56 protein-coding genes (1 of these 56 only partly in view) are annotated in these 54792 nt (G+C 62.3%); 27 read left to right on the top strand and 29 right to left on the bottom strand.

Features of this window, described 5'->3' with window-relative positions:
- The 6 genes from ACF8GB_RS09605 to ACF8GB_RS09580 all read left to right on the top strand — a co-directional run.
- Positions 1–468: the 3' end of an ABC transporter permease subunit gene (locus ACF8GB_RS09605; RefSeq protein WP_326383958.1), read on the top strand. The gene continues 1821 nt to the left of window position 1, outside the view; only the last 468 of its 2289 coding nucleotides appear in the window; its start codon lies off the left edge, out of view; the stop codon is at positions 466–468.
- A 71-nt stretch (positions 469–539) separates the two neighbouring features.
- Positions 540–2156, top strand: coding sequence for a phosphate ABC transporter permease PstA (gene pstA, locus ACF8GB_RS09600; protein WP_326383970.1), 1617 nt, complete (start codon positions 540–542; stop codon positions 2154–2156).
- Between the two features lie 104 nt (positions 2157–2260).
- A complete protein-coding gene (gene pstB / locus ACF8GB_RS09595; RefSeq protein WP_058638813.1) occupies positions 2261–3094 on the top strand; it encodes a phosphate ABC transporter ATP-binding protein PstB in 834 nt (277 codons plus the stop codon).
- Between the two features lie 107 nt (positions 3095–3201).
- The gene (gene phoU, locus ACF8GB_RS09590; RefSeq protein WP_058602755.1) at positions 3202–3972 is read left to right on the top strand and encodes a phosphate signaling complex protein PhoU; all 771 of its coding nucleotides are present in this window, start codon (positions 3202–3204) and stop codon (positions 3970–3972) included.
- Between the two features lie 163 nt (positions 3973–4135).
- On the top strand, positions 4136–5032 hold the full coding sequence (locus ACF8GB_RS09585) for a response regulator (protein ID WP_058638815.1): 897 nt from the start codon (positions 4136–4138) through the stop codon (positions 5030–5032).
- Positions 5033–5142: 110 nt separating this feature from the next.
- On the top strand, positions 5143–6036 hold the full coding sequence (locus tag ACF8GB_RS09580; protein WP_058638816.1) for a M23 family metallopeptidase: 894 nt from the start codon (positions 5143–5145) through the stop codon (positions 6034–6036).
- A gap of 33 nt (positions 6037–6069) precedes the next feature.
- Here ACF8GB_RS09580 and ACF8GB_RS09575 read toward each other — a convergent pair whose 3' ends face one another.
- The 5 genes from ACF8GB_RS09575 to ACF8GB_RS09555 all read right to left on the bottom strand — a co-directional run bounded on the left by ACF8GB_RS09575 (position 6070) and on the right by ACF8GB_RS09555 (position 11340).
- Positions 6070–7410: a hemolysin family protein gene (locus tag ACF8GB_RS09575; RefSeq protein ID WP_058602758.1), complete on the bottom strand. Its 1341-nt coding sequence runs from the start codon at positions 7408–7410 to the stop codon at positions 6070–6072.
- Between the two features lie 139 nt (positions 7411–7549).
- On the bottom strand, positions 7550–8857 hold the full coding sequence (gene phoR, locus ACF8GB_RS09570; RefSeq protein ID WP_326383960.1) for a phosphate regulon sensor histidine kinase PhoR: 1308 nt from the start codon (positions 8855–8857) through the stop codon (positions 7550–7552).
- 114 nt (positions 8858–8971) lie between these two features.
- Positions 8972–9661, bottom strand: coding sequence for a phosphate regulon transcriptional regulator PhoB (gene phoB / locus ACF8GB_RS09565; RefSeq protein WP_023532543.1), 690 nt, complete (start codon positions 9659–9661; stop codon positions 8972–8974).
- A 231-nt stretch (positions 9662–9892) separates the two neighbouring features.
- The gene (gene ubiA / locus ACF8GB_RS09560; RefSeq protein ID WP_058638819.1) at positions 9893–10783 is read right to left on the bottom strand and encodes a 4-hydroxybenzoate octaprenyltransferase; all 891 of its coding nucleotides are present in this window, start codon (positions 10781–10783) and stop codon (positions 9893–9895) included.
- Positions 10783–11340: a chorismate lyase gene (locus tag ACF8GB_RS09555; RefSeq protein ID WP_078479358.1), complete on the bottom strand. Its 558-nt coding sequence runs from the start codon at positions 11338–11340 to the stop codon at positions 10783–10785. The genes ubiA and ACF8GB_RS09555 overlap by 1 nt, the downstream gene beginning before the upstream one ends.
- A 167-nt stretch (positions 11341–11507) precedes the next feature.
- Here ACF8GB_RS09555 and ACF8GB_RS09550 point away from each other — a divergent pair, with 167 nt between their 5' ends.
- From ACF8GB_RS09550 to ACF8GB_RS09535, 4 genes are all read left to right on the top strand, one after another.
- Positions 11508–11675: a rubredoxin gene (locus ACF8GB_RS09550; protein ID WP_023532601.1), complete on the top strand. Its 168-nt coding sequence runs from the start codon at positions 11508–11510 to the stop codon at positions 11673–11675.
- A gap of 14 nt (positions 11676–11689) precedes the next feature.
- Complete coding sequence (locus tag ACF8GB_RS09545) at positions 11690–12838, top strand: FAD-dependent oxidoreductase (RefSeq protein ID WP_326383961.1); 1149 nt, start codon at positions 11690–11692, stop codon at positions 12836–12838.
- A 189-nt stretch (positions 12839–13027) separates the two neighbouring features.
- On the top strand, positions 13028–13327 hold the full coding sequence (locus tag ACF8GB_RS09540; RefSeq protein WP_058602763.1) for an HU family DNA-binding protein: 300 nt from the start codon (positions 13028–13030) through the stop codon (positions 13325–13327).
- Positions 13328–13473: 146 nt separating this feature from the next.
- Positions 13474–13848 carry a hypothetical protein gene (locus ACF8GB_RS09535; protein WP_058638823.1) on the top strand — a complete coding sequence of 125 codons (375 nt, stop codon included), beginning with the start codon at positions 13474–13476 and terminating at the stop codon, positions 13846–13848.
- A 32-nt stretch (positions 13849–13880) separates the two neighbouring features.
- Here ACF8GB_RS09535 and ACF8GB_RS09530 read toward each other — a convergent pair whose 3' ends face one another.
- The 6 genes from ACF8GB_RS09530 to exbB all read right to left on the bottom strand — a co-directional run bounded on the left by ACF8GB_RS09530 (position 13881) and on the right by exbB (position 20584).
- A complete protein-coding gene (locus ACF8GB_RS09530; RefSeq protein ID WP_078479355.1) occupies positions 13881–15284 on the bottom strand; it encodes an aminoacyl-tRNA deacylase and HDOD domain-containing protein in 1404 nt (467 codons plus the stop codon).
- Between the two features lie 75 nt (positions 15285–15359).
- Complete coding sequence (gene recG, locus ACF8GB_RS09525; protein ID WP_023532570.1) at positions 15360–17438, bottom strand: ATP-dependent DNA helicase RecG; 2079 nt, start codon at positions 17436–17438, stop codon at positions 15360–15362.
- Between the two features lie 3 nt (positions 17439–17441).
- Positions 17442–18368, bottom strand: a complete 927-nt coding sequence (locus ACF8GB_RS09520) for a hydrogen peroxide-inducible genes activator (protein WP_023532770.1) — start codon at positions 18366–18368, stop codon at positions 17442–17444.
- A gap of 93 nt (positions 18369–18461) precedes the next feature.
- On the bottom strand, positions 18462–19193 hold the full coding sequence (locus ACF8GB_RS09515) for an energy transducer TonB (RefSeq protein WP_326383962.1): 732 nt from the start codon (positions 19191–19193) through the stop codon (positions 18462–18464).
- The gene (gene exbD / locus ACF8GB_RS09510; RefSeq protein ID WP_058602766.1) at positions 19190–19618 is read right to left on the bottom strand and encodes a TonB system transport protein ExbD; all 429 of its coding nucleotides are present in this window, start codon (positions 19616–19618) and stop codon (positions 19190–19192) included. The genes ACF8GB_RS09515 and exbD overlap by 4 nt, the downstream gene beginning before the upstream one ends.
- Before the next feature lie 3 nt (positions 19619–19621).
- Complete coding sequence (gene exbB / locus ACF8GB_RS09505; protein WP_058638825.1) at positions 19622–20584, bottom strand: tonB-system energizer ExbB; 963 nt, start codon at positions 20582–20584, stop codon at positions 19622–19624.
- Positions 20585–20749: 165 nt separating this feature from the next.
- Here exbB and ACF8GB_RS09500 point away from each other — a divergent pair, with 165 nt between their 5' ends.
- A complete protein-coding gene (locus ACF8GB_RS09500) occupies positions 20750–21601 on the top strand; it encodes an SDR family oxidoreductase (RefSeq protein WP_392526916.1) in 852 nt (283 codons plus the stop codon).
- A 55-nt stretch (positions 21602–21656) separates the two neighbouring features.
- Here the strand turns inward: ACF8GB_RS09500 and ACF8GB_RS09495 are convergent, their stop codons facing one another.
- The 5 genes from ACF8GB_RS09495 to ACF8GB_RS09475 all read right to left on the bottom strand — a co-directional run bounded on the left by ACF8GB_RS09495 (position 21657) and on the right by ACF8GB_RS09475 (position 26392).
- Positions 21657–22388, bottom strand: a complete 732-nt coding sequence (locus ACF8GB_RS09495) for a hypothetical protein (RefSeq protein ID WP_078479353.1) — start codon at positions 22386–22388, stop codon at positions 21657–21659.
- A gap of 58 nt (positions 22389–22446) precedes the next feature.
- On the bottom strand, positions 22447–22827 hold the full coding sequence (locus ACF8GB_RS09490) for a RidA family protein (RefSeq protein WP_058638828.1): 381 nt from the start codon (positions 22825–22827) through the stop codon (positions 22447–22449).
- 23 nt (positions 22828–22850) lie between these two features.
- Positions 22851–24959, bottom strand: a complete 2109-nt coding sequence (gene spoT / locus ACF8GB_RS09485) for a bifunctional GTP diphosphokinase/guanosine-3',5'-bis pyrophosphate 3'-pyrophosphohydrolase (protein ID WP_058638829.1) — start codon at positions 24957–24959, stop codon at positions 22851–22853.
- Positions 24960–25018: 59 nt separating this feature from the next.
- Positions 25019–25282 (bottom strand): DNA-directed RNA polymerase subunit omega, encoded by a 264-nt coding sequence (gene rpoZ, locus ACF8GB_RS09480; RefSeq protein WP_012312123.1) that lies wholly within the window; start codon positions 25280–25282, stop codon positions 25019–25021.
- Positions 25283–25519: 237 nt separating this feature from the next.
- Complete coding sequence (locus ACF8GB_RS09475; RefSeq protein ID WP_078479351.1) at positions 25520–26392, bottom strand: LysR family transcriptional regulator; 873 nt, start codon at positions 26390–26392, stop codon at positions 25520–25522.
- Positions 26393–26598: 206 nt separating this feature from the next.
- Between ACF8GB_RS09475 and ACF8GB_RS09470 the strand changes: the two genes are divergently transcribed.
- Together ACF8GB_RS09470 and ACF8GB_RS09465 are read left to right on the top strand one after the other, a co-directional pair.
- Positions 26599–27981 (top strand): glutamine synthetase family protein, encoded by a 1383-nt coding sequence (locus ACF8GB_RS09470; RefSeq protein WP_326383965.1) that lies wholly within the window; start codon positions 26599–26601, stop codon positions 27979–27981.
- Between the two features lie 110 nt (positions 27982–28091).
- Positions 28092–29633: an APC family permease gene (locus tag ACF8GB_RS09465; protein WP_392526914.1), complete on the top strand. Its 1542-nt coding sequence runs from the start codon at positions 28092–28094 to the stop codon at positions 29631–29633.
- Between the two features lie 68 nt (positions 29634–29701).
- On the opposite strand, the gene gmk is transcribed toward ACF8GB_RS09465, so the two are convergent.
- Together gmk and ACF8GB_RS09455 are read right to left on the bottom strand one after the other, a co-directional pair.
- Positions 29702–30322, bottom strand: coding sequence for a guanylate kinase (gene gmk, locus ACF8GB_RS09460; RefSeq protein WP_058638833.1), 621 nt, complete (start codon positions 30320–30322; stop codon positions 29702–29704).
- A gap of 13 nt (positions 30323–30335) precedes the next feature.
- A complete protein-coding gene (locus ACF8GB_RS09455) occupies positions 30336–31199 on the bottom strand; it encodes a YicC/YloC family endoribonuclease (RefSeq protein ID WP_058602772.1) in 864 nt (287 codons plus the stop codon).
- A gap of 225 nt (positions 31200–31424) precedes the next feature.
- On the opposite strand from ACF8GB_RS09455, the gene rph reads away from it, so the two are divergent.
- On the top strand, positions 31425–32147 hold the full coding sequence (rph, locus tag ACF8GB_RS09450) for a ribonuclease PH (protein ID WP_023532860.1): 723 nt from the start codon (positions 31425–31427) through the stop codon (positions 32145–32147).
- Between the two features lie 22 nt (positions 32148–32169).
- A complete protein-coding gene (locus ACF8GB_RS09445; RefSeq protein WP_023532399.1) occupies positions 32170–32538 on the top strand; it encodes a DUF4870 domain-containing protein in 369 nt (122 codons plus the stop codon).
- 34 nt (positions 32539–32572) lie between these two features.
- On the opposite strand, the gene ACF8GB_RS09440 is transcribed toward ACF8GB_RS09445, so the two are convergent.
- Positions 32573–33352 carry an exodeoxyribonuclease III gene (locus ACF8GB_RS09440; protein ID WP_023532406.1) on the bottom strand — a complete coding sequence of 260 codons (780 nt, stop codon included), beginning with the start codon at positions 33350–33352 and terminating at the stop codon, positions 32573–32575.
- An 80-nt stretch (positions 33353–33432) separates the two neighbouring features.
- Between ACF8GB_RS09440 and pyrE the strand changes: the two genes are divergently transcribed.
- Positions 33433–34074, top strand: coding sequence for an orotate phosphoribosyltransferase (gene pyrE / locus ACF8GB_RS09435; RefSeq protein WP_058602773.1), 642 nt, complete (start codon positions 33433–33435; stop codon positions 34072–34074).
- 103 nt (positions 34075–34177) lie between these two features.
- Here pyrE and argB read toward each other — a convergent pair whose 3' ends face one another.
- From argB to coaBC, 4 genes are all read right to left on the bottom strand, one after another.
- Complete coding sequence (argB, locus tag ACF8GB_RS09430) at positions 34178–35086, bottom strand: acetylglutamate kinase (RefSeq protein ID WP_023532327.1); 909 nt, start codon at positions 35084–35086, stop codon at positions 34178–34180.
- Positions 35087–35116: 30 nt separating this feature from the next.
- Positions 35117–36508 carry a phosphomannomutase/phosphoglucomutase gene (locus tag ACF8GB_RS09425; protein ID WP_392526942.1) on the bottom strand — a complete coding sequence of 464 codons (1392 nt, stop codon included), beginning with the start codon at positions 36506–36508 and terminating at the stop codon, positions 35117–35119.
- A gap of 119 nt (positions 36509–36627) precedes the next feature.
- Positions 36628–37083, bottom strand: a complete 456-nt coding sequence (gene dut / locus ACF8GB_RS09420) for a dUTP diphosphatase (RefSeq protein ID WP_058638836.1) — start codon at positions 37081–37083, stop codon at positions 36628–36630.
- 5 nt (positions 37084–37088) lie between these two features.
- Positions 37089–38300, bottom strand: coding sequence for a bifunctional phosphopantothenoylcysteine decarboxylase/phosphopantothenate--cysteine ligase CoaBC (coaBC, locus tag ACF8GB_RS09415; RefSeq protein ID WP_023532606.1), 1212 nt, complete (start codon positions 38298–38300; stop codon positions 37089–37091).
- 123 nt (positions 38301–38423) lie between these two features.
- Here coaBC and radC point away from each other — a divergent pair, with 123 nt between their 5' ends.
- Positions 38424–39104, top strand: coding sequence for a DNA repair protein RadC (gene radC, locus ACF8GB_RS09410; protein WP_392526912.1), 681 nt, complete (start codon positions 38424–38426; stop codon positions 39102–39104).
- Between the two features lie 101 nt (positions 39105–39205).
- On the opposite strand, the gene ACF8GB_RS09405 is transcribed toward radC, so the two are convergent.
- A complete protein-coding gene (locus ACF8GB_RS09405; protein ID WP_392526911.1) occupies positions 39206–40795 on the bottom strand; it encodes an ABC transporter substrate-binding protein in 1590 nt (529 codons plus the stop codon).
- 361 nt (positions 40796–41156) lie between these two features.
- On the opposite strand from ACF8GB_RS09405, the gene rpmB reads away from it, so the two are divergent.
- The gene (rpmB, locus tag ACF8GB_RS09400; RefSeq protein WP_003253504.1) at positions 41157–41393 is read left to right on the top strand and encodes a 50S ribosomal protein L28; all 237 of its coding nucleotides are present in this window, start codon (positions 41157–41159) and stop codon (positions 41391–41393) included.
- Between the two features lie 11 nt (positions 41394–41404).
- Positions 41405–41560 (top strand): 50S ribosomal protein L33, encoded by a 156-nt coding sequence (rpmG, locus tag ACF8GB_RS09395; RefSeq protein WP_003253507.1) that lies wholly within the window; start codon positions 41405–41407, stop codon positions 41558–41560.
- An 83-nt stretch (positions 41561–41643) separates the two neighbouring features.
- Here the strand turns inward: rpmG and ACF8GB_RS09390 are convergent, their stop codons facing one another.
- Positions 41644–42003, bottom strand: coding sequence for a cupin domain-containing protein (locus ACF8GB_RS09390; protein ID WP_392526910.1), 360 nt, complete (start codon positions 42001–42003; stop codon positions 41644–41646).
- A gap of 193 nt (positions 42004–42196) precedes the next feature.
- On the opposite strand from ACF8GB_RS09390, the gene ACF8GB_RS09385 reads away from it, so the two are divergent.
- Positions 42197–43690 (top strand): aldehyde dehydrogenase, encoded by a 1494-nt coding sequence (locus ACF8GB_RS09385; RefSeq protein ID WP_078479347.1) that lies wholly within the window; start codon positions 42197–42199, stop codon positions 43688–43690.
- Positions 43691–43866: 176 nt separating this feature from the next.
- Positions 43867–45006 (top strand): MFS transporter, encoded by a 1140-nt coding sequence (locus tag ACF8GB_RS09380; RefSeq protein ID WP_058638839.1) that lies wholly within the window; start codon positions 43867–43869, stop codon positions 45004–45006.
- Positions 45007–45016: 10 nt separating this feature from the next.
- Here the strand turns inward: ACF8GB_RS09380 and ACF8GB_RS09375 are convergent, their stop codons facing one another.
- Positions 45017–46570 (bottom strand): phospholipase D family protein, encoded by a 1554-nt coding sequence (locus tag ACF8GB_RS09375; protein WP_392526909.1) that lies wholly within the window; start codon positions 46568–46570, stop codon positions 45017–45019.
- Between the two features lie 58 nt (positions 46571–46628).
- Positions 46629–48059, bottom strand: coding sequence for a PLP-dependent aminotransferase family protein (locus tag ACF8GB_RS09370; RefSeq protein WP_058638841.1), 1431 nt, complete (start codon positions 48057–48059; stop codon positions 46629–46631).
- A gap of 176 nt (positions 48060–48235) precedes the next feature.
- On the opposite strand from ACF8GB_RS09370, the gene ACF8GB_RS09365 reads away from it, so the two are divergent.
- Positions 48236–48466, top strand: a complete 231-nt coding sequence (locus ACF8GB_RS09365; protein WP_078479345.1) for a DUF1127 domain-containing protein — start codon at positions 48236–48238, stop codon at positions 48464–48466.
- 6 nt (positions 48467–48472) lie between these two features.
- On the opposite strand, the gene ACF8GB_RS09360 is transcribed toward ACF8GB_RS09365, so the two are convergent.
- Positions 48473–49765, bottom strand: coding sequence for an FAD-binding oxidoreductase (locus ACF8GB_RS09360; protein ID WP_058638843.1), 1293 nt, complete (start codon positions 49763–49765; stop codon positions 48473–48475).
- A 102-nt stretch (positions 49766–49867) separates the two neighbouring features.
- Between ACF8GB_RS09360 and ACF8GB_RS09355 the strand changes: the two genes are divergently transcribed.
- Positions 49868–50221, top strand: a complete 354-nt coding sequence (locus tag ACF8GB_RS09355) for a YkgJ family cysteine cluster protein (protein WP_023532519.1) — start codon at positions 49868–49870, stop codon at positions 50219–50221.
- 22 nt (positions 50222–50243) lie between these two features.
- Here the strand turns inward: ACF8GB_RS09355 and dadR are convergent, their stop codons facing one another.
- Positions 50244–50732, bottom strand: a complete 489-nt coding sequence (gene dadR, locus ACF8GB_RS09350; protein WP_039581953.1) for a transcriptional regulator DadR — start codon at positions 50730–50732, stop codon at positions 50244–50246.
- Between the two features lie 153 nt (positions 50733–50885).
- Here dadR and dadA point away from each other — a divergent pair, with 153 nt between their 5' ends.
- The 4 genes from dadA to ACF8GB_RS09330 all read left to right on the top strand — a co-directional run bounded on the left by dadA (position 50886) and on the right by ACF8GB_RS09330 (position 54545).
- Positions 50886–52190: a D-amino acid dehydrogenase gene (gene dadA / locus ACF8GB_RS09345; RefSeq protein ID WP_196124599.1), complete on the top strand. Its 1305-nt coding sequence runs from the start codon at positions 50886–50888 to the stop codon at positions 52188–52190.
- A gap of 80 nt (positions 52191–52270) precedes the next feature.
- A complete protein-coding gene (gene alr, locus ACF8GB_RS09340) occupies positions 52271–53344 on the top strand; it encodes an alanine racemase (protein WP_058638844.1) in 1074 nt (357 codons plus the stop codon).
- 93 nt (positions 53345–53437) lie between these two features.
- Positions 53438–53986, top strand: a complete 549-nt coding sequence (locus ACF8GB_RS09335; RefSeq protein WP_023532512.1) for a cupin domain-containing protein — start codon at positions 53438–53440, stop codon at positions 53984–53986.
- Between the two features lie 109 nt (positions 53987–54095).
- Positions 54096–54545, top strand: coding sequence for a cytochrome c5 family protein (locus tag ACF8GB_RS09330; RefSeq protein WP_228385158.1), 450 nt, complete (start codon positions 54096–54098; stop codon positions 54543–54545).
- Positions 54546–54792 lie beyond the last annotated feature (247 nt).

The following is a 54792-nucleotide window of genomic DNA, read 5'->3' as shown; positions in this document are numbered from 1 at the left end:
TATGACCAGCGCAATGCACTGGTGGTCGGGATCGCGATGGGCTTTGCCGTCATTCCCAACATCTACTCGATAGCCGAGGACGCCGTCTTCAGCGTGCCGCGCAGCCTGACGCTGGGTTCCCTGGCGCTGGGGGCAACGCCTTGGCAGACCCTCACCCGGGTGGTGATCCTGACCGCCAGCCCCGGCATCTTCTCGGCGCTGATGATCGGCATGGGCCGGGCCGTCGGTGAAACCATGATCGTGCTGATGGCCACCGGCAACACACCGGTGATGGAGATGAACCTGTTCGAAGGCATGCGCACGCTGGCTGCCAACGTGGCGGTGGAAATGCCGGAATCCGAAGTCGGGGGCAGCCACTACCGGGTGCTGTTCCTCGCCGCGTTGGTGCTGCTGATGTTCACCTTCGTCATGAACACCTTGGCCGAGCTGATTCGCCAGCGTCTGCGCAAGAAATACTCGTCGCTTTGATAGAAAGGTAGCGATCCGTGAAAAAGGATTCCCTCAAAGGCTGGTTCAAGAGCGGTGCCCCCGGTGTCTGGATGAGCGGCGGCGCCGTGGCCATGGCGGTGATCATGACCGTTGGCCTGCTGGCTGTGATCGCGGTACGCGGCCTGGGGCATTTCTGGCCGGCCGATTTGATCCAGGCCAGCTACGCCGTGCCGGGCCAGGCCCAGCAGACGGTCATTGGCGAAGTGGTACAGCAGGAAGAAGTACCGCGTGCGCGCCTCAAGGGCGCCGGCTTGCCAGTGCCTGACCAGGGTCCGGAGTTCATGACGCGCGAATTGATCAAGGTCGGAAACCGGGACCTCAATGGCAGCGACTTCACCTGGGTCGTGGGCGACTGGCTCGTCGATCAGCAGCGCCCCGAGCAGCTGATGGCCCTGGAACGCCGCGAGTGGGGCAACTTCTATGGCTACCTGGTGAGCGTCAAGGAACAAGGCCGGGTGGTGGCAGAAGGGGCGGCGGCCTGGGGTGAGCTGCAAGCGCGGCTGGCCCGGGCCAGCGAGCTCAACAAGACGCTGCAGGCGCTGGAGAAGAAAGACATCGGTGCCATCAACCATGGCCTGGAGCGGTTGCGCCTGCAGGCGCGCAAGCTCGAGCTCGAAGGCAAGCTGGACGCAACGGCCCAGGCTGACATCGAGGCTGAGCGTGCCGAGCTCAACAGCCGCTACACGGCCATCGAAGATCGCCTGTCCACGCTTCACCGGGATTTTGCCCGCGACACGCTGGTCGCGCGCGATGGCAATGGCCGTGAAGTCGAGATCAACCTAAGCAAGGTAGTCCATGCCATCCAGCCCAACGGCATGTCGACCCTGGCCAAGCTGGGGGCTTACTTTGCCAAGGTGTGGGAGTTTCTCAGCGACGACCCGCGTGAGGCCAACACAGAGGGCGGTATATTCCCGGCTATCTTCGGCACTGTGATGATGACCCTGATCATGGCCGTGATCGTCACGCCCTTTGGCGTGCTGGCAGCGGTCTATTTGCGCGAGTATGCCCGGCAGGGGCCGGTGACGCGCCTGATTCGCATCGCGGTCAACAACCTTGCCGGTGTACCGGCCATCGTCTACGGCGTTTTCGGCTTGGGCTTCTTCGTGTACGTGCTGGGCGGCTCGATCGACCGCCTGTTCTTTGCCGAAGCCTTGCCGGCGCCCACCCTGGGCACGCCGGGCCTGTTGTGGGCGTCACTGACCCTTGCATTGTTGGCGGTGCCGGTAGTGATCGTGGCCACCGAGGAGGGGTTGGCGCGCATTCCGCGCACCCTGCGCGAAGGCTCGCTGGCATTGGGTGCCACCAAGGCCGAAACGCTGTGGAAGATTGTTCTGCCCATGGCCAGCCCGGCCATGATGACCGGCATGATCCTGGCCGTGGCCCGGGCTGCGGGTGAAGTCGCACCGCTGATGCTGGTGGGGGTGGTCAAGCTCGCGCCATCGCTGCCGGTGGATGGCAATTACCCCTACCTGCACCTGGATCAGAAGATCATGCACCTGGGCTTTCACATCTACGACGTAGGCTTCCAGAGCCCGAACGTGGAGGCAGCGCGGCCACTGGTATACGCCACGGCATTGCTGCTGGTGATGGTCATCGCGACACTGAACCTGTCGGCCGTGTGGATCCGTAACCACCTTCGTGAGAAATACAAGGCGCTCGACAGCTGAGCCAGGCGTCGAACGTTCAAGCGGCGTCGCCGACGCGAAGCGGCCGCTTCGTCCCAACGTGCCACTGGCGGCCATACGCCGGCAGCACCCAATGGAGTGAGACCATGCAGCAACAACCGCCTACCCACGGCATCGACATGTCCGCGCTGGGCCGCAGCAAACAGGGCCTGCGCCTGGCCGAGGAAACGGTCGCCATCGAAGTGCCTGGGCTGAGCCTGTTCTACGGCGACAAGCAGGCCCTGTTCGATGTCAGCATGAATATTCCCAAGCAGCGCGTGACGGCGTTCATTGGCCCCTCCGGGTGCGGCAAGTCCACCTTGCTGCGGACCTTCAACCGCATGAACGACCTGGTCGACGGCTGTCGTGTGCAAGGCGCCGTCAACCTGTACGGGCATGACATCTACCGCAAGGGCGAGGACGTGGCCGAGCTGCGCCGCCGCGTGGGCATGGTGTTCCAGAAACCCAACCCTTTCCCCAAGACCATCTACGAGAACGTGGTCTATGGCCTGCGGATTCAGGGCATCAACAAAAAACGTGTCCTGGACGAGGCCGTCGAGTGGGCCCTCAAGGGCGCGGCGCTGTGGGACGAGGTCAAGGACCGTCTGCACGAGTCGGCGCTGGGCCTGTCCGGTGGGCAGCAGCAGCGCCTGGTCATCGCCCGCACCATTGCGGTCGAGCCCGAGGTACTGTTGCTGGACGAGCCTTGCTCGGCGCTGGACCCGATTTCCACGCTCAAGGTCGAAGAGCTCATCTATGAATTGAAAACCAAGTTCACCATCGTCATCGTGACCCACAACATGCAGCAGGCGGCCCGCGTATCGGATTACACCGCCTTCATGTACATGGGCAAACTGGTGGAATTCGGTGACACCGATACCCTGTTCACCAACCCCGCCAAGAAGCAGACAGAAGACTACATCACTGGCCGGTACGGCTGAAGAAGCACCGCGCACTGCTGCTCGCCGCGTGAAGGCACTCGGCGCAGCGCAGGGGCACGCCTCGAACGACTTGAAGCTCGCAGCCAGCAGCTTCGCGGAGCCACAGCATGATCAACAAAGAAAGCCTGACGCATCATATTTCCCAGCAGTTCAACGCCGAGCTCGAAGAGGTACGCAGCCACCTGCTGGCCATGGGCGGGCTGGTCGAGAAACAGGTCAACGATGCGGTCACTGCGCTGATCGAGGCCGATTCCGGCCTGGCTCAGCAGGTGCGCGAGGTCGACGAGCAGATCAACCAGATGGAGCGCAACATCGACGAGGAATGCCTGCGTATTCTGGCGCGTCGCCAGCCGGCAGCATCGGACCTGCGGCTGATCATCAGTATTTCCAAGTCGGTGATTGACCTCGAGCGTATCGGCGACGAGTCGACCAAGATCGCCCGGCGGGCCATCCAGCTCTGCGAGGAGGGTGAATCGCCGCGGGGCTATGTGGAGGTGCGGCACATCGGCGATCAGGTGCGCAACATGGTGCGCGATGCACTCGACGCCTTCGCCCGCTTCGATGCCGACCTGGCCTTGTCAGTGGCTCAATACGACAAGACCATCGACCGTGAGTACAAGACAGCCTTGCGTGAGCTGGTGACCTACATGATGGAAGATCCCCGTTCGATCTCCCGTGTGCTAAGTGTGATTTGGGTCCTGCGTTCGCTGGAGCGGATCGGCGACCATGCACGCAACATCTCCGAACTGGTGATCTACCTGGTGCGCGGCACCGATGTACGCCACATGGGCCTCAAGCGCATGACAGCGGAGGTGCAGGGTCGCGCCAATGCCGAGGGTGAAATACCTAATGTTCCAGCCGAAGCGGACGATAAATAAAGTTCTCTCCGAGCATCGACGCCCGGCTTGTGCCGGGCGTTTTCGTTAGTACGCCTGGAGGTGCCAGAGACCATCGACCGGCTGTAGACGACCCGGCGTGACACAGGTGGTAGCAAGTGGCCAGCAAATGGCAGTAGGCTAGTCGGGTTCAGAAGGAGTATCGATGAGTAAAGTGAATGTGCTGGTGGTGGATGACGCGCCATTTATCCGTGACCTGATCCGTAAGTGCCTGCGCAACGCGTTCCCGGGCATGACCGTGGATGACGCCGTAAACGGTCGCAAGGCCATGACCCTGTTGGGCAAAGAGGCGTTCGACCTGGTGCTGTGCGACTGGGAAATGCCAGAAATGTCGGGCTTGGAGCTGCTCACCTGGTGCCGTCAGCAACCTGAGCTCAAGGGCCTTCAGTTCATCATGGTGACCAGCCGTGGCGACAAGGAAAATGTCATCCAGGCGATTCAGGCCGGCGTGTCGGACTTCGTCGGCAAGCCGTTCACCAACGAGCAGTTGCTGACCAAGGTCAAGAAGGCCCTGGCCAAGATCGGCAAGCTCGACAGCTTGATGAGCCCAGGGCCTGCGCGGGCTAATGCCGCGTTCGCCAACGACTCGCTCAACGCCCTGACCGCTGGACGGCCAGAAGCCGTCAAGGTAGCTGCGCCAGCACCTGTGCCTGCCAAGGCGGCCGCCACCCCTGCCAAGTCCAGCGCAGCGACACCCGCACCCAGCGGTCGCGGCCAGGGCCAGCTGCGTTTGGCGAGCGGCATGCAAGCCTGCGTGATCAAGGCCTTGAGCTTGAAGGAAGCCCTGCTGGTCGTACGGCGCAGTGAGACACTGCCGCAAGTGCTCGAAGGCGCCGTGCTGAACCTGGAGCAGGGCGAGAACGCGGAAATCGCGCGTTTGAATGGTTACTTGCACGCGGTGGCGGCCTTCGAGCCCAAGCCTGACAGCGACTGGCTGCAATTGACGTTCAAGTTCGTCGATCAAGACGCCCAGAAGCTGGACTACCTGTCCCGCCTGATCGCCCGCGGCACTGCCCAGAAGCATTTCACGCCAGGGGCCTGACGGGCCGCCGCAACAGCGAGCTGGCCAGCAGCATCCGACCAACTGTCATGGTGACCAGGGTGTCTGCTGCTAGGCTTGGACAGGTCCTTCACTGTCAAAAAGCCACCATCATGCATTCACGCCTGCTGCTATGTGCGTTAACCCTGGTCAGCGCCTCTAGCCTGGGCGTGACGCTGCACCCAGTCACCGATGAAACGGGAAGGGTGTCCTATGCGCAGCGACCCGGCCCGGGCATCAAGCCCACGGTCGTGGATGAGTCCACCGTGGAGATCAACGAACACGATGTGCGTCTCAACGCGATCGTGTTCCAGGGCGGCGTGAGCTTCTCGGCCCGCAACGAACTGCCGGTCGCCGTGCAGGTGGAACTGCGCCTGGATAACCTGGTTAACGCGCAGGGTGGCGACGCGCCGCGGACCGTGCGGCGTCTGTTGCCGCCGCGTTCGACCCAAGTGCTCAGCATCGTCCGGGGCCAGCCAGGCAAGCTGCTCAACTACCGCTCCACACTGCTGCAGGCCATGGGCGACCCCGGCAAGCGCCCACAAGGTTATCGCTATGCGTTTCCATGGGTAGGTGGGCCGTTTCGTGTGAGCCAAGGGCCCAATGGCAGGTTCAGCCACTTCGGGCCCAAGGGGCGCTATGCAATGGATATCGCCATGCCCGAGGGCACCACTATCGTGGCGGCACGCGAAGGGGTAGTGGTGAGCACGCGCAGCGAGCAGAGCGGGCGAGGGGACAATCCCTCGGGCAACTTTGTCCGCATTCTGCACCCTGACGGCACCATGGGGGTGTACCTGCACTTGATGCGCGGGTCGATCGTGGTCGCGTCCGGGCAGCGTGTGCGCCAAGGGCAGGTGTTGGCCAAGTCGGGCAACACCGGCAACAGCACCGGGCCCCATCTGCACTTCGTGGTTCAGCGCAATGTGGGGCTGGCGCTTGAGTCGATTCCCTATCGGTTCGACCGGCCGATCAGTGGGTTGCCCGACTACACCGCAGGCAACCCCTGATCAGGGCTTGATCGGGGCAGGGCGTCGATGTGCTCAGTCCAGCTTGAGCACTTTGGCCAGCACGATCTTGGGGCCTTTCATTTTCTTGACGATGATGCGCAGCCCTTCGACCTCGAGCACCTCTTCTTCTTCGGGTACGCGCTTGAGCGTTTCGTAGACCAGGCCGGCCAGTGTCTCTGCCTCGATATGGTCCAGGTCCACGCCCAGCAAGCGCTCGACCTTGAACAGCGGAGTATCGCCGCGCACCAGCAGCTTTCCTGGCTGATAGGCCAGGATGCCGCGCTCGGTCTTGCGGTGTTCGTCCTGGATGTCGCCCACCAGCACTTCCAGCACATCTTCCATGGTCAGGTAACCGATGACCTTGCCATCGGCCTCCTCGACCAGCACGAAGTGCGCACCGCCCTTGCGGAACTGCTCGAGCAATTGGGACAGCGGCATGTGCCTGGAAACGCGCTCCAGTGGGCGAGCCAGGTCTTCCAGGTCAATGGTTTCAGGCAGGTGTTCGAGTTCGGCGAGTTCGAGTAGCAGGTCCTTGATGTGCAGCAGGCCCGTGAACTCCTCGCGCTCGGTGTCGTACACCGGGTAGCGGCTGAACTTGTGACGGCGGATCAGGGCCAGTATCTGCTTGAGCGGGGCATGGGCGTCGATGATGACCATGTCTTCGCGAGAGTTGGCCCAGTCCACCACTTCCAGCTCACCCATTTCCACCGCGGACGCCAGCACGCGCATGCCTTGATCGCTTGGGTCCTGGCCGCGGCTTGAGTGCAGGATCAGCTTGAGCTCCTCCCGGCTGTAGTGGTGCTCGTGGTGCGGGCCGGGTTCGCCTTGGCCGGCAATGCGCAGGATCGTGTTGGCGCTGGCATTGAGCAGGTAGATGGCCGGGTACATCAGCCAGTAAAACAGGTACAGCGGTACCGCGGTCCACAGCGACAACAGTTCCGGCTTGCGAATGGCCCACGATTTGGGCGCCAGCTCACCCACCACGATGTGCAGGTAGGAGATCACGAAGAAGGCGACGAAGAACGAGACGGCCTTGATCAGCTCAGGGGTATCGACGCCAAAGTAGGCCAGCAGCGGTTCGAGCAAGTGCGCGAAGGCCGGCTCGCCCACCCAGCCCAGCCCCAGCGAGGCCAAGGTGATGCCGAGCTGGCAGGCAGAGAGGTAGGCATCGAGCTGGTTGTGAACCTTGCGCAGGATGCTGCCGCGCCAGCCGTGCTGCTCGGCGATGGCGTCCACGCGGGTTGCGCGCAGCTTGACCATGGCGAACTCGGCGGCAACGAAGAAGCCGTTGAGCAGCACCAGAACCAAAGCAAAAATGATCATGCCGAAATCGGCGAACAGGGAGGTGAGGCTGATACCAGGGGAAGGGTCCATGATGGAGTTTTTACGGGATCCGTCTTGAAGATGAGAAAAGTGCCGGCTCCAGCCGGCGCAAGGGATCAAATGTAGCGGCTAGGGCGGCAAAAGCAAAGGGTGAGCACTTGATCGGTGCTGCAAAGTGGCCCGAACGGCCTCAAACCTTACCTGTGACCTGTTGCGCCACTGCAAAATGGCAGGTGAAGGTGCTGCCATGGCCTGGCACGCTGCTGACCTCCAGGCGCCCGCGGTGGCGCATCAGCACATGCTTGACGATTGCCAGCCCAAGGCCCGTGCCACCGGTATGAGATGCACGGCTCGAATCCACCCGATAGAACCGCTCCGTCAGCCGTGGCAGGTGCTTGGCATCGATGCCGGGCCCTGAGTCCTGCACCGACAGATGGGCGCCTTGGGCATCGGCCCACCAGCGAATGCGAATGCTGCCCTCGTCCTGGGTGTACTTGACGGCATTGAACACTAGGTTGGAGAACGCGCTGCGCAATTCCGACTCGCTGCCCTTGAGCCAGATGCCTGGCTCGGCCTCCAGGGTAATGCGCTGGTTGCGCGGCCCGGACAACGCTTGCGCGTCTTGCTTGATCGCACTGAGCAGGGTGTCCACGGCCACTGGCTGGTTGTCGGACGGGTAGTCGGTGGCCTCCAGCTTGGCCAGCAGCAGCAGGTCGTTGAGCAGCGTTTGCATGCGCGAGCCCTGTTGGCTCATCTGCTGCAACGCTCGGCGCCAGCGGGGGTTCACGTCCTCGACGTTATCCAGCAGGGTTTCCAGGTAGCCGGCAATCACGGTCAGCGGCGTTCGCAGTTCGTGGGACACGTTGGCCACGAAGTCCTTGCGCATCTGTTCGAGCTGGTGGATGCGGGTGACGTCCCGAACCAGCATCAGGTGTTCGTTGTTACCGTAGCGTGTGATGTGCAGTTGCACCCGCATGCGATCGTTGATGGGGGATGGAATCTCCAGTGGCTCGACATAGTTTTCGGTTTCGAAGTATTCCTTGAAGCGCGGGTGCCGCACCAGGTTGGTCACCTGCTGGCCGCCGTCCTGGGGTGTCTTGAAGCCCAGGAGCGTCTCGGCTGCGCGGTTCCACCACTCCAGGTTGCCGTGGCTGTCGAGCATGATCACGGCGTCGCGCAGCGCTGCGGTGGATTCCTGCACCCTGTCGATCACCGCTTGAAGCCTGCCACGCACACGCTGGTCGCGGCGTTGCAGATGGTAGATGCTGTCGAACACCTCGCCCCATAGGCCGTAGCCGTCAGGCGGTGCTTCGTCCGGTTGGTGATTGCGCAGCCAGGCATGCAGGCGCAGCAGTTGCTTGAGCGTCCAGCCCAGGTAGAGAGCCAGGCCAATGGCCAGGCTCCAGCCATAGTAGCCACTGACCAGGCCACCGATCAGGCAAAGGGTGATCAACAGCAGCAGGTGGCGAATCAAGGTCGCATGCCAGTTCTGGTTCAATTGGGGATCCTTCGAATCCAGCGATCAACAGCAAGCACGAACCTGCATGCAGAAGCGGATCGGTAGCGCGTTCACGTCCATTCGACGGCTTTGAGCCGAGTGCTGCGTTTCAGGTCAGACCTTGGTCGAAAAGCGGTAGCCTGTGCCGCGAACCGTTTGTACCAGGTTTTCATACGCCTCACCCAGCGCCTTGCGCAAGCGGCGAATGTGGACATCGACCGTGCGTTCCTCGACATAGACATTGCCCCCCCATACCTGGTCCAGCAACTGGCCGCGGGTATAGGCGCGTTCCTGATGGGTCATGAAGAATTGCAGCAGGCGGTACTCGGTGGGCCCCATCTCGGCCGGCTTGCCATCGATGGTGACGCGATGACTGATAGGGTCCAGCAGCAGCCCGCCCACTTCGATCGGCGTCTCGCCATCACTGGGGCCGGTACGTCGTAGCACGGCCTTGAGGCGGGCTACCAGCTCACGCGGCGAGAACGGCTTGGTGATGTAGTCGTCCGCACCCACTTCCAGGCCTTGGATCTTGTTGTCTTCCTCGCCCTTGGCGGTGAGCATGATGATCGGAATGTCCCCGGTCAGCTCGTCGCGCTTGAGCCGCCGGGCCAGTTCGATGCCCGAGGTGCCGGGGAGCATCCAGTCCAGCAGAATCAGGTCCGGCTTACGGTCGACGATGATGGCATGGGCCTGTTGGGAGCTTTCTGCTTCCAGGCACTCATAACCTGCCATCTCCAGGGCCACGGCAATCATCTCGCGGATGGGCGCCTCGTCGTCGACGATCAGAATATTCCTGCCAGCCATGCTCAAAACCTCTCCTGGATTCGCTGTCTTGGCCCCGCATTAGATAACGGAATTATTGCAGCTGTGTGACAGGGTGTTGGCGGTTCTCGCGACATTCAATGACTGGGCCAGGCTTGACCGGGGCGGCGGTTGCACCTGTAACCGACGCTTTACCCCCTCGATACGGTGAATCCTCATGCGGTGTGCACCAGGTGGACCTTGCTGAGGTGGTGCCGCGCCTCAACCCACCGCTCAACGTAGCGCGTAATCCAGTACCACGCCCATGAACACCATCAGCCCGGCCCAGTGGTTGTGCAGGAACGCCTTGAAGCATGCGTCTCGATCCAGGCGGCGGGTGGACCAGAATTCCCAGGCGAAACAGCACGCGGCGCCCAGCAGGCCCAGGTAGAACCAGCCGCCGAGGGCGAAGCTGCTGCCGGCCAGCATCAGGCAGCCCAGCGAAAGGCCCTGCAAGCTCAGGATTATCACCCGGTCAGCCTCGCCGAACAGAATGGCCGTGGACTTCACGCCGATCTTCAGGTCATCGTCGCGATCGACCATGGCGTAGTAGGTGTCGTAAGCCACCGTCCACAGCAGGTTGGCGATGTACAGCAGCCAGGCAGCGGCCGGCAGCTCGCCGCCAGCAGCGGTGAAGGCCATGGGGATACCCCACGAATAGGCGGCGCCCAGCACCACCTGTGGGTAGTAGGTGTAGCGCTTCATGAAGGGGTAGCAAAATGCGAGCGCGACGGCCGCGAACGAAAGCCAGACGGTTTGACTGTTGGTGCACAGCACCAGCAGGAAGCTCACGCTTACCAAAACGGCAAACAGCGTCAGCGCTTCGCGGGGGCGTACACGCCCGCTGGCCAAGGGTCGATCGGCGGTGCGCTTGACGTATCCATCCACCTTGCGATCGGCAAAATCATTGATGCAGCACCCGGCCGCGCGCATGAGCACCACGCCCAACCCGAAGATCAGCACATTGGCCAACGAGGGTGAACCCTGACCTGCAATCCACACCGCCGACAGGGTTGGCCAGAGCAGCAGATAAATGCCGATGGGCCTGTCCATGCGACTTAGCTGGACAAAGTCCCAGGCGCGCGGATGAAGGCGGTTCAGCGATTTGAGCAGTTGCAGGTACATCAGCGGGTATCCTCGCGTGCCACCTGCCACAACGCCGGCAGGAACACTTCGGCGACAAGCAGGTCGAGTTCATCTCGGGAGAAGCGTGAACGACGTCCCCACAAGCCTGGGCTTGCAACTTCAGCAGGGAGCCAGGCTTCGGGATAGTGGCATACCTGCAGGGGATGGCGGGTGAACGCTCGATCGCAGAACAGCAGCTCGCCCAGCGAGCGACTACCGAGCGATTCAAGGTCCAGGCCGCCACGTTCGAGCGCCGCACGGCTGGCTACGCTGCGGGCGAATACCCACGGCTGGCCATGCCCGCGCAGGAACACTTCCCTGACCCAACCCTGGGCACCGAGCGCGATGCCAAGGGCTTGGCATTCATCCTCGCGCAGCGACTGCCAGCCTTCGAACAGGGGCGTTACGCAGAAATCGTCGCCGGACAGTCGGGTCAGCCGACGTGTGAGCGAGCCCTCATCGAACAACCAGTCCAGCATGGAGGGGGCGAGGCTGGCCTGCACCTGTGGATACGCTAGCCACGCGACAGCGGCTGCGTGCGGGGTTGGGTACGACACGTCGGTCTGCTTGTTACAACCAAAGAGGCCGCGAGCTTAGCATGAATGCCCCGACTGCTTGCATACTGCCGGCAGGGCCGCTACAAAGCCTTTCGATTGCACCTTGGCCCGTGAAGAGGCCGCACGTCCAAACCCAAGCCGAGCCTGAACCGAGGAAACCCGTTCCGATGAAAAAGTGGCAATGTATTGTCTGCGGTCTGATCTATGACGAAGCCGATGGCTGGCCGGATGATGGAATCGCGCCCGGCACGCGTTGGGAAGACGTACCCGAAGACTGGCTCTGCCCAGACTGCGGGGTTGGCAAGAGCGACTTTGAAATGATCGCCATCGGTTGATCGAGGAACCCCCCATGACGCCTCCTGTAGTCATCATTGGCACCGGGCTTGCGGGTTACAACCTCGCCCGAGAATTACGCAAGTTCGATGCACTCACCCCCGTGCTGATGATCACTGCCGATGACGGGCGGTCCTACTCCAAGCCCATGCTCTCGACCGGCTTCGCCAAGCAGAAGGACGCCGAGGGGCTGTGCACGGCCGAGCCCGGCGCCATGGCCGAGCAATTGAACGTCGAGGTGCGTACCCATACGCGCATAACGGGTATCGACCCAGGCCACAAGCGCCTGTGGATTGGCGAGGAGGCAGTGCCCTATCGCGATCTCGTCCTGGCGCTGGGTGCACAGACCATCAGCGTGCCTGTGGAAGGTGACGCCAGCGACCTGATCTTCCCGATCAATGACCTTGAAGACTACGCGCGCCTGCGCGCCGCGGCTGCCGGCAAGCAGCGGGTATTGATCCTGGGCGCCGGTCTTATCGGCTGTGAGTTTGCGAACGACATGCGTCTTGGTGGTTTCGAGGTTGATGTGGTCGCGCCCTGCGAGCAGATCATGCCCACCCTGTTGCACCCGGCAGCGGCCCAGGCGGTACAGAGCGGGCTACAGGGTATCGGCATTCGCTTTCATCTCGGGCCCGTGCTGACGCGCTTGCAGCGCCAGGGGCATGGCGTGCGTGCACAGCTGTCCGACGGCCAGGTCATCGCGTGCGACCTGGTCGTGTCGGCCGTAGGCCTGCGCCCACGAACGGACCTGGCTGCCGCGGCGGGCCTGCAGACTGGGCGGGGTATCCGTGTGGACCGATTCCTGCGTACCTCCCATGCCAATATCCACGCCTTGGGCGACTGTGCCGAGGTTGACGGCATCAACCTGCTCTACGTGATGCCGTTGATGAGTGGCGTCCGAGCGCTGGCGCAGACACTGACTGGCACCCCCACTGCCGTCAGCTATGGGCCAATGCCCATCACCGTCAAGACGCCTGCCTGCCCTGTGGTGGTGTCGCCACCGCCGAATGGGCAGATGGGTACGTGGCAGACAGAGGGTGAGGGTAATGACGTCAAAGCGCTCTGCCACGCCGCCGATGGCCAGCTGATCGGGTACGCCCTTACCGGCAGTACCGTGATGGAAAGACTGACGCTCAATCGCCAGCTTCCACCCGTCATGGCGTAAATAGCACACGAACTGTCGGGTATGCCTTTTTTGCTTGTGCATTCTGGCCGTACCGATACTGGCGCGGTACTCAAGCGCGTGCCATTCTCACACTCGTCTGCCGCGGCTTAGAGCCCGTGGCGCCTTGAACGCTGCCCTTGAGGCGGCACGGCATAACAACAAAAATTCCGTCAAAGAGGCTTCATCATCATGCGCAAACCAGAACTCGCCGCTGTCATCGCCGAGAAGACCGACCTGACCAAAGACCAGGCCAACGAGGTGCTGAACGCGATTCTCGAAAGCATTACCCAGGCTGTGAACAACGATACAGTGACGCTGGTGGGGTTCGGCACGTTCGAGAAGCGTCATCGTGGGGCGCGAACCGGTAAAAACCCGCAGACGGGTGAGCCCGTCAAGATCAAGGCAAGCAACACGGTAGCCTTCAAGCCAGGCAAGAACTTGCGCGACAGTATCAACGTGCCCGCCAAGCCTGCTAAAAAGACTAAATGACCTAGGCCTGTCAGCGGCATGAGGATCAAACGGGCGCCGACAGCGCCCGTTGTGCTTGCATACGAAAAAAGATTCGTTTAGCCCCTGCAAAGCATATAAAGCGGATAAACTGGCGCTCACAGTCACTTTTTACACGAGACGCTCGAATGAAGTTCCGCTTACTTCTCTGGGTCATGGGCCTGCTGATGGCCAGGGCAAGCCGAAACAATCCGGCTTTCCAGCAGCAGCTCAAGGGCAAGGATCTGGTGTTCCAGATGCAAACCCTCGACGGCAAGATCGCTCGACACTTCATCGTCGCCAACGAACGCATCCGTAGCAAAGGGGGCGCGTTCGCGCAGCCTGCCTTCGCCATCGCCTTCAAGGATGCTGCCTATGGCTTCACTACCCTGCAGGCGCGCAACAAGCAGCTGGCATTCATGCAGGGCATCCAGGACAAGGCGATCCAGATCAAGGGCAACCCGGCCTTGGTGATGTGGTTCCAGGGCCTGATGAAGTACCTGAAACCTAAAAAGAAGCATTGACCGCGCAGGGGCCGAGCGACGGCCCCAGTCAATCAGTGTGGCGCAGCGAACTGGGACGCAAGCTCGCGCAGCAAGGTCTCAGCCTCGAGTACCTTGTTCACGACATCATTGGCCTTGTCGCGGGAAAGCCCAAGACGCTCAAGCAATGCATCGGGAATCTCCTCTTTCGGGCCCGAGCCGATACCCCGTGAGCGAAGCAATCGAGTCGCGAGGAAGACCAGGTTGGGAAAGGCTGCATAGTCGCCCTCGTAGTTGGGGTCATGCTGGAAGCGCAGCGCCGTGGACAACTCCTCGGGCATGTCCCACAGCTTCATCAGCCAGGCACCAATCTGCTCGCGGCTGATCCCTAGAAGGTGGCGCTCCACATAGGTGTGGCACAGATGGGGGTTGACCTCCAGATGCCGACAGATCAGCGAAAAATGCGGCGGAAACACATGTGCCAGCAGCAAGTACCCGAAATTGTGCAGAAGACCGGCAAGGTAGGTGAGGCCTGCCTCAGGTCGTTCGGCACGTGGCATTGCACGGGTAAGGCCTTCGATGACAGCCGCTGTGTAGATGGAGTGCTGCCAGTAAGGCGTCGCTTGCTGAGGCTGGTCTTTGGGTAGGCTGAGCGTCTTGCCCATGGCCAGGCCCAAGGCCAGGTTGATCACCAGATCGAAACCCAGCACCCTGACAATCGCATCCTCGACCGAGCGTACCTTGCCGGGCGAGGCGTAATAGGGCGATGCCGCCCAGCTCACGACCTGCGCAGCCAGCGCCGGGTCGGTTTCCACCACCCCGGTGATATCGTCGATGCTGGCATTCGGGTCGACACGCAGCTTCATGATCTTCTGCGCGGTATCGGCCAGGGGCGGGATTTCGATGGTTTCTTCGAGCCGCTTTTGAATGCGTCGTGCAGTGAAGGCCTGAACTGCCTGGCTGATCTCGCGGGTGTCATCGTCCGGACGGTCCAGGTTCAGGGCAATGGCCTGCACCTCCTGCCCGAATGCGCTGGCGCTGGCTTTGCTCAGCAGGCGTTTGAACGGGTCACGGTCGATGGCCAGCAGCAGGTCTTCCTGGCCTGACTGAATGAACACGGTCGCGGGTTCGAGCAGGCTTTTTTCGTACTGGCAAGGTGAGCTGGTCAGCGCCGGTATGCCCGGGAGAACCTTGAGATGGTGTTTTTCCAGCATTTGGCGCAAGCGGGGCACCGGCACAGCGGTGAGTGTCCGGCCAGTCAGCTCGGTGAGCCGGCTCAGGTCCAGCAGTTGGCTTTGCGGCAGCAGCACCATCAGTGCGCCCACCTCGTCGTCCAGCAGCACCGCCTGTACACAGGCTTGAGCCGGCGGGGGGGGATGCGCCAACACTTCACGGTAGGCAACGCCGAGCTTGTCGAGCAGCAACCGGATAACCGACGGTGTTTGTGGGGTTGCGGTGTCCAAGGCAGCTTGAGTCATGGTCCGTGTCCACTGGTTCCTAAAAGCGAAGTATAACCAGCCTCGCCGGGAGGCTGGATCCATTGACCACTTGGGTCAGACTTGGCCGTACTGTTGCCCGTGACGCAGCCAGCGTTCAAGCAAGGGGCTGACATGTTCCGGCCAGCGGGCCACCAATGCCTGGGCTGCATCACGAACGGCCGGGAGCAGATCGGCATCGCGCATCAGGTCAGCGACCTTGAACTGCAGCAGACCCGTCTGGCGCGTGCCGAGCATCTCGCCCGGGCCGCGCAGCTCCAGGTCCTTTTCCGCGATGATGAAGCCATCGTTGGTTTCGCGCATGATGCCCAGGCGCTCGCGGCCCACCTGTGACAAGGGCGGGTGATACAGCAGAACGCAGTGGCTGGCAGCGCTGCCACGGCCCACCCGCCCACGCAACTGGTGCAGCTGGGCCAACCCCAGGCGCTCTGGGTTTTCGATGATCATCAGGCTGGCGTTGGGCACATCGACGCCAACTTCGATCACGGTCGTGGCAACCAGCAGCTGCAGATCACCGGCTTTGAATTGCGCCATGATCTCGGCTTTTTCTGCCGGTTTCATACGCCCGTGAATCAGCCCGACCCGCAATTCGCCCAGGGCGCTGCCAAGTTCCTCGTAGGTGCTCTCGGCGGCCTGGCAGGTCAGCTCTTCAGACTCCTCGATAAGGGTACAGACCCAGTAGGCCTGACGCCCTTCAGCACAGGCGGCGCGTACCCGCTCGACCACTTCGAAGCGACGGCTGTCGGCCACCAGCACCGTGTTGACCGGTGTACGCCCGGGAGGCAATTCGTCCAGCACGGAAGTATCCAGGTCAGCATAGGCGCTCATGGCCAAGGTACGCGGAATGGGCGTCGCCGTCATGATCAGCTGATGAGGACACAACTCGCCATTCACACCCTTTTTGCGCAACGCCAGACGCTGCTGGACGCCAAAACGGTGCTGCTCGTCGATGATGGCCAGGGCGAGGTGCTTGAACTTGACCTCTTCCTGGAACAGGGCGTGGGTACCCACCACCATTGGCGCACCGGCGGCGATCTGCTCCAGTGCACTGACCCGGGCCTTGCCCTTGAGCTTGCCGGCCAGCCAGGCGACTTCGATGCCCAGTGGCTCCAGCCAGCGCTTGAAGGTGATGTAGTGCTGCTCGGCAAGAATCTCGGTAGGTGCCATCAGCGCCACCTGGTAACCCGCCTCCAACGCCTGCAGGGCTGCCAGTGCCGCGACCACGGTCTTGCCGGCGCCCACATCACCTTGCACCAGGCGCAGCATGGGTTCGTGCTGGCTGAGGTCGTAGGCAATTTCATTGGCGACCCGCTGCTGCGCCCCCGTAGGCTTGAAGCCGAGATTGGCCAGGTACTCGTCCTGCAGGCGTGAAGGCTTGGGCAGCACCGGTGCGCGCAGGCTGCGCAGGCTTTCGCGCAATCGCTGCTGCGACAGCTGGTGGGTCAGCAGTTCTTCGAATGCCAGGCGGTGCTGGGCCCAGTGGTGGCCTTCGGCAAGCTCATCGAGGTCGGCGTCAGCCGGCGGGTTGTGCAAGTACCGTATGGCATCGTCCAACGGGGCCAGCTGATAATCGCGCGCAAGCTCCTCGGGCAGCCAGTCCGGCAGGCTGCGCGGCCCGAGCAAGGCCAGGCTCTGTTGGCAGAGCAGGCGTAGCCGTTGCTGGGTGAGCCCCTCGGTAGACGGGTAAATCGGGGTAAGCGTCTGTTCGACCGGCGGCGGCGGTTCGTCGCCGTTCAGTGCACGGTATTCAGGATGATAGATCTCCAGGCCCGATGCGCCCGGCCGGGCTTCGCCATAGCAACGCAGGTGAGTGCCGCGCTTGAGCCCTTCCTTCTGTGCGTTGCTGAAATGGTAGAAGCGCAGGCTCAGCACGCCGCTCCCGTCGCCCAGACGAACGACGAGGCTACGTCGCTTGCCCATGGTCACGTCCGCGCCGCTGACCACGCCCTCGATCACCGCGTCCTGCCCTGGCCGCAGTTGCCCGATCGGCACCACGCGGGTGCGGTCCTGGTAACGCAAGGGCAGGTGAAACAACACGTCCTGCAGGTTTTCCAGGCCCACCTTGGCAAGCTTCTGCGCCATGGCGTCACCGACACCCTTGAGCACAGTGACCGGTACCTTCGACAACTCACTCATGGCTCAGGCAGTTTGCTCGGTGGGCGTTTTGGCGACCGAGCACAGGCGGATCGAGTCGGCAAGAATCTCGATGGCCTTGGGCCGCGGGAAACTGGCGCGCCACGCGATCGCCACGGTACGAAATGGCGCTGGTGCTGTCAGCGGACGCACTTCGATCACGCCCGGTGCGTAGTGATGACTGTGCACGGCAGACAGCGGCAGGATGGAGACACCCAGCCCAGAGGCCACCATGTGGCGGATGGTTTCCAGCGAGCTGGATTCGACCGTGGTGTGGCGTGCGCCTTCACCGCCCTTGTTCAGGGTAGGGCACGCCTCCAGCACCTGGTCACGGAAGCAGTGACCTTCGCCCAGCAGCAACAGGCTCTTGTCGTTGAGCGATGCCGCATCGATGGTTTTCTTCGCCGTCCACGGGTGGTCGGCTGGCATCAGTGCGCAGAAAGGCTCGTCGTAGAGCGGCAGGGTCAGCACGTCGGCTTCGTTGAAGGGCAAGGCGACGATCACCGCATCCAGTTCACCGTTACGCAGCTTCTCACGCAGCACATGGGTGAAATTTTCCTCGATGTACAACGGCATCTGCGGGGCCACACGGTGCAGCTGTGGGATCAGGTGAGGAAAGAGGTAGGGGCCGACGGTGTAGATCGCGCCTACCTTGAGCGGGGCGGTCAATTGGTTCTTGCCGGCCTGGGCCAGTTCGCGGATGCCCTGAGCCTGTTCGAGCACTTTCTGGGCCTGGGCCACGATGCCTTCGCCAACCGGCGTGAGGCGCACCGCGCTCTTGCTGCGCTCGAAGATCAGTACGCCGAGCTCATCCTCGAGCTTCTTCACACCCACCGAAAGGGTAGGCTGGCTCACATGGCAACGCTCGGCTGCATGGCCGAAGTGCTGTTCCTGGGCGAGTGTGACGATGTAACGGAGTTCTGTGAGGGTCATAACGTGCGTCCATGAAGTTGCGAGCCCAGCATAGCGGCTGCAATCGATAGACGCACGTTATCAGACTTGCCGACTTGTGACAGAAACAAAACGTCAGCGGCGGTCCAGTGAGTACACGAACGGCGCGACGACTTCGATCGTCCCGTTGTTCAGCAGCTCAGCCGGCGGTTTGGGTACCTTGCCCGCTCGCCGAATCATTTCCATGGTTGCCCGGTCCAGGGACGCACTACCCGACCCACCGGCCAGTGAGTACGACACGACCTTGCCCTCGGCATCGACTACGAAACGCAGGCGATTGATGCCCTGCAAGCCTCTGCGCCGCGCGTCTTCCGGGTACCGCTTGTACTTCGCCAGATGGCGCAACAGGTCACTCTGCCAGGTCGGCAGTGCGGTGCTGTTGGAGGCGACGCTCGGTGCGGGCGCTGCGGACTTCTGCGGCGGCGTATTGCTCGGTGGTGCGTCTAACGTTTCCTTGGTCGGCGGCGCTTCCTTCGGCGGCTCAGGCTTTTTCTCAGGCTTGGGCGGCTGTGGCTTGGCCTTCGGCTTGGGCGGCTTGGGAATGGCAATCTTGGGTTTAGGGGCTTCCACTACCTTCGGCAGCGGGGGTTCTTCGACCGGCGCCGGTGGTTGGGGAACTGCTTTGGGAGGGGGTGGTGGCGCAGGCTCCGGCAGCGGTGCCAGCTCGACCATCATGGCTGCCGGCGGCAGCTCGATGGCCTGGGGCACCGACCAGTTGAGCATGAGCAGCACAGCGACGGCATGGACACCCAGCACAAGCGCCAGGCTGCCGCTGTAACGCGCCAGATTGTGCCGCGTCTTCGTCATTTCTTGGCTGCCGTCTCAAGACCTACCAGACCGACTTTGAGGTAGCCGGCCGCGCGCATGTTATTCATCACTTCCATCAGGTCACCGTAGTCCACGCCTTTGTCGGCCTGGAAGAAGATGGTGGTGTCCTTGTCACCCTTGGTCTTGGCGTCCAGCATCGGGCCGAGACGCTCGGGCGTTGGGACCGGGTCATCGCCGACATAGAGCTTCTGGTCGGCCTTGACGCTGACGAAGACAGGCTTCTCGGGCCTGGGCGCCGGCTTGGCCGTCGAAGCAGGCAAGTCGACCTTGATGTCGACCGTGGCAAGGGGCGCTGCGACCATGAAGATGATCAGCAGCACCAACATCACGTCGATAAACGGCGTCACGTTGATTTCGTGGTTTTCGGCGAGGTCGTCGCCACCTTCGTTCAGATGCAGGCCCATGGCTTACCCCACTTTCACCATGTGCGGGGCGGCGCGATCGCTGCCCTGATGGTCCAGGTCACGGCTGACCAGCAGCAGCACCTGGGCCGAAGCGTCGGACACCTGTGCCTTGTAGCCGGCGATGGAGCGGGCGAAGACGTTGTAGATGACCACGGCCGGGATGGCGGCAACCAGGCCCAGTGCGGTGGCCAGCAGCGCTTCGGCAATACCCGGGGCGACCACGGCGAGGTTGGTGGTCTGAGTCTTGGCGATGCCGATGAAGCTGTTCATGATGCCCCACACGGTGCCGAACAGGCCCACGAATGGCGCAGTGGAACCAATGGTGGCCAGCACGCCCGTGCCGCTGCTCATATTTCGCCCGCTGGCGTGTACCAGTCGTTCCAGGCGGAAGCTCACGCGCTCCTTGATGCCTTCCTTTTCACGGGCATTGGCCGACAGGCGCATTTCCTCGAGCGCATCGTGAACCAGGGTATGGGCCAGGGTGCCTTGCTTGTCGGAGACTTCGCTGGCTTCCTTGAGGCTGGTCGATTTCTTCAGGCGGGCGATTTCCCCGCGCAGGCGGCGCTTGGCCCCCATCAACTCGAAGCCTTTGGCGATCCAGATGGTCCAAGTGATGATCGAGGCGATGGCCAGGCCGATCATGACGGCCTTGACCACGACATCGGCGTTCTTGTACATGCCCCAAGGCGACAGGTCATGGGCCATGCCGAGCGAGGTATCTTCCACCAGGGCTTGGGCGTCCGGGTCTGCAGCAACCGGAGCCTGTGCAACGGTACCCGGTGCCGCTTCGCCGGCCGGAGCGCTAGCTGGTGCAGCAGCGCTGGCCGCCGGGGCCGTCACTGGGGCAGCGGCATTGGGCTCATCGGCCATGGCGACCGGGGCCAGCGCCAGGCTGAGAATCAGCGCAGCGGTGGCACGCCAGGCGCGCGATGGGGTTGGCGAAGCGGAAGGTTGGGTACGTGTCATGCTGGCCGGACCTGATGAAGATGATGGGTGAGCGTTCTTCAAGGCCTCGAGGCAGGCCGAGAACAATTTGGTCGCCATTATTGCAAGTAATTCTTGTTAACAAAAGTAATATTGTTGCTTTTTCTCCTGCAGAGGGGCTGAGCAATCGGCCCTAGAGGGCTTCAGATGTCTGACTTGAGTGTGTTGATCGTAGGATGTGGGGACGTCGGCAGTCGCCTGGCTCGGCAAATGCTGACGCGTGGTTGGCAAGTCAGCGGCCTGCGCCGTTCGGTGGCGCAGTTGCCTGATGGCGTAGCGCCGATTGCAGCTGATCTGTCGAACCCGAACATCCCAGCTGCCTGGCCTGAGCGGGCACCTGACTACGTGGTGTATTGCGTGGCTGCCAGCCAGCATGACGAGGCAGGGTATGAGGCGGCGTATGTCCTAGGGTTGCGTCACGTGCAGCGCTGGCTGGCCGAGCGTGGGCACCAACCCCGACGCCTTTTGTTCGTGTCCAGCAGCAGCGTGTTTGGGCACAAGGGTGGGGAGTGGGTTGATGAGCAATCGGTCACCGAACCTGAGGGGTACTCGGGGCGCATCATGCTCGAGGCTGAAAGGCTGGCGCTGTCCGGTGCTGCGCCAGCCAGCGTGGTTCGCCTGACCGGCATCTACGGGCCAGGTCGAGAGTGGCTGTTGCGTCAGGTGCGTCAGGGTTATCGCGTCGCCGAGCAACCGCCGTTGTATGGCAACCGTATTCACGTGGACGATGCTGCCAGCCTGCTGGCATTTCTGCTGCAATGCGACAGCCAAGGCAAGGCGCTGGACGATTGCTACATCGGCGTGGACGACAGCCCGGCACCGCTGGCCGAAGTCGTGGCCTGGCTGCGTGAACAGTTGGGGGTTAGGCAGTGGTCCGATGAGGAGCGTGTGCGTCGCACGGGCAGCAAGCGCTGCAGCAACGCCCGCGCACGGGGGCTAGGCTGGTCCCCGCAGTACCCCAGTTACAAGGAAGGCTACGCAGCGATCCTCGGGCAATGATCCCCTGGCCGGCGCGCAGGTAGCTTGCGTTACCTGCGCGCCGGCTGGGGTATCGTCAGTTGTGTTGCAGCAGCCACTGGCGCTTGCCGGCTGCGAGCATCGGCATTTCATCCGGCTGGGCGCGGTTCACCGCCTGGAAGATTTCCAGCTGATTGCCATTGCGCTTGATGATGAACGGGGCCCCGCGCTGGTTGCGCTCCAGCCACAGGCTGTCATTGCTGCCGCCCATCGTTGCGCAATCACCGGCCAGGCACAGGGCGAAACGATCCGGACCGGGCAGGCCGGTGACGTTGCCGCTGTCGCTGAACGTTACGTTGGCGCCCTTGCCTGGGCCCTCCATGATTGTCCAGGCGCCGCCGAGATAAGCCTGGTACAGCGCCTGCTCGAAGCTGCTGCCCAGTGGCGCATTGTTGCCACTGGGCGTCTTGGCACGCTCGAAGCGCTGTTTCGCGCCTCGCTGGTCGACTGTTTGCAGTTCGTCGCCGTCCAGCGACAGTTGCTCGGTGGCACCGCCTTCGAAGGTGGCCAGCCACTGCTTGTCATTGGCGCTGAGCTGACCATCCGAGGCCTCGAACCCGTTGCTATAGCTGGCGCGCTGGGTAGCAACATCGAGCTTCCACTCGAAGACCGGGCCATGCTCATTCAGGGCCTGGCGAAGGTTGCCTTGCTTGACGGCCGCAGTGATGGCGTCCTGGTTGATCCAGGTGCCGTTGAAGTCTTCAGGTTTGTGGCTGGCGCAGCCGCCCAGGACCAGGGCTGCCAGCGTAAGAGGCAATGCTATGCGCATGTCGGGAACCTTCCAGGAGAGGGAAAGGCGGCGAGTGCAATGCCCGCCGCCTGGGGCATCACTCGATGACGAGGATGGCGTCCATCTCGACCTGCGCGCCTTTTGGCAGCGCGGCCACGCCGATGGCGGCGCGAGCGGGGTAGGGCTGCTCGAAGTAGCGACCCATCACCTCGTTGACCTTGGCGAAATGGCTCAGGTCGGTCAGGAAGATGTTCAGCTTGACGATGTCCTTGAACGAACCGCCTGCTTCTTCCGCCACAGCCTTGAGGTTCTCGAACACCTGGACGGTCTGGGCCTCGAAGCCTTCGACCAGTTCCATGGTCTTGGGGTCCAGCGGGATCTGGCCAGACATGTACACGGTGTTACCGGCCTTGATCGCCTGCGAATAGGTGCCGATGGCGGCAGGGGCCTTGTCGCTGTTGATGACGGTCTTGCTCATGATGACTCCTTGCGGTTGGCGGACTACGTACGCATGCGGGTGATGCGAACCACACCGGTCAGGGTACGCAGCTTCTTGATCACACGCGCCAGGTGCACGCGGTCGTGCACGCTGACCACCAGTTGGACCACGCTGATACGGCCGTCGCGTTCGTCCATGCTGATCTTCTCGATGTTGCCATCGGCCGCGTTGACGCTGCTGGCCAGCAAGGCAATCAGGCCGCGCTGGTGCTCCAGCTCTACGCGCAACTCGACGTTGAATTCGCCAGTGATGTCCTTGGCCCAGGAAAGCTGGACGCATTTCTCGGGGTTGTGGCGAATTTCACTGATGTTTCGGCAGTTCTCAAGGTGCACGACCATGCCCTTGCCCGCCGAAAGGTGACCCACGATCGGGTCGCCCGGAATCGGCGTGCAGCACTTGGCATAGCTGAGCACCAGGCCTTCGGTACCGCGAATCGCCAGCGGACCTTCGGGGGCCGGCAGTTGCTCGCCTTCTGCAGACAGCAGACGGCGCGCGACCACGTAGGCCATGCGGTTGCCCAGCCCGATGTCTTCAAGCAGGTCTTCGATCAATTCCAGGCGGTATTCGCTGAGGATGGCCTGCACGCGCTCGCGGGGAATCTGATCCAGCGCGCTGTCGAAACCAGTCAGTACCTTATTGAGCAGCCGCTCGCCCAGGCTGATGGATTCGGAGCGGCGCTGCTGCTTGAGCGCATGGCGAATATGTGTGCGCGCCTTGCCGGTGACCACGAAATTGAGCCACGCCGGATTGGGTCGAGCCCCCGGTGCGCTGACGATCTCTACCGTCGAGCCACTCTGCAACGGCTCGGAGAGCGGTGCCAGGCGCCGGTTGATACGGCATGCGATGCAGCTGTTGCCAACGTCGGTGTGCACTGCGTAGGCGAAGTCCACGGCAGTGGAACCCTTGGGCAGCTCCATGATGCGGCCTTTGGGCGTGAAGACGTACACCTCGTCCGGGAACAGGTCGATCTTGACGCTCTCGATGAACTCCAGCGAGTTGCCTGCACGTTGCTGCAATTCAAGGATGCCTTTGACCCACTGCCTGGCACGGGCATGGTTGCCCTTGGGCTGCTCATCCCCATTGGCCTTGTACAGCCAGTGCGCAGCGATACCGTTATTGGCCATCTCTTCCATTTCGCGCGTACGGATCTGGATTTCGATGGGCACGCCGTGCATGCCGAACAAGGTGGTGTGCAACGACTGATAGCCGTTGGCCTTGGGAATGGCGATATAGTCCTTGAACCGCCCTGGCAGCGGTTTGTACAGGTTGTGCACGGCACCGAGGACGCGGTAGCAGGTATCGACCTTGTCGACGATGATGCGGAAGGCATACACGTCCATGATCTCGTTGAAGGCGCGACGCTTGCCGCGCATCTTCTTGTAGATGCCATAGAGGTGTTTTTGCCGGCCACTGATCTCGCCTTCGATACCGTCGGCAGCCAGGCAGTTGGCCAGCGACTGCTCGATCTTGGCGACGATTTCCTTGCGGTTGCCCCGTGCACTTTTGACGGCGCGATGAATCAGCGACGAGCGCATCGGGTGCATGGCCTTGAAGCCAAGGTCTTCGAACTCGACGCGTACCGTGTGCATCCCCAGGCGGTTGGCGATGGGGGCGTAGATCTCGAGGGTTTCCTTGGCAATCCGGCGTCGTTTCTCGCCGGACAGCACTTCCAGGGTGCGCATGTTATGCAGGCGGTCGGCCAGCTTGACCAGGATCACGCGAATGTCGCGTGCCATGGCCATGGCCATTTTCTGGAAGTTCTCGGCTTGCGCCTCGGCCTTGGTTTCGAAGTTCATCTGGGTCAGCTTGCTGACGCCGTCCACCAGCTCGGCAACCGTCTCGCCAAACTGCTGGCTGAGGGCTTCCTTGGCAATGCCGGTGTCTTCGATCACGTCATGGAGCATGGCTGCCATCAGGCTTTGATGGTCCATGTGCATGTCGGCAAGGATGCTGGCCACGGCCAACGGGTGCGTTACGTAGGGCTCGCCACTGCGGCGACGTTGCCCATCGTGCGCTTGTTCTGCGTAGAAGTAGGCACGCCGTACCAGGTTGACCTGTTCGGGGCCCAGGTAAGTCGACAGCCGTTCGGCCAAGGCCTCTATACCCGGCATGGCTTAGCCTCCTGCCGAGATAGGGGGCCTTGCGCCTTGCGACGTCGACCGGGCATCAATCAGACAGCCTCGTTCGACTCGTCCTCGAACGCGGCAAAGACCGGATCCTCGGTGACAATTTCTTCAGCGGCGATGAATTCGTTGGTCACGATGCCTTCGGCGATTTCGCGCAGGGCAACGACGGTGGGCTTGTCGTTTTCCCACGCAACGCGTGGCTCTTTACCGCCGGTCGCCAGCTGGCGAGCGCGCTTGGTCGAGAGCATGACCAGCTCAAAACGGTTATCCACGTGTTCCAGACAGTCTTCAACAGTTACGCGGGCCATGGTCTTCCTCAGTAGCAAATGCGGTAGGCGTGCAGCCCATTAGTGGGCAGGCGGACTCGATAGTATAAAAATTCACCAGCCAATAGGGAAGCGCTGTTTTGTCGAGCGCCGCCGTGCGGTGCGCTGCGAGTCATTCAGGTACTGCGGTGCATGCCCGCGTTTGCCAGGCCTGACGATACCTCTGGGGCGCAGTGCAAGGACCGCCATAGACGCCTTGCAATGGCCCCGACAATAACCTCAGAGCATTGCGTCGCGCAACCGCGGGGTGAGCTCCTCGAAAAGGGTTTGGACCGAGCGCAGCGCGCGGCAGTCCGGTCGGGTCAAGAGCCACAACTGGGTGTCGCAACCTGGCAGCGGCCCGCTGAGTGCATCGACCCCTGGCAGGCTATGCACCATGTAGTCCGGCAGCGCTGCCACGCCCAGGCCAGCGGTGACCAGTTGGGCAATGGTGGACATGCTGCTGCACTGGTAGCGCGGGCTCAGGCCAGGGTGTTGCTGGTTGCGCCAGACCACCGTCGGATGGTCCTGCATGGCGTCATCCGGCGCGATCCATGGCACCGCGCTGGCGCTTTCACCGAGGCGGTCGCGCCACTGAGGTTGGCCACATATCACGTAGGACGTTGACCCCAGGTTGCGCCCCACCAGGTGTTCGGGAGGCGTGTTGGTCAAACGCAGGGCGATGTCTGCATCTCGCCGGCTGAGGTTGGCGAACACGTTTGAGGTGCCCATCTCCAGCGACAGCGCGGGGTAATTCTGCATGAAGTCGGCCAGTGCAGGCAGCAGCAGGCTGTGCATGACGGCCTCAGTGCAGGTCAGGCGCACGGTGCCGCTGACGACCTGTTCACCGCTGGTCATGGCAATGCGCGCCGCCTCGAGTGCTTGCTCGGCGCGCTCGGCCTGCTCGGCGAGGGCCTGTGCAGTATCGGTAGGCAAGTAGCCTTTGCGGCTCTTGACGAACAGAGCCGTGCCCAGCGCCGACTCCAGGCGGCGTATCGACCGGAAAACGGTCGATACGTCCACTTTGAGCAACTCGGCCGCCTTGGCCAGAGAGCGCCCGCGTTCCAACGCCAGAACCAGGGAAAGATCGGCATGGGTAATTTGATATTGCATTGGTGCACGCTCTCGTTGCCGAATTGCCAATGTCTGTTGCGTCAGAGCCATTTTATAGTGAAACGACCCCCGGGAATCAATGCGCCCGCTGCGGTTACCAATCCCCACGATGGGAAAGTGAAAACAACAACAGCTGCAACCATCGTCGCCTACCAGGCGCCAGCCGTCTCTCCACATCGCCGCAGCCCAGCAAAGGATGTACAGCCATGACGTCGGTAGCCCCGTGCGCCCGTTCCTCACGCGAGATGAATGACTTCCTGCAGGCACACCCCGACACCCAGTACGTCGACTTGCTGATTGCCGATATGAATGGAGTCGTGCGCGGCAAGCGCATCGAGCGGGCCAGCTTGCACAAGGTGTATGAGCGAGGCATCAACCTGCCGGCATCGCTGTTTGCGCTCGACATCAACGGCGCCACCGTAGAAAGCACCGGGCTGGGCCTGGATATGGGCGATGCCGATCGCATCTGCTACCCCATTGCCGGTACGCTTGCGCACGAGCCCTGGCAGAAGCGTCCCACCGCCCAGTTGCTCATGACCATGCACGAACTGGACGGTCAGCCGTTCTTCGCTGATCCGCGCGAGGTCTTGCGTCAGGTCGTGAGCCGGTTCGACGCGCTGGGCCTGTCCCTGTGCGTTGCGTTGGCGCTCGAGTTCTACCTGATCGACCAGGACAACCTCAATGGGCGACCGCAGCCGCCGCGCTCGCCGTTATCCGGCAAGCGTGCCCATTCGACCCAGGCCTACTTCATCGACGACCTGGACGAGTACGCCGACTGTTTGCAGGACATTCTCGAAGCGGCAAAGGCCCAGGGCTTGCCGGTGGATGCCATCGTCAAGGAAAGCGCACCTGCGCAGTTCAAGGTCAATCTGCATCACGTGGCTGACCCTCTGAAAGCTTGTGATCAAGCGATCCTGCTCAAGCGCCTGATCAAGAACGTTGCCTACGACCACGAAATCGACACGACATTCATGGCCAAGCCCTATCCCGGCCAGGCGGGCAGTGGTCTACATGTTCACCTGTCGCTGGTAGAAAAACACAGCGGCAGGAACCTCTTTGCAAGCGAAGACCCACTGAGGTGCGACGCGCTGCGCCATGCTATCGGCGGCATGCTGCAGACGCTCCCTGCGTCCATGGCCTTCCTGTGCCCGAACATCAATTCGTATCGCAGGTTCGGCGCCCAGTTCAATGTGCCAAATGCCCCAGGCTGGGGCTTGGATAACCGTACCGTCGCCCTGCGTGTACCGACAGAAAACAGCCGAAGCACGCGCCTGGAACATCGCGTGGCAGGTGCAGACGCCAATCCCTACCTAATGCTTGCTGTGATTCTTGCTGGCGTTCACCATGGCCTGACCCACCAGATCGAGCCGCAGGCGCCCATTGAAGGCAATGCTTTCGAGCAACTGGAGCAGAGCCTTGCGAACAACCTGCGCGACGCGTTGCGTGCGCTGGAAGACAGTGACGTACTCAGGCAATACATCAGTGCGCACTACATCGATGTCTTCGTGGCCTGCAAGGACAGCGAGCTGGCCGAATTCGAGGCGTCGATTTCCGACCTCGAATACAACTGGTACCTGCACACGGTGTAGCGCCAAGGCGCCTGCATGAGGCCAGGGGAAGGTTTCGCAGCGGGCTCTGAGTGGGCAGGCCTTGGCGAGAGGCTTGTTAAAAACAATTCCAACATCTACGGCTGATACTCATGAGCGATTACACAGAAGCCGGCCGCCCACCCGATGTGGCGGCTGGCGAAAGCATCCAACAGGGTAGCAAGGGCCTGGCCAAGGGCCGATTGGGGCTGTTGGCCAGCGTGGTGCTGGGCATCTCCACCATTGCGCCGGTCTACACCCTTACCGGCGCCTTGGGCCCGACCGTGCGCGAGGTCGGGGCTCACCTGCCGGCGGTGTTCATCGTCGGGTTCCTGCCTATGCTGCTGGTCGCCCTGGGCTATCGCGAGCTGAATTCGGCCGAGCCGGACAGCGGTACGTCGTTCACCTGGTCGGCGCGAGCCTTCGGCCCGATGATCGGGTGGATCGGCGGTTGGGGGCTGGTGGTGGCGACTACTATCGTGCTGTCGAACTTGGCCGGTGTGGCGGTGGATTTCTTCTACCTGTTCCTCGGCCAGATCACGGGCAACCCTGAACTGGCGGCGCTTGCCGACAACTTGCTGATCAACATCGTGACCTGTTGCGTGTTCATTGCCTTGGCCGTATGGATCTGTTGCCGAGGCATGACCACGACCATGACCGTGCAGTACGGTCTGGTGGCGTTGCAACTGCTGGTACTGGTGGGCTTTGCCTTCGCAGCGTTCGGCGAAACAACGGCGCCACCGCCCCTGGCGTTCGATTTCGCCTGGTTCAACCCGTTCGGGGTTGAATCCTTCTCGGCGTTCGCCGCCGGCCTATCGTTGTCGATCTTCATTTTCTGGGGCTGGGACGTATGCCTGACCGTCAGTGAAGAGTCGGTAGGCAGCGAAGAGGTTCCGGGCAAGGCAGCCACCTGGACCGTGCTGTTGATTCTGGGCCTGTACCTGCTGACGGCCATTGCCACCTTGCAGTTCGCCGGCATCAGCGAGTCGGGGCTGGGCCTGAATAACCCGCGCATCCAGGAAAACGTGTTCGCTCACCTGGCCGGCCCGGTCATGGGGCCGCTGGCAATCCTGATGTCCATCGCGGTACTGGCCAGCACTGCCGCTTCCTTGCAATCGACCTTCGTCTCGCCTGCGCGCACCCTGCTTGCCATGGGCTACTACGGGGCGGTACCGCAGAAGTTTGCCAAGGTCTGCCCGCGCTCACAGACGCCGCGTTACGCCACGATCTGCGCCGGGGTGGCCGCCGGACTTTTCTACGTCACCATGCGCACGCTCAGCGAGAACGTACTGGCCGACACCATCACCGCCCTGGGCATGATGATCTGCTTCTATTACTCACTCACGGCCTTCGCCTGCGTCTGGTATTTCCGCAGCAGCCTGTTCGGCAGCCTTCGGCATTTACTCATACGCGGGCTGTGCCCTTTGGTGGGCGGGGTGATTCTGTCGGTGATCTTCGTGCGCACGGCCATAGACAGCGCCTCGCCGGACTTCGGCAGTGGCTCGCACGTGGGCGGGGTCGGGCTGGTGTTCGTGATCGCGGCGATCATCTCTGTCCTGGGGATCGTGTTGATGCTGATGTCCCGGCTGCGAGCCCCGGCCTACTTCCTGGGGGCTACGCTGCGTCAGCACGCCACTTTGCCGTTGCAGGACTGACCAGGGCCAGGGCCTTGCCTAAGACGTGCTGAAGGTTATGCAAGGGCCTCCCAGGAGGCCCGTGCACATCAGCCGATCAACTGCTCGAGCAGTGCCCCATGACGGTGTTGCTGCTTCTTCAGGAGCAGCCGATTGGCACGGAACACGGCCTTCAAGTCCGCCAGTGCCGTATCGAAAACATCGTTGATGATCACGTAGTCGTACTCGTTGTAATGCACCATCTCGCTGACGGCCTCTTTCATGCGCCCGGCGATGATCGCGTCACTGTCCTGGCCTCGGCCATCAAGGCGCTCGCGCAATGCGGCCTGGCTTGGCGGCAGGATGAAGACCGACAGCGCCTGTGGCATCAGCTTGCGCACCTGCTGCGCGCCTTGCCAGTCGATTTCCAGGATCAGGTCGAAGCCTTGGTCCAGCGTCTGCTGCAGGGCGCTGCGCGAGGTGCCATAGAAGTTGCCGAACACCTCGGCATGCTCCAGAAAATCGCCCTGTTCGATCAGTGCCCTGAACGCATCATGCTCGACGAAATGGTAGTTCACACCATGCTGCTCGCCAGGACGCATGGCGCGGGTAGTGTGCGAGACGGAAACACGGATCTGCTTGTCGTCCTGGGTCAGGGCGTTGACCAGGCTGGTCTTGCCGGCGCCGGACGGAGCGGAAACGATATAGAGGGTGCCGCTGGTGTGGTTCATGGTCGGTGTGGCCTTACTCGATATTCTGTACTTGTTCACGCATCTGTTCGATCAGTACCTTCAAATTGACCGCCGCCTGCGTGCTGCGGGGATCGAAGGCTTTGGAACCGAGCGTGTTGGCTTCGCGATTGAGTTCTTGCATCAGGAAATCCAGACGACGCCCGGCGGCACCTGCACCCTTGAGTACGCGTCGTACTTCGGCGACATGGGTGTCGAGGCGATCAAGCTCCTCGGCCACGTCGCTCTTCTGGGCCAGCAGGACCATTTCCTGTTCCAGGCGCTGCGGGTCGATTTCAGCCTGAAGGTCGTTGAAGCGGTCCAGGATCTTCTGACGTTGCGTGGCCAGCATCTGCGGCACCAGCGCTCGCAGCGTCGTGACCTCTTCGGCCATGCTGTCCAGGCGCTCGTTGATCAGACGGGCCAGTTCCTGGCCTTCGCGCTGACGCCCGGCCTTGAGTTCGGCAAGCGCGTCGTTGAACAGTGCCATGGCCTGGGCATTGAGTGCCTGTGGGTCGCTGGCATCAGCGACCAATACGCCCGGCCAAGACAGCACTTCCAAGGGGTTGAGCGGCGCCGGCTGCTGGATCAACGCCGCCACTTGCTCGGCGGCGGCCACTAGCTGCGCAGCGCGCTCGCGGTCGACCTGCAACGGCTTGCCGCTGCTGTCCTCGTTCAGGCGCAGGGTGCACTCCACCTTGCCTCGGGAAAGGCCTTGGCGCAGGCCTTCACGCACGCCACCTTCAAGGTCGCGCAGGGCGTCGGGCAGGCGCAGGTGCGGCTCCAGGTAACGGTGGTTGACCGAGCGCAGCTCCCAGACCAGGGTGCCTTGGCTGCCGGCGCGCTCGACCCGTGCGAACGCGGTCATGCTGTGCACCATGGGGGTACCTCGCGTATAGGTTGGACATTGCAGCCTGCTGGCTGCGAGGCGCAGGATTGTAGCGCACTGGGGCCTTGCGGCCCAATGCGCCGCTGCGCCTGAGCGACGGACAGGACCGCCGCAAATGCAGGCGCGCTGGACCGTCAGCGACGATAGGCGTGTCCTCACTAGGCTACGGGCTCTATAATGCCTGCCAGATTCAATGTCCCAGTACAGGTATCCCAGATGAAACGTCCAAGTGGTCGCGCCGCCGATCAGCTCCGCTCGATCCGCATCACCCGCAACTACACCAAGCACGCCGAAGGGTCGGTACTGGTCGAGTTCGGTGACACGAAAGTCATCTGCACGGTCAGCGTGGAAAACGGCGTGCCGCGCTTTCTCAAAGGCCAGGGCCAAGGTTGGTTGACCGCCGAATATGGCATGCTGCCACGCTCGACGGGTGAACGTAACCAGCGCGAAGCCAGCCGTGGCAAGCAAGGTGGTCGCACGCTGGAGATCCAGCGCCTGATCGGCCGTTCATTGCGTGCGGCACTGGACATGAGCAAGCTCGGTGACATTACGCTTTACATCGATTGCGATGTCATCCAGGCCGATGGCGGCACCCGTACAGCCTCCATTACCGGTGCCATGGTTGCCGTCTGCGATGCCCTGGCCGTGATCAAGAAGCGTGGTGGCCTGAAGGCGGGCAATCCGCTCAAGCACATGATCGCCGCCGTGTCGGTGGGTATGTATCAGGGTGAAGCGGTGCTCGACCTGGACTACCTGGAGGACTCGGCAGCCGAAACCGACCTGAACGTGGTCATGACCAGCGCTGGCGGGTTCATCGAGGTGCAAGGTACGGCAGAAGGTGCGCCGTTCCAGCCAGAAGACTTCAACGCCATGCTTGCCCTGGCGCAGAAGGGCATGGACGAGATCTTCCAGCTGCAGCAAGCCGCGCTGGCAGACTGAACCTGATCAGGAGGGTGCAGGCATGACCGATCCGAATCTTTCGATCATCCCGCCCAGTGCCGAGGTCAGGCAGTGGGCGATGCTCTGCCACCTTTCCGCGCTCCTTGGCCTGGTGATCCCCCTCGGGCACCTGCTGGGGCCGTTGGTGCTGTGGCATCTGAAGCGCGAGCAGGACCCGTTCATCGATGCGCAAGGCAAGGAAGCGCTGAATTTCCAGATCAGCGTGACCGTGGCAGGGTTCATCTGCCTCCTGCTGATATTCGTGGTGATCGGGCTGGTGCTGTTTGCCGTACTGTCAGTAGCGGTGATGATTCTGATCGTCATTGCTGCGGTACGGGCCAACGAAGGCAAGCCTTACCGCTACCCCATGATCTGGCGACCGATCAAATAGCCAGGTGGGGCTGCAAGGCAGCCCCACTGGTTGCTCAGATGGTCAGCGTCCAGTCGTAGTCGACGATCAGCGGCGCATGCTGGGAGAAGCGCGGCTGGCGTGGCAAGCGCGCGTTGCGCACGAAGCGGCGCAGGCCGGGGGTAAGGATCTGGTAGTCGAACCGGTAGCCCAGGTTCAGCATTTCGGCCTGCTCGTTGTCCGGCCACCAGCTGTACTGGTCACCCTCACGGCTGACTTCTCGCAGGGCATCCACGTAACCCATCTCGCCGGTAATGGCATCCATCCAGGCACGCTCTGGCGGCAGGAAGCCCGGCGACTGCTGGCTGTCACGCCAGTTCTTGATGTCGAGCTTCTGCTGGGCCACATAGAACGAGCCGCAATAGATGTACTCGCGGCGCTTGCGACGCTGCTTGTCCAGGTACTTGGCGAAGTCGTCCATCAACTTGAATTTCTGGTTCAAGTCTTCGTCCCCGTTCATGCCCGAAGGCAAGAGCAGGCTGGCAATACTGACTTTGTCGAAATCTGCTTGCAGGTAACGCCCGTAACGGTCGGCTGTCTCGAAGCCCAGGCCGGTGATGACTGCCTTGGGCTGCATGCGCGAATAAAGGGCCACACCACCTTGGGCAGGCACCTCCGCGTCGCAGGCATAAAGGAAATAGCCATCGAGCTGGAAAGCTGGGTCATCGAGTTCAAAGGCCGAGGCGCGGGTATCCTGAAGGCAGATGACGTCGGCATTCTGGGCCTGTAGCCAGCTGAGCAAACCACGCTCGGCCGCAGCCTGAATGCCATTAACGTTCACACTGATGATCCGCATAAATGGCCCCATAAATCTCGTGCGTGTATGATACCCGAGCTCAACCCATTTAGCTAAATCCGTGGTGTCCGGGACTTTCCATGCAGCCGTATCAGCGCGACTTCATCCGTTTTGCCATCGATCGCGGGGTCCTGCGTTTCGGTGAATTCACTCTCAAGTCCGGGCGTACCAGCCCGTACTTCTTCAACGCCGGCCTGTTCAACACAGGTTCGGCGCTGGCCGAGCTGGGGCGTTGCTACGCCGCCGCCATCGTTGACAGCAAGATCTCGTTCGACGTGCTGTTCGGCCCGGCCTACAAGGGTATTCCCCTGGCCGCGACCACTGCCGTCGCGCTGGCTGACCAGCATCGGCAAGACGTGCCCTGGTGCTTCAACCGCAAGGAAGCCAAGGACCACGGCGAAGGCGGCAGCCTGGTCGGTGCGCCCCTGGCAGGCGATGTGCTGATCATCGACGACGTGATCACTGCCGGTACCGCCATTCGCGAAGTCATGCAGATCATCAAGGCGCAGCAGGCCAACGCCGCTGGCGTGCTGATCGCATTGAATCGTGAAGAGCGTGGCAATGGTGAGCTCTCGGCCATCCAGGAGGTAGAGCGCGACTTCGGCATACCGGTGGTCAGTATCGTCTCGCTGACTCAGGTACTGGAGTTCCTGGCTGACGACCCGCAACTCAAGCAGCACCTGCCGGCGGTTGAGGCCTATCGGGCGCAGTACGGGATCTGACCCAGGGCCTGGAAGCGAAAAAGGCGACCTCGGTTTGAGGTCGCCTTTTTTTGTGTCGCCAGTTTGGCCCTGTTACCGGCTGCCGGCGACAGGGCCATGCAGGTCAGGAAAGCGACTTGTGGTTGGTGATCAAAGTACCTACGCCGCTGTCGGTGAAGATTTCCAGCAGCACCGCGTTCGGCACGCGGCCGTCGATGATGTGTGAGCTGTTCACGCCGCCTTGCACCGCATCCAGGGCGCATTTGATCTTCGGAAGCATGCCACCGTAGATGGTGCCGTCGGCGATCAGCTCGTTGACCTGCTCTGTGGTCAACCCGGTCAGGACCTGGCCCTGCTTGTCCATCAGTCCGGCGATGTTGGTCAGTAGCATCAGCTTCTCGGCCTGCAGCGCTTCGGCGACCTTGCCTGCTACCAGGTCGGCATTGATGTTGTAGGACTCGCCATTGATGCCGACGCCGATGGGGGCGATCACGGGAATGAAATCACCCTTGACCAGCATGTTCAGCAGGTCGGTGTTCACGCTCACCACTTCACCCACATGGCCGATGTCGATGATCTCGGCGGTGGTCATTTCCGGCGTCTGGCGGCTGACGGTGAGCTTGCGTGCACGGATCAGCTCCGCGTCCTTGCCGGTCAGGCCGATGGCGCTGCCGCCATGCCGGTTGATGAGGTTGACGATGTCCTTGTTGACCTGGCCGCCCAGTACCATTTCCACAACGTCCATGGTCGCCGAATCGGTCACGCGCATGCCGTCGATGAAATGGCTTTCGATGGAGAGACGCTTGAGCAGATCACCGATCTGCGGGCCGCCACCGTGCACCACCACCGGGTTGATGCCCACGGCCTTCATCAGCACGATGTCGCGGGCGAAGCCCGTCTTGAGCTCCTCGCTTTCCATCGCGTTGCCGCCGTACTTGATCACCAGCGTCTTGCCGACGAAGCGGCGAATGTAGGGCAAGGCTTCGGACAGCACTTCGGCTACGTGGGTGGCGGCATCGCGATCGAGGGTCATGCAGGGCTCCTGTGAGGGCCAGATAGTCGGTCAGAACGGCAGTTGCAGGTCAGGCTCTACCCGCAGCAACTGCGTGCGAAAAACATCCTTGATACGCTGCAACTCGGCCTCGCTGTCGGCCTCGAAACGCAGTACCAGAACCGGCGTGGTGTTGGAGGCACGCACCAGGCCCCAGCCCTGTGCATAGTCCACTCGCACACCGTCGATGGTGGTCAGGCGCGCGTCACCCCAATCGGCGTCGCGTTGCAGTGCATCAATGATGCTGAATTTACCTTCGTCGGTCACATCAATATTGAGTTCCGGCGTGGAAATATCGTTGGGGAACGCGGCGAACACGGTTTCGGCGCTCTGCTCGGTCTTGCTGAGGATTTCCAGCAGGCGCGCAGCGCTGTAGATGCCGTCGTCGAAACCGTACCAGCGCTCCTTGATGAAGATATGACCGCTCATCTCGCCTGCGAGCAAGGCGCCGGTCTGCTGCATCTTCTTCTTCATCAACGAATGACCGGTCTTCCACATCAGGGTACGACCGCCCAATCGTTCGATCAGGGGGATCAGGCGTCGGGTGCATTTGACGTCGAAGATGATTTCGGCGCCTGGGTTGCGAGCCAGGACATCCTGGGCAAACAGCATCAGCAAGCGGTCGGCGTAGATGATGCTGCCGGCCTCGGTTACCACACCGACGCGATCCGCGTCGCCGTCGAATGCCAGGCCGAGGTCCGCCCCCGTGCGCCTGACCGTGTCGATCAGCACCTGAAGGTTCTGCGCCTTGCTGGGGTCGGGGTGGTGGTTCGGGAAGTTGCCGTCCACTTCGCTGAACAGCGCAATCACCTCGCAGCCCAACGCTTCTATCAGTTGCGGTGCGATCACGCCAGCGACGCCATTGCCGCAGTCCACGACCACCTTGAGCTTTCTGGCCAGCCTCACGTCACTGACGATCCGCTGGAAATAGCGCTCCAGAATCGCTACCTGTTGCACATGCCCTGTGCCAAAGGTCAGGTCATTGGCCTGCAAGCGGCTCAGCAGCGCCTGGATCTGCTCGTTGGCCAGGGTGTCGCCGGCAATGACGATCTTGAAGCCGTTGTAGTCCGGGGGGTTGTGACTACCGGTGAGCATCACGCCCGACTTGCCGCCTAGTACGTGGGTGGCGTAGTACAGCGCCGGCGTGGGGACCAGACCGAGGTCGTTCACATGGCAGCCTGCCTCGACCAGGCCGCGGATCAGAGGCTCGACGAGCAGTGGGCCGGACAGGCGACCGTCGCGGCCCACGCTGACCTGGGGTTCGCCCATGGCCAGGCTCTGTGCGCCGACGGCGCGGCCTATCCAGTAGGCGGTATCGGCGTGCAGTGTCTTGCCGACGATGCCGCGGATGTCGTAAGCGCGAAAGATACCTGGCGGCAAGTGGGCGTAAACCGCCGGGGCCATGTCGTTCATCTGGAAAACCCCATCAGTCAGAAGCGCTCGGTTGCAGGCGCACGCAGAGCGCTTGGACGAAGGTTGCGGCCCGGAGTTCGCCATCCGTGGCGATTTCGCTCATGTCCGGTTCAACGGGTGCCGGAATGACCAAAGCCACCGGCGCCGCGCTGGCTCTGGTCGAACGACTCGACGATCTCGAACTGCGCCTGTACCACGGGCACGAGCACCAGCTGGGCGATACGCTCACCGACTGCGATGGTGAAGGTGGTGGTGCCGCGGTTCCAGCACGACACCATCAGCTCGCCCTGGTAATCCGAATCGATCAGCCCAACCAGGTTGCCCAGCACGATGCCATGCTTGTGGCCCAGGCCCGAGCGCGGCAGCACCAGTGCGGCAAGACCCGGGTCGCTGATATGGATGGACAGGCCTGTCGGAATCAGCACCGTCTGGCCGGGTTCGAGCACCGTGTCTTGCGCGAGCAGGGCGCGCAGGTCCAGGCCGGCAGAGCCCGGCGTGGCGTATTGCGGCAACGGAAATTCGGTACCCAGGCGTGGGTCGAGGATCTTGGCTTGTAATGCGTGCATGTAACTTATTGAACCTGGTTGAGCCGTTCGGCGATGAAGGCAACCAGCTGGCGGGCGATCTTGCCCTTGCTGGTCTGCGCGAAGAGGGTCTGGTGCTGCTGGCGATCGATCACGGTCAAGGCGTTCTCTTCACTGTTGAAGCCGATGCTGGGGTTGGCCACATCGTTGGCGACGATCAGGTCGAGGTTTTTATCCTTGAGCTTGCGCGTGGCGTAATCGAGCAAGTGTTCGGTCTCGGCGGCGAAGCCGACACTGAAAGGGCGGTCGGTGCGACCGGCCAGGGTGGCAAGAATATCGGGATTGCGCACCATCTGCAGCAGCATGCCATCGCCAGTCGTGGGATCTTTCTTCAGTTTTTGTGGCGCTATCACCTCTGGGCGGTAGTCCGCCACCGCCGCCGACGCGATGAACAGGTCGCATGGCATGGCCGCCTCACAGGCCGCCAGCATGTCCCGCGCGCTGACCACGTCGATACGGCTGACCCGGTCGGGGGTAGGCAGGTGCACAGGGCCGGTCACGAGGGTCACCCGAGCCCCGGCTTCGGCGGCCGCCTCGGCTAGGGCAAAGCCCATCTTCCCGGAGCTATGATTGGTGATGTAGCGCACCGGATCGATGTTCTCCTGGGTGGGGCCGGCGGTGATCAGCACGTGCTTGCCGGTCAATGCCTGGCGCTTGAAGCTCTCGGCGGCGCACCAAGCCAGGTCGGTGGCCTCGAGCATGCGGCCCAGGCCTACGTCGCCACAGGCCTGGCTGCCCGAGGCAGGGCCGAACACCTGAATGCCGCGGCTCCTGAGCACTTGGAGGTTGGCCTGGGTGGCAGCGTCACGCCACATGGCCTGGTTCATGGCCGGGGCGACGGCAACGGTGGCATCGGTGGCCAGTACCAGGGTCGTCAATAGGTCATCGGCCATGCCCTGGGCCAGGCGTGCCATGAGGTCGGCGGTGGCTGGAGCGATCAGTACCAGGTCAGCCCATTTGGCCAGCTCGATATGGCCCATGGCCGCCTCTGCTGCCGGGTCGAGGAGGTCCAGGTGCACCGGGTGGCCGGACAGCGCCTGCAAGGTCAGCGGCGTGATGAATTCAGCGCCACCGCGGGTCATGACGACACGCACCTGGGCGCCGTGCTCCAGGAGTCGGCGGATCAGTTCGGCGCTCTTGTAGGCGGCGATGCCACCACCGACGCCAAGAACGATGCGCTTGCGATACAGCCGCTGCATAGGGTTGCCTTTTTCCAGTGAAAGCGGGCGGCGACAGGAACTGCGTGCGGCAGAGCGTCGCATGTACGAGGGCAAATAGATTAACACAGGGCCGAAATGGGCCGCAGCAGGGGCAGGGCAGCGATGAACATCAGGGAATGGCCGGCTCAGGATCGGCCAAGGGAAAAGCTACTGCAGCGTGGGGCGGGGGTGCTGTCTGACGCCGAACTGCTGGCTGTGCTGCTGGGGTCAGGCGTTGCAGGGCGCAACGTGCTCGACCTGGCGCGTGGCCTGTTGGTGCGCTTTGGCGGCTTACGGCCGTTTCTCGAGGCCGATCGGCGGGCGGTCTTGCGCGAGCCTGGCATAGGGGAGGTCAAATACGCACAGCTGCAGGCATTGCTGGAAATCGGTCGCCGCTACCTCAATGAAGGGATCACCCGCGCAGCGGCGTTGGAGGAACCCCAGGCCGTAAGGCGCTACCTCAAGGCCATGCTGCGCCATGAACCCAGCGAGGTGTTCGGTTGCCTGTTTCTGGACACCAAACACCGACCGTTGGCGTTCGAGATCCTGTTCAGGGGTACTATCGACCGAGCCAGTGTCTATCCGCGGGAAGTGGTGCGGCGGGCATTGATGCACAACGCCGCGGCGCTGATCCTCTGTCACAACCACCCTTCGGGCAACAGCGAACCCAGCAAAGAAGATGTGCACCTGACCCTTTCGCTCAAGCGTGGGCTGGCCTTGATCGATGTACGCGTGCTGGATCACATCATCATTGGCGACGGGGAGCCGCTGTCCATGGTCGAGCACGGGTGGGTCGTAGCTTAGGGCACGCCACCGCGAGCGCGGCGCAGTTCAGGATGACCTGTCATGACCGGGGGTAAGGGTGGCGCCTTCCCCGATCACCGCAACGCTCAAGCGTACAAGGCCTACTTGGTCACGCTCACCTTGCTGAAGTCCAGCCGGCCGAACGGGTTGACCTGATAACCCTCGACACCCTGACGCAGCAGGGCCGCCGCCGTGGGATGCGCCAATGGCACCCATAGCGCCTGCTGCTGGATCAGGGTCTGCGCCTGCTGGTACAGCCGGCTGCGCACGCTCTGATCATTGGTGGTGCGACCGGCACTGATCAGCTGATCCAGTCGATTGTCACAGAACCGCGCGAAGTTGGTCCCGGACTTGACCGCTGCACAGGAGAACTGCGGGGTGAGGAAGTTATCCGGGTCGCCGTTGTCGCCTGCCCAGCCCATGAACAGCAGGTCATGCTCACCGGCCTTGGCGCGGCGGATGAGTTCGCCCCATTCGATCACCCGAATTTCAGCCTTGATGCCCACCTTGGCGAGATCAGCCTGCAGCATCTGCGCGCCCAGGCTGGGGTTGGGGTTGAGCAGGCTACCAGAAGGGCGTGTCCAGATCGTTGTGCTGAAGCCGTCCGCCAGACCGGCCTTGGCCAGCAGGGCCTTGGCTTTCTTCACATCCAGTGGGTAACCGGGCAGGTCCTTGGCATAGCTCCAGGTATTGGGCGGATACGGGCCATTGGCCGCAATCGCCGAGTCTTCGAAAACAGCCTTCACGTAGGCCTGTTTGTCGAAGGCCAGGTTGATGGCCTGGCGCACCTCTGGCTTGTCCAGTGGTGGGTGCTGGCTGTTGAGCGCGATGAATGCCGTCATGAACGCTGGCGTGCTGGCCACCTTGAGGCTGCTGTCCTGGCTGGCCTCGGCAATGTCCAGTGGCTTGGGCGACAGGGCTACCTGGCACTCGTTGCGCTTGAGTTTCTGCAGGCGCACGTTTGCATCGGTGGTGATGGCGAAGATCAGTGGGTCGACGGCTGGCTTGCCGGCAAAGTAGTCAGGGTTGGCGCGATAACGCACCACCGCGTCCTTCTGGAACCGCTGGAAGACGAATGGCCCGGTGCCGATGGGTTGGCTGTTGAGTTTCTCGGGCGTGCCTGCCTTGAGCAACTTGTCGGCATATTCGGCTGAATAGATCGAGGCAAAGCCCATGCTCAGGGTGGCCAGGAAGGTCGCATCCGGGTGGGTAAGGGTAAAGCGCACGGTATTGGGCGCCGGCGCGTCGATCGTCTTGATCAGGCTGCCCAGTTGCAGCGACTGGGCATGGGGGTAGCCGCCGGGCGCTGTCTTATGCCAGGCGTGAGCGGGGTAGAGCATGCGCTGGAAGCTGAACAATACGTCGTCGGCATTGAGCGTACGGCTGGGCTTGAAATAGGCAGTGGCATGGAATTTCACGTTGTCGCGCAGGGTGAAATCGTACACCAGGCCATCGGCCGACACCGTCCAGCTGGCGGCCAGGCTCGGCACCACCTTGCCTTTGCCTGCGTCGAATTCCACCAGGCGGTTCATCAGCACATCGGCCGTGGCATTGGTGGTGGTCAGCGAGTTGTACTGCACCACGTCGAAGCCTTCGGGGCTGGCTTCGCTGCAAACGCTCAGTGGCGCTGCCTGGGCTGCACCCACGGCAAGCAGGGAGGTGAACAATAAGGAAAGGGCGGCGGCACGCATGGTGGCTCCTTGGCTGTCAGTGGCCCATCTGCCAGTGCAGTCTGGAAAAGGCCTACCCTAGTGTGACTGCCAGAAAATGACCACACTCTTTTTTACAATATTGGCGACGAACGGTCGGCGCCTGATAGGGCCTTCGGTCATGCTGCTCGCGGCGGTTCGCCTCGGCTCGAATGTTGATCAGGTATTGTTGCAATCGAGTCTTTCTGGTATAAAGCAGCGCTCTTTTCTAGGGGCTCGGCCTGTCGCATCAGCGAATCCGGTCGATAAGACCTCCAGAATCACGGCGCCTCGGCGCCAAAGACTGAGAGATTAAGCGGCCAACCCATGCCGGGTTGGGCATGTGGTTTTAGAGGGCTGAGTCATGTCGAGAGTCTGTCAAGTTACTGGTAAGGGTCCAGTAACCGGGAACAACATTTCCCACGCAAACAACAAAACCCGTCGTCGTTTCCTGCCAAACCTGCAGCACCACCGTTTCTGGGTTGAATCCGAGAAGCGTTTCGTGCGTCTGCGCGTTTCCGCCAAAGGCATGCGCATCATCGACAAGCGCGGCATCGATGCCGTACTGGTTGACATCCGTAAAGCTGGCGCCAAGGTTTAAGGGAGAGCATCATGCGTGAATTGATCCGTCTGGTTTCGAGTGCCGGTACCGGCCACTTCTACACCACCGACAAGAACAAGCGCACCACCCCGGACAAAATCGAGATCAAGAAATACGATCCCGTTGTTCGCAAGCACGTGGTGTACAAGGAAGCCAAGATCAAGTAATTGATCGGCGACCTGAAAAAAACCCGCCTCTGAAGAGAGGCGGGTTTTTTTATGTCTGGCCGAAAGGGTCAGCTGGCCAGGGATCACTTCTGCTCGAACAATGCATAGATCTTGCGGCAAGGCTCCAGCACTTCCCATGTCCCTTTGAATCCGGCGGGTATGACGAACCGATCACCCGCACGCAGCGTCTTGCTGGCGCCCCGTTCGTCGCGCAGCACTGACACGCCCTGCACGATTTCGCAGTACTCATGCTCGGTGTAGTTGACCTCCCACTGGCCCACTTCCCCCTCCCAGACGCCAGCGGCAAACTGCCCGCAGGGGCTTGCATAGTGGTTGTACACGGCCTGGTCCGGCTCGCCTTTGAGCACTTTTTCGGCGGCGGGGCGATAGCGCTCGGCCTCGGTGATGGCCTGGGCGAAGTCGATGATACTGTCGATACTCATAAAGAGGCTCCTGCATGTTCAATAAAATTAACATCACTGGGCGTTTGAGCTGATAGTGTCAAATATATTGATAGTTTGAAAGCGCTGGTTTAGGGTATCGCATGCCTGTGTGCGCCTGCCGCACGCCCGGACCCCGACAACGCCTGCAAGTCCTCAGTGCAGCGTTGCACCTAAACAAGAGGAGGAGTTTCGTATGACCACCCTGACTCGTGCAGACTGGGAACAACGTGCCCAGCAACTGAAGATCGAAGGCCGCGCCTTCATCAACGGCGAATACACCGATGCCGCATCCGGTGAAACCTTCGAGTGCCTGAGCCCGGTCGACGGACGCTTCCTGGCCAAGGTTGCCAGCTGCGACCTGGCCGACGCCAACCGCGCGGTCGAAAACGCCCGCGCGACCTTCAACTCGGGCGTATGGTCACAGCTGGCCCCAGCCAAGCGCAAGGCCATCCTGATCCGCTTCGCCGACTTGCTGCGCAAGAACGTCGAAGAGCTGGCGCTGCTCGAAACACTGGACATGGGCAAACCGATCGGTGACTCCTCCAGCATCGATATCCCAGGCGCTGCCAATGCCATTCACTGGACAGCCGAAGCCATCGACAAGGTGTACGACGAAGTCGCTCCGACGCCGCACGATCAACTGGGCCTGGTCACACGCGAGCCAGTGGGCGTGGTGGGTGCCATCGTTCCCTGGAACTTCCCGCTGCTGATGGCGAGCTGGAAGTTGGGCCCAGCGTTGGCTACGGGCAACTCGGTCGTGCTCAAACCTTCCGAGAAGTCGCCGCTGACCGCTATTCGCATCGCTCAGTTGGCAGTGGAAGCCGGTATCCCAGCAGGTGTGCTGAACGTGCTGCCTGGCTATGGCCACACCGTGGGCAAGGCCCTGGCCCTGCACATGGATGTCGACACCCTGGTATTCACCGGTTCGACCAAGATCGCCAAGCAGCTGATGGTGTATGCAGGCGAGTCGAACATGAAGCGCATCTGGCTGGAAGCCGGTGGCAAGAGCCCGAACATCGTCTTCGCCGACGCGCCAGACCTTGAGGCCGCCGCCCAGGCTGCTGCCAGCGCCATCGCCTTCAACCAGGGTGAAGTGTGCACCGCAGGTTCGCGCTTGCTGGTGGAGCGCTCGATCAAGGACACCTTCCTGCCCATGGTGGTCGAGGCCCTCAAGGCCTGGAAGCCCGGCAACCCGCTGGACCCGCAGACCACCGTGGGTGCACTGGTCGATACCCAGCAGATGAATACCGTGTTGTCGTACATCGAGGCGGGTCACAAGGACGGCGCCAAGCTGCTGACCGGCGGCAAGCGGACGCTGGAAGATACCGGCGGCACCTACGTCGAGCCGACCATCTTCGACGGCGTGACCAATGCCATGAAAATCGCCCAGGAGGAAATCTTCGGCCCGGTACTGTCCGTGATTGCCTTCGACACGGCCGAGGAGGCGGTTGCCATCGCCAACGACACACCCTATGGGTTGGCGGCGGGCATCTGGACTTCGGACATTTCCAAGGCGCACAGGACGGCCCGTGCCGTACGCGCCGGCAGTGTCTGGGTCAACCAATATGATGGCGGCGACATGACCGCGCCATTCGGTGGCTTCAAGCAGTCGGGTAACGGCCGTGACAAGTCGCTGCACGCGCTGGAGAAGTACACCGAGCTCAAGGCCACCTGGATCAAGCTGTAAGCCCAGCGGCCCCTCGGCAGGTCGGCTTCCAAGGCCCTGGCACGCTTTCGCGAGCTGAGCCGGGACTGAGCAAGCTCGACTGCCAGGGGCCTGACATTCCAATACTGGCCGGGGCGGCGCATACCGTCCCGGCTTCGTCATTTCTGCCGTACAAGAATGCTGCCTGGGAGGCCGTCATGCGTTGGGGAACCTATTTTGCCGTGCTGGCATCGGTGCTGAGCGTCGGGCTCGCATTGGGTGTGAGCATGCCGTTGGTGTCCTTGCGTCTGGAAGCCTGGGGTTATGGCAGCTTCGCCATTGGCGTCATGGCCGCCATGCCTGCCCTGGGCGTGCTGGCCGGCGCCAGCCTGGCCAGCCGGCTTGCCGGGTGGGTGGGCGTGCCTGCGGCCATGCGCCTGTGCCTGTGGGGCGGGGCATTGTCCATTGGCCTGTTGGCCCTGCTGCCAAGCTATCCGCTTTGGCTGGTGCTGCGGCTGTTGATCGGCATGGCGTTGACCGTGGTGTTCGTGCTGGGTGAGAGCTGGATCAATCAACTGGTGGTCGAGCAGTGGCGCGGACGGCTGGTGGCTCTGTACGGGAGTAGCTATGCGCTGAGCCAACTGGCGGGTCCGTTGGTGCTGGGCATGCTGGGCTCGGATGACGACTTCGGCTTCTGGGCGGCGACCGGCCTGCTGCTGGTATCGCCCTTGCTGTTGCTGGGCCGCGGGGGCGCGCCCTCTACAGAGGCTTGCAACGTCACCTTTGCCGACCTGTTCGCCTTCTGCAGAAGGCTGCCCGTAATCGCCTGGGCCATTGCGTTGTTCGCTTCGTTCGAAGCCATGATCCTGACCCTGCTGCCGGTGTACTGCCTGCAACAGGGCCTGAGCACGGAAATCGCGTTGTTCATGGTCAGTACGGTGGTGGTCGGCGATGCGGTGCTGCAGTTGCCCATTGGCGCACTGGCGGACCATATGTCGCGGCGCGCGCTGTTCACCGGTTGCGCGCTGGCATTGTTGGGGTCGAGCCTTGCCATCCCCCTGCTGTTGCACACCTGGGCCATCTGGCCTGTGTGGGTATTGTTCGGCGCTAGCGCTGGGGGGTTGTTCACCTTGTCGCTGGTGTTGATCGGCGAGCGCTATCGAGACGATGCCCTGGTGCGGGCCAATGCCCACGTGGCCCAGCTGTGGGGCATCGGTTGCCTGCTTGGGCCGTTGCTGGCCGGCGCAGGCAGCCAGTGGATCAGTGGGCATGCCTTGCCGCTGCTGATGGCAGCAGGCGCCGCTGGGCTTGTGGTGCTGACCCGGCGGCGCGGAGCGTTCGAGCCAGCGGCTGCGTGACGGTGCAGCGCTAGAGCATCTTTTCCAGCCCGACCGCCTTGCTGATCCAGGCATTGAATCGTCGCCACAGGCTACCAGGCTCTGACGTGAGCACCCGCCGCTGCCCATCTTCCTCGGTCACCCAGACCAGCTTGCCGGCCACGAGCTCAGGCTGATAGCTCAGGGCCGGTGCCATGCCCTGCACCGCCAGTGCACGGGTGTATTCGGCAAGTTCGGGGCTGTCGACCAATACGCCGACTTCGGTGTTCCACAGCACCGAGCGTGGATCGAAATTGAACGAGCCAATGAACGTCTTGTGACGGTCGAACACGATCGCCTTGCTGTGGAGGCTGGAGTTGGAGCTGCCATGGAAACTCAGTTTGCCCGCGCTGGGATCTCCGGGCTGGCGGCGCACTTCATACAGCTTCACCCCGTGCTCCAGCAGCGCCTTGCGGTAAGGTGCATAACCGCCGTGTACGGCAGGCACATCGGTAGCCTCCAGTGAGTTGGTCAACAGCTTTACCGAAATACCCGCGTCGGCACTCTGGGTGAGGTAAAGCAGCCCCGGTTCGCCGGGTACGAAATAAGCGGAGACCAGAATCAGCTCGTGACGCACATCGCGCAGGTCAGGGCCGAGTTGTCGGGTCAGCAGTAGCTGTGGATCAGGCTCGTCATCGGCCAGCACCTTGCTGGGGGCGTCCCACAGCGCCTGGGCATGAGCCCAGATGAGTTCGTTGCGCCAGGTGTCCAGTCGCGGCTGGGATTGGTAGGCCATCAAGCGGTCGTACAAGACCTTGCGCCGGGTTCTGGCTTCGGCCAGCGAGACTTCCAGCCGATGGCGGCTGGTGCGCAGGTCGCTGGCATTGGGCTGGTGCCAGAGGAAATCGGTGATCGGGCGGCTCAGGGCGCTGTTCCAGTACTGATCGAAGCTGTGTCCCAACTGTTCTGCTATAGGGCCCACACCCAGCAGATCGATGTCGGTGAAGTTCAGGTTGGGCTCGGCATCGAAGTACTCGTCACCCAGGTTTCGCCCGCCGACGATGGCCATGCTGTTGTCCACCAGGAACAGCTTATTGTGCATGCGCCGGTGCTGACGCGACAGGTTGAGCAACCGGCCCATGGCGCGTGTGACCCCAGTGGCGCGCCCCAGGTGCAGGGGGTTGAACACACGGATCTGGATGTTCGAGTGAGCGGCGAGGGTGCCCATGATTGCATCCAGGCCGTCACTGGTGGTGTCGTCCAGCAGAATGCGCACGCGCACGCCCCGGTCGGCCGCCCGCAACAGCTCATGGACCAGGGCGCGGGTGCTGAGTCCGTCATGGACGATGTAGTACTGCACGTCGATGCTGGCCTGCGCATTGCGTATCAGCTCGGCGCGCGCCCGGAAAGCCTCGTTGCTGTTGGGGAGTAGGCGAAAGCCGGAACGGCCTTCATAAGGGGCTGCCTGGCGCAGCACCGAGCGGCCGAACGATGAGCCATCGGCGGGCAGGGCTTGACTGGTTTGGCGCGGCGTATCGACGCTGGCGCAGCCGCAGACGCCGAGCAGCAGCGTCAGCAGCAAGGGTAGGGCTCGCTGGAGTTTCAACGGTGGATCGTCCTGTGCAGCAGGGCTTTGGGATTGGACAGTGGAGGGCAACGCAAAGTTACGTCGCGATGATGTCCTCGTCCAGCAAGCGTTGGGCGGTCTCACCAACCTTGCGCACCGCCGCCTCGATTTGCGCAGTGGGCCTGGCGGCGAAGTTCATGCGCAGGCAGTGACGGAACTTGCCGGAAGCGGAAAAGATGCTGCCCACGGCCACTTGTACGCCTTGCTCCAACAAGGCGTGATTGAGCTGCAAGGTATCGAAATGTTCCGGCAATTCCACCCATAGCATGAAGCCGCCTTGCGGACGGCTTACGCGGGTGCCTTGCGGAAAATACCGGGTCACCCAGTCGCTCATCAATTCACGGCTGCGTTGGTACTGGCTGCGCATGCGCCGCACATGGGGTTGGTAATGCCCGTTGGCGATGAAGTCCGCCACCGCCAATTGAGGCTGACTGGCGGTGCTGCCCGTGCTGATGTACTTCATGTGCAGGACCCGCTCCAGGTAGCGCCCAGGCGCTACCCAACCGACACGCAGGCCAGGGGCAAGCGTCTTGGAAAATGAACTGCACAACAGCACGCGGCCTTGCGTATCGAATGACTTGACCGTCCGTGGCCGAGGGTAGGTATAGGCCAGGTCACCGTAGACATCGTCCTCGAGAATGGCTACGTCGTAGCGCTGTGCAAGGTTCAACAGGGCCTTTTTACGAGCCTCAGGCATGATGTAGCCCAGCGGGTTGTTGCAACTTGGGGTGATCTGGATGAGCTTGATCGGCCACTGCTCAAGGGCCAGTTCGAGCGCCTCGAGGCTGATGCCTGTCACCGGGTCTGTGGGGATCTCCAGCGCCTTCATGCCCAGGCCCTTGAGCGTCTGCATGGCGCCATGGAAGCTGGGCGAGTCCACCGCAACGATATCGCCAGGCTCGCACACGGCGCGGATGCTGCACGACAAAGCTTCGTGGCAGCCTGTCGTCACCACCAACTCAGAGGGCGAGAGCCTGCACCCAGAGTCCAGGGCCAGGCGTGCCACCTGTTCACGCAAGGCCAGGTTGCCGTGGATATTGTCGTAATACAGCCCGGGCATGTCCTGGCGACGGCTGAGCCTGGCGAGGCTGCGCAACAGCGGCTTGAGGGTAGGGCTCTCGATGTCCGGCATGCCCCGTCCAAGCTGTATCACACCCGGTTGCGGGGTACTGCGCACCAGCTCCAGAACCTGCTCCCATTGGGAAATGTCCACCGGGCGCTGGGCGGGCCGGCTGACCGCCGGCAAGGCCGGCAGGTGGCGATGGTCGCTCACGAAGTAGCCGGACTTTGGCCGTGGCGAGACCATGCCACTGTCTTCGAGCATGCGGTAGGCCTGCTGCACGGTGCTCAGGCTCACCCCGTGCTCCACGCTCAGTGCCCGCACCGATGGCAGCCGCTGGCCGGGCCGATAGAGGCCCTGTTCGATACGCGCGCCGAGTACCTCGGCAAGGTTCAGGTAGAGCGTCACGTCATACTCCTGGGCTGCGCCGGTCAACGCACCATACAGATTGGCAGAAAAGGCAGCATTCAGTTACCTGCAAGCCCGATCTGTATCCAAATAATAACGCTTTTTTGGATCTGTATTGTCAGGCCGTGCACCCGGCATGCTGTCCCCACATTGTCATCGAAAGGGAGACAGCAGCGATGGGAAGCTTGAGCGATGTGCGCATCGAACAGTCGGTAGGCGAAAAAGAAGCCCTGCAGCGAAGCAAAACCCACGCTGCGCCCCAGGCGTTGAGCCGCTGGCGGCTGATGTTGCGCCGCTGGCACACCCGCAGGGCGCTGTTACAGTTGAGCGACCATGAACTGCGCGATGTGGGTCTCAGCTGGCAAGAGGCGCGCTCAGAAGGCTGCAAGCCTTTCTGGAAGCCGTGACTGCTTTCACACCAGCTCCTTGAGCCTGTGCCACAGCATGCCCAAGGCCAGTAAAGGTGAGCGCAAGTGCTTGCCCCCTGGGAACGTCATGTGTGGCACCTTTGCAAACAAGTCGAAACGCCCGCTTTGCTGGCCGCTGATGGCTTCCCCGAGCAGACGGGCGGCCAGGTGAGTAGCGTTCAGCCCGTGGCCTGCGTAGGCCTGGGCGTAGTAAACGTTCGGCTGATCAGGCAGGCGGCCCACCTGGGGCAGGCGGTTGGCGCCGATCCCGATCATGCCGCCCCACTGGTAATCGATGCGTACGTCGGCCAGCTGAGGGAACACGCGCAGCATCTTGGGCCGCATGTAGGCGGCGATATCCTTTGGATCGCGCCCGGAATAATGGCAAGCGCCGCCGAACAGCAGCCGGTGATCTGCGCTCAGGCGGTAGTAGTCCAGCGCCACGCGCTGGTCGCACACGGCCATGTTCTGTGGCAACAGCGAGCGTGCACGCGCTTCACCCAGCGGCTCGGTGGCGATGAGGTAACTGCCGGCGGGCAATACCTTGCCGCCCAGCTCACCGTTCAAACCATTGAGGTAGGCGTTGCAGCACAGGACCAGCGTTTGCGCCCGGACCCGGCCCTGGGCGGTGTGTACCTGCACCTGCGGGCCATAGTCGATGCGGGTCACCTCGGACTGCTCGTGGAGTTTCACACCCAGGCGCGCGGCTGCCGCGGCTTCGCCCAACGCCAGGTTAAGGGGGTGCAAGTGGCCAGAGCCCATGTCCACCAGCCCGCCTGCATAGCGCTGCGAGCCCACCACATCGTGAATGTCATCCTTTGCGACCAGCCGCAGTTCGTGGGCGTAACCCAGGCTGCGTAAGTGTTCGGCCTCTTCGGCCAGGCCCGCCATTTGCGCCGGCTTGTTGGCCAGGTCGCAATAGCCCCAGGTCAAGTCGCAGGCGATGGCGTGCCGCGCTACACGATCGCGCACGATCTGCACGGCCTCCAGCCCCATCAGTTGCAAGTCGCGAACGCCCTGCTCGCCGATGACCGGCAGGAACTGCTCCAGACCATGGCCGACCCCGCGGATCAACTGCCCACCGTTGCGCCCACTGGCGCCCCAGCCGATCTTGCGCGCTTCGAGCAGGATCACCGAGAAGCCACGCTCGGCCAACTCCAGGGCCGTGTTCAAACCGGAGTAGCCACCACCGACGATGCACACATCGGCGGTGTGCTCGCCTTGCAGATAGGCATGATCAGGGTGAGGCGCGCTGCTGGCGGCGTAGTAAGAAGCGGCATGCTGCGCGCTGTGGATCATTGGACGAGTCCTAGTGCGTGGGCTGGAACGGGAGAATAAGCCGCAGGCCCAGGGCGGGCAACCGGCCTATAATGGGCGGACCTTTTCAACCTGTGCCTCGTCATGTCCTGCGACCGCCACAAGATCCACTTCCTGCGCGAACTCATCCCTTCGTTCGAATGCGAGCCTGGCTGCCATGACTGCTGCGGGCCGGTTACCACCTCGGCGCAAGAGATGGCTCGGCTGCCGCGCAAATCCCAGGCCGAACAGGACGCTGCCCTTGAGCGCCTGGACTGCGTGCATCTGGGGCCCCAGGGCTGCACGGTATATGAAGAGCGGCCACTGATCTGTCGCTTGTTCGGTACCACCCCACGACTGGCCTGCCCGCGTGGTCGTGGGCCCGAACCCATGATCGACCCTGCGGCCGAGCAACTGGTGCACCAGTTCATTGCCACCACCCGGCAAGTGCTGGTCTAGGCGTTTGCGGTAGGGCCCGGCGTCAGTCCGGGATCGGCAGGCAGAGACTTTCCTTCACCTCCTCCATCACGATGTAGCTTTTGGACTCACGCACGTGGGGCAGCTTGAGCAGGATGTCGCCAAGCAGCTTGCGATACGAAGCCATTTCCGAAATGCGCGCCTTGACCAGGTAGTCGAAGTCGCCGGAAACCAGGTGGCATTCGAGCACGTGCGGCAGCTTCAGGACTGCCCGGCGAAACTCCTCGAAGGTATCGCCAGACTTGTAGTCCAGGCTGATTTCCACGAAGACCAGCAGGCTGCCCTTGAGGTGCTGTGGGTTCAGGCGGGCGTTATAGCCCATGATGATGCCTTCACGTTCCAGCCGGCGCACGCGCTCGGTGCACGGCGTGGTGGAGAGGCCGACCTTCTCGCCCAGTTCGGTGAAGGAGATACGCCCGTCGCTCTGCAGGATGCGCAGGATGTTCCGGTCGATCTTGTCCAGCTCACGCTTACTTTGATGCTGGGTTCTCATAGGGGATGCCCCTCCGTAAAGGCCATTGTGCCGAGAATTCTCGCCAATAATAGGCTTTTATATAGTGAATTGCACTGCTCTCGAATTCCTATACTTCGCCCATCAATGGCAGTCCAACAACACACCGCGGCAGGCCGCGAGGGGAAAGAAACGATGCGAGTTCTGGTACTTGGTAGCGGCGTGATCGGAACCGCCAGTGCCTATTACCTGGCCCGGCAAGGGCTCGAAGTGACGGTGGTGGACCGCCAGCCAGCGGTGGCCATGGAAACCAGCTTTGCCAACGCCGGCCAGATCTCGCCTGGCTATGCCTCGCCGTGGGCGGCGCCGGGGGTGCCTCTGAAAGCCGTTAAATGGCTGCTCGAGCGCCACGCTCCGCTTGCCATCAAGCTGACCGGTGACGTAGACCAGTACCTGTGGATGGCCCAGATGCTGCGCAACTGCACGGCCAACCGCTATGCCGTGAACAAGGAGCGCATGGTGCGGTTGTCCGAATACAGTCGCGACTGCCTCGACGAACTGCGCGCCGAAACCGGAATCGCGTACGAGAACCGTAGCCTGGGCACCACCCAGCTGTTCCGTACCCAGGCCCAGGTCGATGCAGCTGCCAAGGATATCGCCGTGCTTGAGCAATCAGGCGTGCCTTATGAATTGCTCGACCGCGATGGCATCGCCCGCGTCGAACCTGCCCTGGCCAGTGTGAAGGGCATTCTCGCCGGCGCCCTGCGCCTACCCAACGACCAGACCGGCGATTGCCAGTTGTTCACCACCAAACTGGCAGAAATGGCCCGCAACCTGGGCGTGGAGTTCCGCTTCGGGCAGGACATCCAGCGCCTGGATCATGCAGGTGACCGCATCAACGGTGTCTGGATCGATGGCAAGCTCGAAACCGCCGACCGCTACGTGCTGGCATTGGGCAGCTATTCGCCGCAGATGCTCAAGCCCCTGGGCATCAAGGCGCCGGTCTATCCGTTGAAGGGCTACTCCCTTACCGTACCCATCACCAACGGTGACATGGCGCCTGCCTCCACCATCCTCGACGAAACCTACAAGGTCGCCATCACCCGTTTCGACAACCGTATCCGTGTTGGAGGCATGGCTGAGATCGCCGGCTTCGACCTGTCGCTCAACCCCCGTCGACGCGAAACGCTGGAGATGATCGTCAACGACCTCTATCCTCGCGGCGGTGATTTGAGCCAGGCCAGTTTCTGGACTGGGCTGCGTCCCGCGACGCCAGACGGTACCCCCATCGTGGGTGCAACCGCCTTCCGTAACCTGTTCCTCAATACAGGTCACGGCACGCTGGGCTGGACCATGGCCTGTGGCTCGGGTCGTCTGCTGGCTGACCTGATCGCGCGCAAGAAACCGCAGATCAGTGCAGAGGGGCTGGACATCTCGCGCTATGGCAGTAGCCGCGAAGTGGCCCGTCACGGGCATGGTTCGCCCGCTCATCAGCAGTAAGCCGTCCATTGGGGTATTCGCCGGTGACCTGCGAATGCCCCAGCTTCGATTTCAACCCGTATGACTTATAAGGCAGCCGCATGCGCCCCGCCCGTGCCCTGATCGACCTCCAGGCCCTGCGCCACAATTACCGTCTCGCCCGCGAACTGACCGGTGCCAAGGCGCTTGCCGTGATCAAGGCCGACGCCTACGGCCATGGTGCTGTGCGCTGCGCGTTGGCGCTCGAGCCCGAAGCGGACGGGTTTGCCGTGGCCTGCATCGAGGAGGCGCTGGAGCTGCGTGCGGCCGGCATCAGGGGCCCGGTCCTGCTGCTGGAGGGCTTCTTCGAGGCAAGTGAGCTGCCGTTGATCGTCGAACATGACCTGTGGTGCGTCGTGCATTCGGCCTGGCAATTGGAGGCCATCGAGAAAAGCCCGCTGGCCAGCCCGCTCACCGTCTGGCTCAAGCTCGATACCGGCATGCACCGTGTAGGGCTGCATCCCAAGGACTATCGCGATGCCTATGAGCGCCTGCTGGCCTGCGGCAAGGTAGGGCGCATTGTGCTCATGAGCCATTTCGCCCGTGCCGATGAGCTGGGTGCGCAGGCCACGGCCGAGCAGATTGCCGTTTTCGAAACCGCACGCCAGGGCTTGGCAGCAGAATGCAGCCTGCGCAACTCTCCAGCCGTGCTGGGTTGGCCCCAGGCAGCCGGTGATTGGGTGCGCCCAGGGCTGATGCTCTATGGCGCAACGCCGTTCGATATGCCCCAAGCTCAGGCCCAACGCCTGCAGCCGGTCATGACACTGCAGTCGCGGGTCATCAGTGTGCGGGAGCTGCCGGCCGGCGAGCCGGTGGGTTACGGCGCCACGTTCGTCAGCACGCGGCCCACCCGTGTAGGCGTGGTCGCCATGGGCTACGCCGACGGTTACCCTCGCCAGGCGCCCAACGGTACGCCGGTCATCGTTGCTGGCAGCCGGGCCCCGCTCATCGGTCGCGTGTCGATGGACATGCTGAGCATCGACCTGACCGACGTGCCGCAGGCGACCGTCGGCAGCCCAGTCGAACTATGGGGCAAGCAGGTCCATGCCGCTGAGGTGGCGAGCCAGGCCGGTACCATTCCTTACCAGATCTTCTGCAATCTCAAGCGGGTGCCCCGGGAATACATTGGGGACTAGGGCGTCAGGCGGGTGGTGTGTTGTAAATACTGAACGGCGTTGCCATGATATCGTTCACATCCACCCGCATACCCGTCTCAGGAGGCTCCAGCTTTGGACGTCGGCGAACGACTGCAAGCCATCCGCACGCTCAAGGGCCTGTCCCAGCGTGAACTCGCCAAGCGCGCAGGGGTTACCAACAGCACCATCTCGATGATCGAGAAAAACAGTGTGAGCCCGTCGATCAGTTCGCTGCGCAAGGTGCTGAGCGGCATTCCCATGTCCATGGTCGAGTTCTTTTCCGTGGAGCTCGAACCCGAGAGCCCTGCGCAGATCGTCTACAAAGCCCACGAACTGATCGACATCTCCGATGGTGCGGTGACCATGAAGCTGGTTGGCAAATCGCACCGCAACCGTGCCATCGCTTTTCTGACCGAGGTGTACCCGCCCGGCGCCGACACCGGTGCCGAAATGCTGACCCATGATGGCGAAGAGACTGGCATTCTGCTTGAAGGCCGCCTGGAATTGGTGGTCGGTACCGAGCTGTTCATTCTCGAAGCAGGCGACAGCTATTACTTCGAAAGCACCCGCCCGCACCGTTTTCGCAACCCGTTCGAACAGCCAGCACGCTTGATCAGCGCCGCCACCCCCTCGAACTTTTGATCCAGCGCAGTGCATTGACGCGTCAATACCCCTTTCCTGTGTAGGGTCGTTTCCCGGCTTCGGGCTTGCCGTTATACTTTTCGGCGCTCGAGGATCCGTGGCCGCGAGCATGATTAGCCACCATGAGGGTGTTCGCGTGAATCAAGTCAAGAAGATGCTGGCCATCCCGGCCGCCGTACTGGCCCTGTGGGCAATTACCGCTACCGCTGCGACCAATGACGATATCGCCAAGCGCCTGGAACCGGTCGGTAAGGTGTGTATCCAGGGCCAGGAATGCAAGGGCATGGCCGTGACCGCCAGCGCTGGCGCCGGGTCTGCCAGAACGCCCGACGACATCATCGCCAAGCATTGCACGGCCTGCCATGGCACGGGCCTGCTCGGCGCGCCGAAAGTGGGCGACAGCGCAGCCTGGAAGGAGCGTGCCGACCACCAGGGTGGGTTGGATGGCATCCTGGCCAAGGCCATCACGGGCATCAACGCCATGCCGCCCAAGGGCACCTGCGCGGATTGTTCGGATGATGAGCTAAAGGCCGCTATTGAGAAGATGTCTGGCCTGTAAGTTACTGCAATGTGCTGCGTAGCAGTCCCAGTATTCTAGCTTCGCATCTTGCCTTGCCGGGGCCGCTTCGCGGCCCATCGCGGCGCGAGGCCGCTCCCACACGGGGGGCGCTGGCCCTTAGAGGCGGTGAAAGGCAGTTGCTCCTGCAATCGCGCTACTTCAGCCATCCCACGATCACAGGAGCGGCCTCGTGCCGCGATGGGCTGCGCAGCAGCCCCGGAGATGTGAGCACTATCGCTAATTGCCG

It is taken from the genome of Pseudomonas sp. xss_4 (assembly GCF_043104125.1).
Classification (GTDB): Bacteria; Pseudomonadota; Gammaproteobacteria; order Pseudomonadales; family Pseudomonadaceae; genus Aquipseudomonas; species Aquipseudomonas parafulva_B.
The sequence above is the reverse complement of the archived record's forward strand: the minus strand, read 5'-3'. Positions and strand labels throughout refer to the sequence as shown.

What these genes read in the sequence shown, in the direction of transcription:
- gmk (WP_058638833.1), bottom strand. Translation starts at nt 30,322, where the DNA reads ATGAACCACACCAGCGGCACCCTCTATATCGTTTCCGCTCCGTCCGGC.
- exbD (WP_058602766.1), bottom strand. Translation starts at nt 19,618, where the DNA reads ATGGGCCTGCATCTGAACGAAGGTGGCGACGACCTCGCCGAAAACCAC.
- rph (WP_023532860.1), top strand. Translation starts at nt 31,425, where the DNA reads ATGAAACGTCCAAGTGGTCGCGCCGCCGATCAGCTCCGCTCGATCCGC.
- ACF8GB_RS09575 (WP_058602758.1), bottom strand. Translation starts at nt 7,410, where the DNA reads ATGGACCCTTCCCCTGGTATCAGCCTCACCTCCCTGTTCGCCGATTTC.
- dadA (WP_196124599.1), top strand. Translation starts at nt 50,886, where the DNA reads ATGCGAGTTCTGGTACTTGGTAGCGGCGTGATCGGAACCGCCAGTGCC.
- phoB (WP_023532543.1), bottom strand. Translation starts at nt 9,661, where the DNA reads ATGGCTGGCAGGAATATTCTGATCGTCGACGACGAGGCGCCCATCCGC.
- exbB (WP_058638825.1), bottom strand. Translation starts at nt 20,584, where the DNA reads ATGACACGTACCCAACCTTCCGCTTCGCCAACCCCATCGCGCGCCTGG.
- ACF8GB_RS09405 (WP_392526911.1), bottom strand. Translation starts at nt 40,795, where the DNA reads ATGCGTGCCGCCGCCCTTTCCTTATTGTTCACCTCCCTGCTTGCCGTG.
- ACF8GB_RS09475 (WP_078479351.1), bottom strand. Translation starts at nt 26,392, where the DNA reads ATGCAATATCAAATTACCCATGCCGATCTTTCCCTGGTTCTGGCGTTG.
- ACF8GB_RS09470 (WP_326383965.1), top strand. Translation starts at nt 26,599, where the DNA reads ATGACGTCGGTAGCCCCGTGCGCCCGTTCCTCACGCGAGATGAATGAC.
- ACF8GB_RS09545 (WP_326383961.1), top strand. Translation starts at nt 11,690, where the DNA reads ATGACGCCTCCTGTAGTCATCATTGGCACCGGGCTTGCGGGTTACAAC.
- dadR (WP_039581953.1), bottom strand. Translation starts at nt 50,732, where the DNA reads ATGAGAACCCAGCATCAAAGTAAGCGTGAGCTGGACAAGATCGACCGG.
- spoT (WP_058638829.1), bottom strand. Translation starts at nt 24,959, where the DNA reads ATGCCGGGTATAGAGGCCTTGGCCGAACGGCTGTCGACTTACCTGGGC.
- rpmB (WP_003253504.1), top strand. Translation starts at nt 41,157, where the DNA reads ATGTCGAGAGTCTGTCAAGTTACTGGTAAGGGTCCAGTAACCGGGAAC.
- pstB (WP_058638813.1), top strand. Translation starts at nt 2,261, where the DNA reads ATGCAGCAACAACCGCCTACCCACGGCATCGACATGTCCGCGCTGGGC.
- ACF8GB_RS09495 (WP_078479353.1), bottom strand. Translation starts at nt 22,388, where the DNA reads ATGCGCATAGCATTGCCTCTTACGCTGGCAGCCCTGGTCCTGGGCGGC.
- ACF8GB_RS09380 (WP_058638839.1), top strand. Translation starts at nt 43,867, where the DNA reads ATGCGTTGGGGAACCTATTTTGCCGTGCTGGCATCGGTGCTGAGCGTC.
- ACF8GB_RS09585 (WP_058638815.1), top strand. Translation starts at nt 4,136, where the DNA reads ATGAGTAAAGTGAATGTGCTGGTGGTGGATGACGCGCCATTTATCCGT.
- ACF8GB_RS09535 (WP_058638823.1), top strand. Translation starts at nt 13,474, where the DNA reads ATGAAGTTCCGCTTACTTCTCTGGGTCATGGGCCTGCTGATGGCCAGG.
- ACF8GB_RS09550 (WP_023532601.1), top strand. Translation starts at nt 11,508, where the DNA reads ATGAAAAAGTGGCAATGTATTGTCTGCGGTCTGATCTATGACGAAGCC.
- rpoZ (WP_012312123.1), bottom strand. Translation starts at nt 25,282, where the DNA reads ATGGCCCGCGTAACTGTTGAAGACTGTCTGGAACACGTGGATAACCGT.
- ACF8GB_RS09365 (WP_078479345.1), top strand. Translation starts at nt 48,236, where the DNA reads ATGGGAAGCTTGAGCGATGTGCGCATCGAACAGTCGGTAGGCGAAAAA.
- pyrE (WP_058602773.1), top strand. Translation starts at nt 33,433, where the DNA reads ATGCAGCCGTATCAGCGCGACTTCATCCGTTTTGCCATCGATCGCGGG.
- coaBC (WP_023532606.1), bottom strand. Translation starts at nt 38,300, where the DNA reads ATGCAGCGGCTGTATCGCAAGCGCATCGTTCTTGGCGTCGGTGGTGGC.
- ACF8GB_RS09540 (WP_058602763.1), top strand. Translation starts at nt 13,028, where the DNA reads ATGCGCAAACCAGAACTCGCCGCTGTCATCGCCGAGAAGACCGACCTG.
- ACF8GB_RS09360 (WP_058638843.1), bottom strand. Translation starts at nt 49,765, where the DNA reads ATGATCCACAGCGCGCAGCATGCCGCTTCTTACTACGCCGCCAGCAGC.
- ACF8GB_RS09355 (WP_023532519.1), top strand. Translation starts at nt 49,868, where the DNA reads ATGTCCTGCGACCGCCACAAGATCCACTTCCTGCGCGAACTCATCCCT.
- ACF8GB_RS09425 (WP_392526942.1), bottom strand. Translation starts at nt 36,508, where the DNA reads ATGGCCCCGGCGGTTTACGCCCACTTGCCGCCAGGTATCTTTCGCGCT.
- ACF8GB_RS09520 (WP_023532770.1), bottom strand. Translation starts at nt 18,368, where the DNA reads ATGACCCTCACAGAACTCCGTTACATCGTCACACTCGCCCAGGAACAG.
- ACF8GB_RS09465 (WP_392526914.1), top strand. Translation starts at nt 28,092, where the DNA reads ATGAGCGATTACACAGAAGCCGGCCGCCCACCCGATGTGGCGGCTGGC.
- ACF8GB_RS09385 (WP_078479347.1), top strand. Translation starts at nt 42,197, where the DNA reads ATGACCACCCTGACTCGTGCAGACTGGGAACAACGTGCCCAGCAACTG.
- ACF8GB_RS09390 (WP_392526910.1), bottom strand. Translation starts at nt 42,003, where the DNA reads ATGAGTATCGACAGTATCATCGACTTCGCCCAGGCCATCACCGAGGCC.
- phoU (WP_058602755.1), top strand. Translation starts at nt 3,202, where the DNA reads ATGATCAACAAAGAAAGCCTGACGCATCATATTTCCCAGCAGTTCAAC.
- radC (WP_392526912.1), top strand. Translation starts at nt 38,424, where the DNA reads ATGAACATCAGGGAATGGCCGGCTCAGGATCGGCCAAGGGAAAAGCTA.
- alr (WP_058638844.1), top strand. Translation starts at nt 52,271, where the DNA reads ATGCGCCCCGCCCGTGCCCTGATCGACCTCCAGGCCCTGCGCCACAAT.
- pstA (WP_326383970.1), top strand. Translation starts at nt 540, where the DNA reads ATGAGCGGCGGCGCCGTGGCCATGGCGGTGATCATGACCGTTGGCCTG.
- dut (WP_058638836.1), bottom strand. Translation starts at nt 37,083, where the DNA reads ATGCACGCATTACAAGCCAAGATCCTCGACCCACGCCTGGGTACCGAA.
- argB (WP_023532327.1), bottom strand. Translation starts at nt 35,086, where the DNA reads ATGACCCTCGATCGCGATGCCGCCACCCACGTAGCCGAAGTGCTGTCC.
- ACF8GB_RS09500 (WP_392526916.1), top strand. Translation starts at nt 20,750, where the DNA reads ATGTCTGACTTGAGTGTGTTGATCGTAGGATGTGGGGACGTCGGCAGT.
- ACF8GB_RS09440 (WP_023532406.1), bottom strand. Translation starts at nt 33,352, where the DNA reads ATGCGGATCATCAGTGTGAACGTTAATGGCATTCAGGCTGCGGCCGAG.
- ACF8GB_RS09330 (WP_228385158.1), top strand. Translation starts at nt 54,096, where the DNA reads ATGATTAGCCACCATGAGGGTGTTCGCGTGAATCAAGTCAAGAAGATG.
- rpmG (WP_003253507.1), top strand. Translation starts at nt 41,405, where the DNA reads ATGCGTGAATTGATCCGTCTGGTTTCGAGTGCCGGTACCGGCCACTTC.
- ACF8GB_RS09515 (WP_326383962.1), bottom strand. Translation starts at nt 19,193, where the DNA reads ATGACGAAGACGCGGCACAATCTGGCGCGTTACAGCGGCAGCCTGGCG.
- ACF8GB_RS09490 (WP_058638828.1), bottom strand. Translation starts at nt 22,827, where the DNA reads ATGAGCAAGACCGTCATCAACAGCGACAAGGCCCCTGCCGCCATCGGC.
- ACF8GB_RS09455 (WP_058602772.1), bottom strand. Translation starts at nt 31,199, where the DNA reads ATGGTGCACAGCATGACCGCGTTCGCACGGGTCGAGCGCGCCGGCAGC.
- ubiA (WP_058638819.1), bottom strand. Translation starts at nt 10,783, where the DNA reads ATGTACCTGCAACTGCTCAAATCGCTGAACCGCCTTCATCCGCGCGCC.
- ACF8GB_RS09530 (WP_078479355.1), bottom strand. Translation starts at nt 15,284, where the DNA reads ATGACTCAAGCTGCCTTGGACACCGCAACCCCACAAACACCGTCGGTT.
- ACF8GB_RS09445 (WP_023532399.1), top strand. Translation starts at nt 32,170, where the DNA reads ATGACCGATCCGAATCTTTCGATCATCCCGCCCAGTGCCGAGGTCAGG.
- recG (WP_023532570.1), bottom strand. Translation starts at nt 17,438, where the DNA reads ATGAGTGAGTTGTCGAAGGTACCGGTCACTGTGCTCAAGGGTGTCGGT.
- ACF8GB_RS09580 (WP_058638816.1), top strand. Translation starts at nt 5,143, where the DNA reads ATGCATTCACGCCTGCTGCTATGTGCGTTAACCCTGGTCAGCGCCTCT.